The organism is Nocardia sp. NPDC050717 (assembly GCF_040654275.1).
Taxonomy (GTDB): domain Bacteria; phylum Actinomycetota; class Actinomycetes; order Mycobacteriales; family Mycobacteriaceae; genus Nocardia.
This window is the reverse complement of the sequence record NZ_JBFAHR010000015.1, coordinates 1-55,933: the sequence shown is the minus strand read 5'-3', so window position 1 is coordinate 55,933 and position 55,933 is coordinate 1. Positions and strand designations below refer to the sequence as shown.

The following is a 55,933-nucleotide window of genomic DNA, read 5'->3' as shown; positions in this document are numbered from 1 at the left end:
CCACACGGGTACTTGTCACCGGCGCCACCGGTTTCGTGGCCGGACACTGCATCGCCGACCTGCTCGAGCACGGGTACGCCGTCCGCGGCACCGTGCGTGACCTCGCCGCGCACACCAGGCGCGCGCACCTGACCGAATTCGCCCGCCGCACCGGCGGCGAGCTGGAGTTCGTCGCCGCCACCCTCGACGACGACGCGGGCTGGGCCGAGGCGGTGGCGGGCTGCGACGCCGTGCTGCACGTCGCCTCGCCGTTCCCGTCCACCCCGCCCGACGACGAGCGCGCCCTGATCGAACCCGCCGTCGAGGGCACTCTGCGCGTGCTGCGCGCTGCCGCGGCGGCCGGCGTCCGGCGGGTCGTGCTCACCTCCTCGGTCGCGGCGGTGGCCTACGGCCACGACCGGGACGAGGTGCGCACCGAGGCGGACTGGTCGGTGGTCGAGCGGGTCCCCGCCTATCAGAAGAGCAAGACCCTCGCCGAGCGCGCCGCCTGGGACTTCCTCGAATCGGTGCGCGGGACGAGCGAACTCGAACTGGCGGTGGTGAACCCGGGGATGGTGCTCGGCCCGCTGCTCGAGCCGACGACCAGCACCTCACACGAACCGGTGCGCCGCCTGCTCAACCGGGACGTCCCCGGCTCGGTGCGCACCGGCTGGACCCCGGTCGACGTGCGCGACCTGGCCGTGGCGCACCGGCTGGCGATGGAAGTGCCGGAGGCGGCGGGCAATCGGTACCTCTGCGCGGCCGAGCCGCTGTGGATGGGCGAGCTCGCCGCCCTGCTGGCGCGCGAGTACAACCCGCGCGGCTTCCGTGTGCCGACCAGGGTGCTGCCGAACTGGGTGGTGCGGCTGGTCGCGGTGTTCGACAAGGGCGTGCGCCTGACCGTCCCGGTGCTCGGCCGCACCGAACGCGTCAGCGCGGACAAGGCCCGCCGGGAACTGGGCTGGACGATGCGCCCGATCGAGGAGACGGTCCGCGACACCGCCGACAGCCTCATCGCCTTCGGCCTCGTCGGCGCCCCCGGCGCCCGTCCCGCGGCGCCCGCCGCGGCCGGAACCCGGTGAGCGGGCGGGGAAGACGATGCTGATCACCGCTCTCGTCCTCGCCCTGATCGGCGTCCTCCGGCGTGGCCTGGGCCGGCGCGACGGGGCCGCGCCCCGGGCACCGCGGGAACCACGCCTGCGCAAGGCCGTCACCGCGACGCGGCGGGGTGCGATCCGGCTCGTGCGCGAACCGGTGCCTGTGCTGTCCGCCGCCGTCGCGGTGTTCGGCCTCGCGGTCGTCGGCACGCATCTGTTGTGCGCGGGTTCGGTGTGAACGCTAGCGCCACTCCTGGCGTTGCAGGTCCAGGATCACCGGCCGCATGAGGGTGGAGACCTCGGGGTCGACCGCGCGGCGGTCGGGCGGGAACACCGTGGCCGCGGCCAGCGTGCGGTCGTCGAGGGAGCGCAGCGGGCCGGGGGCGCGCAGGGCTGCGGCCGGTGGTTCCGGCGCGAGCGCGGCCAGGATGTAGCCCCAGTCGCCGAAGCTGGGCACATCCACGTGATACGGCGTGGTGCGCAGTCCCGCCGCCCGCAGTGTCGCCTCGATCGTCCAGAACGAGCGGGGCGCGAAGAACGGCGACCCGGACTGCACCACCATTCGGGCGCCGGGCGCGAGGACATTGGCCGTCATCGCGTAGAACTCCTGCGAGTAGAGCTTGGCGACCGAGGTCTGGTCCGGGTCGGGCAGATCCACGATGATCGCGTCGAAAAGCCCTGGCGCGCCGCGCAACCAGGTGAAGGCGTCGGCGGTGACAACACGGACGCGGGGGTCGTCGAAGGCGCCCCGGTTGAGGGCGGTGAGCCGCTCGTCGGTGCGGGCGAGCTCGATCATGGCCGGGTCGAGCTCGACCAGGGTCACCTCGGCGACGTCGGGGTAGCGCAGGATCTCGCGCAGCGCGAGCCCGTCGCCGCCGCCGAGGACCAGCACCGAGCGGCGCGGCCCGGCCAGCACCGGATGCACCAGCGCCTCGTGGTAGCGGTACTCGTCGATCGAGGAGAACTGCAGGCCGCCGTTGAGATAGAGCCTGGTGTCGGTGGTGCCGAACGGCGAGAACGATTCGGTGAGCACGATCTGCTGATACGGGGTGCGCGTCTGCCACACGATCGGATGGGCGAACAACGCCTGCTGGGCGGTGGCCTCGAACCGGTCCGCGTAGACGTAGGTGCCGCTGAGCCCGGCCGCGACGAGCACGGTCGCCGCGATCAGCACCCGGCGGGCCACGCGCGTCATCTGCGCGCGAAAGAAGAAGAACGCCAACGCTAATCCGGCCACGGCGTTCACCACGCCGACCACGAGACTGCCACGGATCTGCCCGAACACCGGCAGCAGCAGGAACGGGAAGGCCAGACCGCCGAGCAGCGCCCCGACGTAGTCCGCCGCGAACAGATCGGCGACCGCGCCGCTGGCTGACTGCTTGCGGATCTGCTGGAGCAGCTCCATGAGCAGCGGGATCTCGGCGCCGACGAGCATGCCGATCACCGCCGCGGCGACGATGAGGGTGCCGGTGTAGACGTTGAGCCAGGCGTAGCTGGCGTAGAGCAGAGCCACCGACAACCCGCCGATGACGGCCAGCGCCAGCTCGACCGCGACGAACGCGGCGGCGGCCCAGCGGCGCAGCGGTTTCGCGGCCAGCGCGCCGATGCCCATCGCGCACACCATCACGCTCAGCGTGATCGAGGCCTGTGCCGCGGTGTCACCGATCAGGTAGCTGCCGAGGGTGACCAGCGACAGCTCGTACACCAGACCGCAGGCGGCACAGACGAACACCGTCGCCAGCAGCGCCACCCTGGCCAGGCGGTGCACCGGCATCAGGTCAGGCCCGCGGCCACCACCAGCGCCACCGCGACGTGCGCCGAGGCCGTGACCCACACCGCGGGATGCGGTTCCGGATCGGCGACGACGGCCCGGAAGTCCCCGGGGGTGAGCGCGTCGAGCAGCACGAACGCCAGCGCCATCGCGGCCAACCCGATCACGCCGTAGACCGCGCTCGCCAGCAGTGCCTGCGCGATCCTGCCGTCGGCGGTCCAGATGGCGGTGGCCACGATCAGACCGACGCCGAACAGGTTCGACGCCAGCAGGATCGCGGCGTTGCGGTTGCGTTCGATCCAGATCTGGGCGCGCAGGTCGCCGGGCGTGAGCAGGTCGACGATGCCGAAACCGACGGCCATCAACACGATTCCCACCGCGGAAAAGGCGAGCGCGGCCCCCGCGTCCGCCGCCAGGTCGGCGAGCATGAGTGTCCTCCTGTGCTGTGTGAGGCGAAGGGCCTCGATGAACTACTTACCGCCGGAGTCGCTGCCGCCGCCGCGGTAGTCGCCCGCCGCGGAGCCGCTGTTCCAGCCGTAGGCGCTGGTGTGCGAGTGATGGCGGCGGGTGCCGTTGGCCCAGCTGTCGACGAGCACGAGCGAGCCGCCTGCGTGCGGGGACACCGCGACCAGGTCCCTGTCGAACCGCAGATAGTGGTTCTCGCCGGTGTTGCGGCTGTCGCGGGGATCGGTGGCCTTGGCGATGGCGGCGGCGACGACGGCGGGCGCGGCGGCCGCGGTGAACGCGATGCCGTCGTTGGCCTGGTCGAGCTGCTTGGCGCGCTGGTACTTCTCGCTGACGAAGGTGCGCGGATCCTTGTCGCGGGTGACCGCGACGACGACGATCACGGCGATCAGCGTGAGGACCAGGGTGACGGCCCCGGCGATGAGCCATTTCTTCCGGTTCACCACGCCACCCCGAAACCGGTGCGCCGCCGGACAGTCGGCGTTGTACTGATGAGAATTCCCTCCCCGTGCAAAAACTGGCCGGACTGTATCACCCGGTGCAGCCGCACGAGAAACGGTGGCGTCAGCGCGGCCGGCGCCACACCAGGGTGTACCGCCACATCAGGCGACGGTGGATACGCGCTCCCGGCAGCAGTTCCGCGGCCACCGCGCGGATCTCGGCCAGCGTCTCCTGCGGATCGCGCACCGTGGCGCCGGGATCGCCGCGGCGGCCGCGGCGCCACCAGTCGAGGCCGCGGATCGCGGGGAGCAGAGCCAGGTAGTGGATGTCGGTGAGCGGGTGCATCTTCCACAGTCCGACCACCGCGAGGGTGCCGCCGGGGGCGACCAGGTGACGCAGGGCGGCGATGCCGTCGCGGATCGGGACGTGGTGCAGCGTGGCGACCGCGGTCACCATGTCGAAGGTGTCGTCGAGGTCGCGGAAGTCGGCCTTCTCGAGGTGCACGTTCGGCGCCGCCGGGGCGGTGGCCAGGACGTTCTCGTCGATGTCGACCCCGAGCACGGCATCACAGCGGGTGGCCAGCTTGCGGGCGAGCAGGCCGTCGCCGCAACCGATGTCGAGTGCGGTGCGGGCGTGCGCGGGGACCTGTTCGAGGATCCACGGGTGGTACTGCGTGTTGTGATTCCAGTAGGGATCGGTCGACATGCCACGTCAACGCGCGACCGGGCGCGTGGGTTCCGGCGCCGCGGCGGGTGTCAGCCGCTGGTGCGGGCGAATTCAGCCAGCCACGAAGGGAACTCGACGAGGTCGTCGAGGACGACGTCGGCGCCCGCGGCGCGCAGGCCGTCGGCGTCGTAGGGTCCGGTGGTCACCCCGACGGCGAACGCGTCGGCGGCCTTGGCGCCGCGCATGTCCCCGGCGTGGTCGCCGACGAACACGTGCGCGGACTCGGCGCGCAGCACGTCGGCCTTGCCGGTGGACCAGAGGTCGCCCGCGAGCCGGTCGACCTGCCAGCCGAAGTGGTCGACGTGCAGTCGCGCGTGCGGTTCGAACTTGCCGGTGACCACGAGCGCGCGGCCCCCGCCCGCGCGCACCGCGTCCAGCGCGGCGCTCGCGCCCGGCAGCGCGGGGATGCGGGTGATCACCGCGGGGTAGAGCTGGCGGTAGCGGGTGACCAGGTGCGGGATGAGGTCGTCGGGTGCGCCCGCGTCGCCGAGCAGGGTGGCCAGCGGTGGGCCGAGGTGCGCGGCGAAGTGGCTGCCGACGATCGGCAGATCGAATTCCCCGGCGAGGGTGTCGATCGCGAGGCTGACACCGGGCCGGGAGTCGATCAGGGTCATGTCCAGGTCGAAGCCGACGGTGATGGTCACCCCGCGAGCGTATCGGCCCCGGTGGCGGCGGCCTGATTCACGTGGAACCCCGGCTGCACTCGATGCCGAAATCGGTTGGGGGAGAGGGGGTGCGCGGTGCACGGCGTGCAGGACGGCACGCGTTCCCCGAGGTATCGGGGTTTCGGTCGGTCCCGTGTGCGGGCATGTCCGCGCGGCATTCTTCCGCTCGGGACGACGGAATCGGCGGTAACGCGCACGGGATGCGTGCTGGCATCGACTGCCATTTCGGGTGCGGACGGCGGCGTGACGCGCTCGCCGAAAGGGGTCCGGACACGACAATGGCAAGGAGGAAAACCACTCCTTGCCACTCTCAATGTATAGCGCACCCCCGCTCTTGCGGCAAGACCCCCTTGCTCGGGCACAATCGCCTGCCTAACGCTCTGACCTGCGCGGATGAATGGGGAACAGATGATCGACGTGCTGGTGGCCGGTGCCGGGCCGACCGGGGTGATGCTCGCCGCCGAGCTGCGGCTGTGGGGAGTGCGGGTGCTCGTCGTCGACCGGGACCCGGCGCCGACGCCGGTCGTGCGGGCCATGGGTCTGCACGCCCGCAGTCTCGAGGTGCTCGACCAGCGCGGCCTCGTCGACCGCTTCCTCGCGCTGGGCACCCCGCACCCGCTCGGCGGGTACTTCGCGGGGATCGTCGCCCGGCAGCCCGAGGGGCTCGACACCACCTATCCGTACGTACTCGGCCTCCCGCAGACCGTCACCGAACGGCTGCTGACCGAGCATGCCCTCGCTCTCGGCGCCGAGATCCGGCGGTCCACCGAGCTGGTCGGGATCGAACAGGACGCGCACGGAGTGACCGCGGGCCTGGCCGACGGCTCCACACTGCGGGCGCGCTACCTGGTCGGCTGCGACGGTGGGCGTTCCACCGTGCGCAAGCTGCTCGGCATCGGCTTTCCCGGGGAGCCGAGCCGCGTCGACACGCTGCTGGGCGAGATGCGGGTCACCGCCTCGCCGGAAACTCTCGCCGCGGTCAACAGCGAGGTCCGCAAGACCCAGCTGCGCTTCGGGGTGGCGCCGATCGGCGACGGCGTGCACCGGGTCGTCGTGCCTGCCGACGGGGTGGCCGAGGACCGGGCCGCCCCCACCTTCGACGAGGTGAAACGGCAGCTGATCGCCACGGCGGGCACCGACCTCGGCGTGCACGCACCGCGCTGGCTCTCGCGCTTCGGTGACGCCACGCGCCTGGCCGAACGCTATCGGAGCGGGCGGGCGCTGCTGGCGGGCGACGCCGCCCACATCCATCCACCGCTGGGTGGACAGGGCCTCAACCTGGGTATCCAGGACGCGGTCGGCCTCGGCTGGAAGCTGGCCGCCGAGGTGCACGGGTGGGCGCCCCCGGAGCTGCTGGACAGCTACGAGGCCGAACGCAGGCCCGTCGCCGCGGAGGTCCTGGACAACACCCGCGCGCAGATGGAACTCGTGTCGCTGGAACCGGGCCCGCGCGCCGTTCGCGGACTCCTGACCGAGCTGATGGCTTTCGAGGAGGTCAACCGGTACCTGATCGAGAAGATCATCGCGATCGGCGTCCGCTACGACCTCGGCGACGGGCACCCGCTGCTGGGCAGGCGGCTGCGCGATCGGCCGGTTCTCGGTGGTCGCCTGTACGAGCGGATGCGCACAAAGCGCGGTCTGCTGCTCGACCGCACGGGCGCGCTGTCGGTGGCGGGCTGGGCCGATCGCGTGGATCAGGTCGTCGACCCCGCGGTCGACCTCGATGTGCCCGCGGTGCTGCTGCGACCCGACGGGCACGTCGCGTGGGTGGGCGCCGACCAGGCGGAGCTGCGGGTCCATCTGCTCCGCTGGTTCGGCGCGCCGCGCTGACGTCTCAGCTGCTGGCCGCCGCGGTGAACGGGGTCACCACCGGCGCCGCGGCGGGCCGCGACGGATGCTGCCACACACCCCGCCGTTCGAGGATCGGCAGGACGCCCTCGCCGAACCAGTATGCCTCCTCAAGGTGCGGGTAGCCCGACAGGATGAAATGGTCGATGCCGAGCGCGGCGTACTCGAGCAGCCGCTCGGCCACCTCCGCGTGCGAACCCACCAGCGCCGTCCCGGCGCCGCCGCGCACCAGGCCGACCCCGGCCCACAGGTTGGGCGCGATCTCGAGCCCGTCGGTGCGGCCCTCGTGCAGCCGGGCCATGCGGCGCTGGCCTTCGGACTCGCTCTGGGCCAGGCTGGCCTGCACCCGCGCGATCTCGCCGGGCGCGATGCCCGCCAGCAACCGGTCGGCCTCGGCCCACGCCTCGGCGGCGGTGTCGCGGCTGATCACATGGATGCGCAGGCCGAAGTCCACGGTCCGGCCCTCGATCGCGGCCAGGCCGCGGATCCAGTCGAGCTTCTTCGCCACCGCGTCCAGCGGCTCGCCCCACGTCAGGTAGGTGTCGGCGTAGCGCGCGGCCACCGGGCCCGCCGGGCCGGAGGAGCCGCCGAAGAACACCGGCGGGATCGGGTCCGGCCGGGCGCTCAGCAGCGCGTCACGCACCCGCAGGTGCTCGCCGGTGAAGCTGAACGGCTCGGTGGAACGCCACAGTTCGCGCACGATGTGCAGGAACTCGCCCGTCCTGGCGTAGCGCTCGGCCTTGTCGAGGAAGTCGCCGTAGGCCTGCTGTTCGCGCGGCTCCCCACCGGTGACGACATTGAGCAGCAGCCGGCCCGCGGAATGGCGCTGGAAGGTCGCGGCCATCTGCGCGGCCAGGGTCGGGCTGGTCAGGCCGGGTCGCAGCGCCACCAGGAACTTCAGCGTCTCGCTGGTCTGCACCAGCATGGCCGTGGTCAGCCAGGCGTCCTCGCACCAGGCGCCGGTCGGGGTCAGCACACCCTCGAAACCGTTGTCCTCGGCCGCCGCGGTGAGCTGGTTCAGGTAACGCAGCGTGGCCGGGCGATCGCCGGACATGAAACTGCCGTGGCCGCCCGCGACCAGCCCCCGCGAATCGCCGTAGGTGGGCAGGAACCAGTGGAACGACAGTGTTTGCTCGGTCATGCCACTGATGCTGACCGGCGGGCCCGGCCCCGTCACGGATTCGGATCACCGTGCGCGCAACTCCGGCACGCCGCGCCAAACTAGACGTAACCATGCGAAACACGTAACCTCGGAGAAGGCTCGGGCGACGATGCCCGGGCGGCGACGACCCTCACGAAACGAGTTTCCTCAATGACGCGGCATGTCGACGTACTGATCATCGGCGCTGGCCTGTCCGGAATCGGCACGGCCTGTCACCTGACTCGCGAGCAGACCGGACGCAGCTACGCGATCCTCGAGCGCCGGGCGAACATCGGTGGCACCTGGGATCTGTTCAAGTACCCCGGCATCCGCTCCGACTCGGACATGCTCACCTTCGGCTTCGGGTTCCGCCCCTGGATCGGCACCAAGGTGCTCGCCGACGGCGCCAGCATCCGCCAGTACGTCGAGGACACCGCCAAGGAATACGGCGTCACCGACCACATCAACTTCGGCCGCAAGGTCGTCCACCTGAACTTCGACCGGTCCCGCGCGCAGTGGACCGTCGAGGCGCTGATCGAGGCCACCGGCGAGACCGAGACCTGGACCGCGAATTTCGTCGTCGGCGCCATGGGCTACTACAACTACGACAAGGGCTACCGACCCGAGTTCCCCGGCGAGGCCGATTTCACCGGGCAGATCGTGCACCCGCAGCACTGGCCCGAGGACCTGGACTACACGGGCAAGAAGGTCGTGGTCATCGGCTCCGGCGCCACCGCGATCACGCTGATCCCGTCCATGGCCGACAAGGCCGCGCACGTCACCATGCTGCAGCGTTCGCCCACCTGGATCCAGGCGCTGCCCTCGGACGACCCGGTCGCGGTCGGCTTCAAGAAGACCCGCGTGCCCGACGCGATCGCCTACAAGATCGGCCGTGCCCGCAATATCGCCCTGCAGCGCGCCAGCTTCCAGCTCTCGCGCACCAACCCCGAGCTGGCCAAGAAGCTGATGCTGGCGCAGGTGCGCCTGCAGCTGGGCAACAAGGTGGACCTGCGCCACTTCACCCCGTCCTACAACCCGTGGGATCAGCGGCTGTGCGTGGTGCCCAACGGCGACCTGTTCAAGGTGCTCAAGTCCGGCAAGGCCGACATCGTCACCGACCGGATCGCGAAGTTCACCGAGAAGGGCATCCTCACCGAGTCGGGCCAGGAGCTCGAGGCCGACATCATCGTCACCGCCACCGGTCTCAACGTCCAGATCCTGGGCGGGGCGACCATGAGCATCGACGACGAGCCGGTGAAGATGAACGAGACGGTCGCCTACAAGAGCGTGCTGTACTCCGACATCCCGAACTTCCTGATGATCATCGGCTACACCAACGCCTCCTGGACGTTGAAGGCCGACCTCGCCGCCGCCTACCTGTGCCGCGTCCTCAACATCATGCGCGACCGGGGGTACACCACCTTCGAGGTGCACGCCAACCCCGAGGACATCGCCGAGGAATCGCTGATGGGTGGCGCGCTCACCTCCGGCTACATCCAGCGCGGCAACGGCGAAATGCCTCGTCAGGGTGCGCGCGGTGCCTGGAAGCTGGTCAACAACTACTACCGCGACCGCACGCTGATGCACAAGGCGCCGATCGAGGACGGCATCCTGCGCTTCAGCAAGGTCGGCACCGCGGTCGCGCCGGCCGAGAAGGTCGCCAACGCCTGATCCTGGGCACCGCAGCACACGGACGGGGTCCGTCACACCGGTGGGTGTGACGGACCCCGTCCTTCGTCCGGTCCCGGCGCCCGAACCGGTTGCGCGCGGGCGCTTCTGGTACCCGGGCGAATTCTCAGCGCCTCCCGTACTATCGCGATCGAAGACACCGCCCGGGGAGACGAAGGAGGACGGTGTGGGATCTCGCCTACCGGCGACCATCCGAGACGCGGGGATGTGGGTGCGGCGTTTCGCCGCGACGACACCGGGTGTGATCGGCGTGGTTCTCGTGGTGACCACGGTGGCCTGCCTGGTCGCCGGATCGACCGCGGGCCAGCAACTGAGCGCGAAGATCACGCGCACGGAACAGGTCCTGGACCGCACCGAACCGCTGGCCTTCGCCGCGCAGAGTCTCTACGTGTCGCTCTCGGCCGCCGACGCGGGCGCGGCGACCGCCTTCCTGTCCGGCGGCATCGAATCACCGCAGGTCCGTGACACCTACGAGCAGGCACTCGCCGACGCCGCCGCCGCGCTGGCCGAGGCGACGGCCGGCGCCACCGACGCCAGGTCCAGGGCCATCGTCGCGCGCATCGCGGCGGATCTGCCGACCTACACCGGGCTGGTGGAGACCGCGCGCGCGAACAACCGGCAGGGCTTCCCGGTCGGCTCCGCCTATCTGCGCCAGGCCTCGGACCTGATGCAGACCTCGCTGCTGCCCCAGGCCGAGCAGCTCAACCAGGCCCGCTTCGCCGCCGTCCGCGAGGATCAGCGCCGCATCGGCGCGCTGCCGATGACCACGATCGTGCTCCTGCTGCTGGTCCTGCTCGCCTGCGCGATCGGCTCGGTGCTGTTGCTGCGCCGCACCAACCGGCTCGTCAACGCGGGCGTGGCGCTGGCCGCGGCCGCCGCGCTGCTGGCGATCGTCTGGTCGGCGGGGGCGACGCTCACCGCCGCCCAGCTGCTCGACACCGGGGACACGGGAGCCGGTGCGCGCGTGGAGAATCTGGCAGGCGCGCGCATCCTGGCCCAGCAGGCCCGCACCGACGAGACGCTGGCCCTGATCACCCGCGGCGACATCACCGCCCCCGAGGCGTCGTTCCAGACCCACACCGGCGACCTGGAGAAGCGCCTCGCCGCCGCGGGCGCCGCGGACTCCGAAGCCGCCAGGGCACTGACGAATTGGACCGCGGGCCACAACGCCCAGCGCACCGCCTACGAGAAGGCCGACTACGCCGGCGCCGTCACCCAGGCCATCGGCACCGGCCCCGACAGCTCGGCCACCAGCTTCGCCCGCCTCGACCAAGAACTGCGCGACGCACTCGCCCAGGCGCGGACCGATCTGCGCGACGGTGTCGACGCCGCGGGTGACACCTTCACGCTGAGCCCCTTCGGCACCCTGCTCCTGCTGCTGGCCGCCGCCGGTGCGGTGGTCACCGGCCTGTGGCCTCGAATCAAGGAATTCCTATGAGAACCAGGCGTCCCCTGATGGTGGCCGTGGCCGCGGCGCTCGTCCTGGTGGCCGGGTGTGGTGACGCGCCGGAGCCGTCGACCATCGCGGCCACCGCGGTCGCGCCGCCGCTGCCCGGCGCCGAGGCGATCACCACCGCGCCTGCCGCCGAGGGCACCGGCACCTGCGACACCGAGGCGACCCTGGCGCCGCTCGCGCAGCCGCGCCCCGGCTCGATGCCCGCCGGCTCGTCGATGGCGGCCATCGTCGCCAACGGCCGCCTGCGGGTCGGTGTCGACCAGAACACCTACATGTTCGGCTTCCGCAACCCGTCCACCGGACGGCTGGAAGGCTTCGACATCGACCTGGCCCGCGAGATCGCGCGCGACCTGTTCGGCGACCCGAACAAGATCGAACTGCGCTCGGTCTCCGCCGCCGACCGGATCCCGCTGTTGCAGGAGAAGAAGGTCGACATGATCGTGCGAACCTTCTCCGCCACCTGCGAACGCCGCCGCGACGTCGACTTCTCCGGCGTCTATTACCGTGCGGCGCAACGCATCGCGGTGCCGAAGGGCTCGGGGATCACCGGCGCGGCGGGGCTGGCGGGCAAGCGCGTGTGTGTCACGAAGGGCACCACGGCCGCCGCGCCGCTGTTCGAGCTGCCGACGGTGCCCACCGTGTTCGGGGTGACCAACTGGACCGATTGCCTGGTCGCCCTGCAGCAGGGCACGGTCGACGCGATCAGCGGCGACGAACCGATCCTGGCCGGTCTGGTGGCCCAGGACCGCAACCTCGAGCTGGTCGGCGAGCAGATCGGGGCGGGCGCGTACGCGGTCGGCGTGCCCAAGGGCAGCGACGATCTCGTCCGGTTCGTCAACGGCGTGCTCGAGCGCATGCGCTCGGACGGTTCCTGGCAGCGGATCTACGAGCAGCATCTGTCGACCCTCGGCCCGCCGGTCATGCCGGTGCCCCGGTACGTCGGATGACCTCGCCGATGCTCGGCCTCGCCGAGCTCGATCGCGAACTCGCCACCCGCAAGGCGGAACTGGCCACGGTGACGACGACCCTGCTCGAGCTGGACCGGCACCCGGGCCTCGCTCTGGTACGCCGGTATCCGCCGACGGGGGAGACCGCGCGTCGGTGGACGCCGGTGCAGACCGCCCTCGGGGAACTGTGGGAGGACCTGGGCCGGGTGCGCGCCATCGTGTCCGAGGCCGAGACGGTGCGCGGGGGCAAGGGCCGCGTCGACGACCGTGCCCGTGCGCGGCTGACCGAACTGCTGCGCGGACGCCCGCACGAGATCGCCAGGATCCCGATCCCGCTGTCCCAGCGCGGACTCACCGGGCCGGGCGAGACCATCGTGACGGTCGGCATCGCCGACTCGCTGGACCGGATGCGGGCCGCGTTCGCCTTCGTCGCGCCGTTCGCCGACGAGGTCGCGGCGGTGGACCGGCAGGTGCTCGGCGCGCTGGCGCCCCTGCAACAGCGGATCGAGCAGGCCCGCGGCGCGCTCGACGCCGCCGCCGAGCCGGTGGCGACCCTGCTGCGCCGCGCCGGCACCGATCCGCTGGGGTTCGCCGAGGGCGAGATCCAGTCCGCGCTCGCCGCGGTCACGACCCTGATCGAGACCGAAACCACCCGGCACGCCGACCATCTCGCGATCGCGGCCGACCTGCCCGGCGCGGTCGACGCGCTGCGCCGCAGGCTGCGCGCGGTGGCCGAACTCCAGCGCGACGCCGACGACACCGCCGCGCGCGCCGCGGCCAGGATCCTCGCGGGCGTCCTGCCCGAGGGCGGCGAACCGGCGCAGCGGCTGCGCGCCGAACTCGACACCCTCGGCGCCGAACCGACCAGACCCACGGTCGAACACCTGCTCGCGCTGCGCGCCCGCGCCGACACGGCGGCCGAGACCGCCACGCGGCGGGCGGAATTGGCGCGCGGACTGCTCGACCGGCGCGCCGAGCTGCGCGGCAGGCTCACCTCCTATCGGGCCAAGGCCTCGCGCCTCGGTGTGAGCGAGGACCGCGACGTCCTGGCCGCCGACCGGATCGCCGCGGGCCTGCTCAGCCGCACACCATGCGATCTGGCCGCGGTCACCCGGGCGGTCGCCGACTATCGTTCGATCATCGGGGAGAAAGCGGGGCGGACAGCATGATCTGTAGTGAACCGGGGTGCGGCGGCGCCGTCGAGGACGGCTACTGCGCCGTCTGCGGCACCGCGCCGGTGGCGGCCCCGCCCGCGCCGACCGTCGCGCCCGCGGGCGGGCGCTCGGCGCGGACCACCGCGCAACCGCGCAACGGCGCCCCACCGCCGCCGCCACCGGTGCCGGGGATGTGCGCCGAACCGGGCTGCGGCGGCACGATCGTCGACGGCTACTGCGAGACCTGCGGCACCGCGCCCACCGCGACCACCACCTACAGCCCGTCCGCGCCGACCGTCAGTGCCAGCGGGCGCACCTCGAGCCGCTCCGTGCGCACCCACCGGTCGGGGTCGACCCGTTCGGCGGGCCGCGGGCGCCTCGGCGCCGGTCTCGTCGAGGTGCCGCCGGTGCCGCGCGTCGACCCGGCCACCGCGGTCCTCGCCGATCCACAGGTCCCCGAGGGCGACCGCTACTGCGGCAAGTGCGACAAGCCCGTCGGACGCAGCCACGACGGCGTGCCCGGCCGCACCGCGGGTTTCTGCCCGCATTGCGGCACCCGCTATTCGTTCGTGCCGCGCCTGCGGGCCGGCGAGCTCGTCGGCGGCCAGTACGAGGTGGCCGGCGCGCTGGCGCACGGCGGCCTCGGCTGGATCTATCTGGCCACCGATCAGCGGGTCAACCGGCGCTGGGTGGTGCTCAAGGGCCTCATCGACACCGGCGACAGCGACGCGCAGGCGGCGGCGCTGGCCGAGCGCCGCTTCCTCGCCGAGGTCGACCACCCCAACATCGTCAAGATCCACAACTTCACCGAGCACGCCGACGCCGACGGGGAGCCGGTCGGCTACATCGTGATGGCCTATGTCGGTGGCACCTCGCTCAAGCAGATCCTGCGCAAGCACCGTGCCGAGACGAAGTCCTACCTTCCGCCCGCCCAGGCCATCGCCTATGTGCTGGAGATGCTGCCCGCGCTGGGCTATCTGCACGCGCGCGGCTGGGCGTACTGCGATTTCAAACCCGACAACGTGATGCAGACCGAGGAACGGCTCGAGCTCATCGACCTCGGCGCGGTCATCGCGATGGACGACCGCACCAGCCCGATCTACGGGACCCTGGGGTACCAGGCGCCCGAGATCGCCGAGACCGGCCCCACCGTGGCCACCGAGGTCTACACCGCGGGCCGCACCCTGGCGGTGCTGATGATGCGGCTGGCGACCGCCGACGGCAAGCTGGGCCCGCTGCCGACGCCCGAGGCCGAACCCCTGCTCGCCCAGCATGATTCGCTGTACCGGTTCCTGCTGCGTGCCACCGACGCCGACCCGCTGGCCCGGTTCGGCTCGATGTCGGAGATGGCCGACCAGCTCACCGGTGTGCTACGGGAGGTGCTCGCCACCGAGGACGGCCTGCCGCGCCCCGGCATGTCGAGTTCGTTCGGCCCGGCCCGCGCCGTCTTCGGGATCGACAGCGCCACCCCGGAACCGGCCGCCCTGATCGCCGGACTGCCCGCGCCGCTGGTCGACCCCGGCGACAGCGGCGCCGCGCTGCTGGCCACCACCGACGCGGCGACGCCCGCCGAACTGGAGGCGGCGCTCACCGCCGGTCTGCGCGCGGTGGTCACCGGAGCGGGGGAATCGATGGAGATCCCGCTGCGGCTGGTCCGCGCCGAACTCGAAGCGGGCGCCCCCGACGCGGCGCTGGCCCGCCTGGACACCCTCGCCGAGGACCTGGCCTACGACTGGCGCCGGGTCTGGTACCGGGCCCAGGCCGCGCTGCTCACCGGCGACCACGACAGCGCCGCCGCCGATTTCGAGGCCGTGTACAACGCACTGCCCGGCGAGCCCGTGCCCAAGCTCGCCCTGGCGGCCGCGCTGGAACTCGGCGCGGGCGACGACGCCGCGCGCAGGCGCGCGCTCGCGCTCTACGAACTGGTGTGGCGCACCGACCACACCTATCTCGCGGCCGCCTTCGGCGCGGCCAGGCTGCGGCGCGCCGCAGGCGACCGGCCCGGCGCGGTCGCGGTGCTCGACCAGGTGGAGCGCACCTCCTCGATGTACACCGAGGCCAGGGTCTCGGCGGTGGAAACGCTGCTGGCGCGTCGCGATCCGGCCGACCTCGACGAGACGCTGCTGCGGGAGGCGGGTGCGCGGGTCGAACGGCTCACCCTGGACTCGCGCACGCGTACCGCCCAGGTGCGCATGCACGTGCTCGAGGCGGCGCTGAGCTGGATCCGGTCGGGACAGCGCCCGGGTACGCCAGGCAAGCTGTTGGATGTGGAATTCACCGAGCAGGGAGTGCGGACGGGGTTGGAACGATGCTTGCGGACGTTGGCGCGCGAAGCCGAGGACATGTGGACCCGCTTCGTGCTGGTGGATCAGGCGAACGCGGTGCGCCCGAGGACCACTCTGTGACCGCGCCGGGGTGTCCCGACTGCGGGCGCTCGGGCCGGGCCGGGCACCGCTACTGCGAGGGGTGCGGGCGTGAGCTCGGCGTGCGCAAGGTCGCGCTGCCGATCCACGATCCCGCGGCGGCACCGCAGTGCTCGACCTGCGGCGAGCGCCGCTACGAGGGCGGCTTCTGCGCGCAGTGCGGCAGCCCCAAGCCCGTGCCGGACCGGTTCGAGGACGATCTCGGCTCGGTCTATGTCCTCACCGACCGCGGCATCAGCCACTCCCGCAACGAGGACGCCGTCGCGGCGGCGGTGCGCGAGGGCGACGGCACCCGCGTGATCGTCGTCAGCGACGGCGTGTCCACCTCCCAGGATCCCCAGGCGGCCTCCGGCACCGCGGCCAGGGCGGGCGTCGACGCGGCGCTGGCCGCCCTCGCCGACGGGCTGACCGCGCAGGACGCGGCGATGGCCGCGATGGCGACGGCCACCGCGGCGGTGCGCGGGATGTCGCGCTCGCCCGAGTACGCGCCCTCGTGCACCTACGTCTCGGCGATCGTGCGCCAGACGGCCGAAGGCACCGAGATCACCGTCGCCAATGTCGGTGACAGCCGCGCCTTCTGGCTGGCCGCGGGCGACCCGACGGCCTCGCGCAGGCTCAGCGTCGACGACTCGTGGGCCCAGGCCCTCGTCGACGCGGGCGCCCTGGACGAGGAGGCCGCCATGCGCGACCCGCGCGCGCACACCCTGCTGCGCTGGCTCGGCGCCGACGGCGGGGAGGCACCGTGGTCGGCGAACTGCCTGCAGCGCATGGTCGTCACCGAGCCAGGCACCCTGCTGCTGTGCAGCGACGGGCTGTGGAACTACCTGCCCGAGGCCGTCGCGCTCGCCGGATTCACCGTCGAGACCTCACCGCAGGCCGCCGCCCGCGCGCTGGCCGACTTCGCCTTGAACAGCGGCGGCAGCGACAACATCACGGTCGCGCTGGCCCCGGTGCCCGCGCCCGTCGCCGTACCGCACGATCCAGGAGTGTCATGAGTTCCGCTGAGACCGCAGGTATCTCGATCGCCGTCGACCAGAACGAGTTCCTCGCCGAGGGCGCGAGCGTGGTCGACGCGGTGCTGACGGTGGCCACCGGACCGGAGCTGGCCGTCGTCGCCACGCCGCCGCCCCGGCTCGAGATCCTGATCATCGACTGCTCGGGGTCGATGGGGAACAAGCGCAAGTTCGAGAACGCGCGCAACGCCACCCGCACCGCGCTCGACGAGGTCCCCGACGGCACCGCCTTCGCGATCATCGAGGGCACCGAACAGGCGCGGATGATCTTCCCGACCAACGCCATGTCGGCACCGGCGAACCACGCCAGCCGCACCGCCGCCCGGCGCGCGCTGGACCGGCTGCGCCCCGACGGCGGCACCGCGATGGGCACCTGGCTCGCGTTGGCCAGGCAGGTCGCCGTCGCCCATCCGGGCACCCAGGCCCACGCGATCCTGCTCACCGACGGCAAGAACGAACACGAGACGCCCGAGCAGTTCGCCACCGAACTCGACCGCGCCGAAGGGCTTTTCGTCTGCGACTGCCGCGGCGTCGGCGACGACTGGATGCCCGCCGATCTGCACAAGATCTCGGCCAAGCTGTCCGGCGACGCCGACATCGTGGCCGATCCCCAGGATCTGGCGGCCGATTTCGCCGCCATGATGCGGTCCTCGGCGGCGAGGGTGATCCCCGAGCTGACGTTGAAGGTGTGGACGCCCGCGGGCGCGAAGGTGCGGATGGTCAAGCAGGTCGCGCCGGTGCTCGAGGATCTCACCGGGCGCCGGGCCGACACCGGCCCGCAGGTCGGGGAGTACCCGCTGTCGTCCTGGGCCGCCGAGGAGCGCGAGTACCACCTGCAGATCGAGCTCGAACCGGCCGCGCCCGGCCGGGAGAAGCTGGCCGCGCGGCTGAGCGTGCTGGCCGGTGACGAGGTGCTCGGTCAGGGGCTGGTGCGCGCGGTGTGGACCACCGACACCTCGCTCTCGACCCGCATCAGTACCCGCGTCGCCCACTACACCGGGCAGGTGGAGCTCGCGCAGGCCGTCCAGGAGGGTCTGGCGGCGCGCCGCAACGGCGATCTGGACACGGCGACCGCGAAGCTGCGGCGCGCGGTCGAGCTGGCGGCCGCGTCGGGCCACGAGTCCACCGCCAAGCTGTTGCGCGGCGTGGTGGAGGTCGAACGCGACGGCACCGTGAAGCTGCGCGGTGAGGTCTCCGCCGCCGACGAGCTGGCCCTCGACATCCGCTCCACCAAGACGGCGCGGGTACGGAAGGAGCACTGAGATGCCGCTGTGCGCGGACGGACACCAGTCCCGGTCGATCGACTACTGCGACGTGTGCGGGTCGGCGCTGGGCGAGCCGCCCGCGCCGGACCGCGGCGACCTGCGGCTGTGCCCGTCCTGCGCCACACCGACCAGCGGCCGGTTCTGCGAGGTCTGCGGCCATGATTCGGCGCTGCCCGCCGGGCCACCGCGCACCGAGAACCCGATCGACCGGGACCTCGACGCGGCGCGGTCGCCCGGATCGGCCGAGCCGAGGGTCTGGTCGGCGCGCGTCTTCGCCGACCGCGACTTCTACACCAGGGTCCAGGCGGACAAGGGACCCGACGCCGACCGCGTCGAGTTCCCCGAGTTCTATCCCGAACGCCGGATCCTGTTGCGTGGCAACCAGTTCCTCATCGGCAAACGCTCCGCCTCCCAGGGCATCGCGCCCGAGATCGACCTCGGCATCGCCCCGGCCGACATCGGGGTGTCGCGCGCCCACGCGCTGATCCGGGTCGAGTCCACCGGCGAGCTCAGCCTCACCGACCTCGGCTCGACCAACGGGACCAGCCTGGACGGCGCCGAGGCGACCATCGCGCCGCAGGTGCCGGTGCCGTTGCGCGACGGGAGCCGGATCCATGTCGGTGGCTGGACCACCATCGAGATCGCCGCCGAACCGTAGACGTACCTGTTCATCGAACCGTAGGGTCGCCACCATGACGAAGTTCGACGGGAAGACCTGCCTGATCACCGGCGCGGCCAGCGGCCTCGGCCGAGCCACCGCCTTCGCCGCCGCCGCCAAGGGCGCGGCCCTCGTGCTCACCGACATCACCGCCGACGCGCTCGACGCGACCGCGACGGAACTGCGCGCCGCCGGGGCGACGGTGCACCTGGCGCACGCCGCCGACGTCAGCGATCATTCCGCCGTGGTGGGCCTGGCCGCGCACACCTTCGAAGCCGTGGGCCATGTCGACATCGTCATGAACGTCGCGGGCATCGCCACCTGGGGCACCGTCGACAAGCTCTCGCACCAGCAGTGGCGGCGCACCGTCGACATCAACCTGATGGGACCGATCCACGTCATCGAGGAGTTCCTGCCGCCGATGATCGCGGCCGGGCGCGGCGGCCACCTGGTGAACGTGTCCTCGGCGGCGGGCCTGTTCGGCCTACCCTGGCACGCGCCCTACAGCGCCACCAAGTTCGGGCTGCGCGGCGTCTCGGAGGTCCTGCGCTTCGACCTCCGCCGCCACAAGATCGGCGTCAGCCTGGTCTGCCCCGGCGCGATGGCGACCCCGATGGTCGACAGTGTCGACATCGCCGGCGTCGACCGCGACAACGCCGCCCTGCAGAAGGCCATGGGCCTGTTCCTGCGCCACGCCGTCACCCCGGAGCAGGCCGCCACCGCCGTCGTCAAGGGTGTCGAGCGCAACCGCTACTGGGTCTACACCTCCCGCGACATCCAGCTCGCGCACTGGGGCCAGCGCTATGTCCCGTACGGCTACACCCTGGCCATGCGCGGCCTCAACTCCGTGATGACGAACTACGCCACCAAGAACGAACTGGTCCGCTGACCGCCCGGGCTCCCGGACGAACATCCGAGGGCCCGAACGGATTTCGCTCAGCTCGCGACCGTGGCGTCGCCGGCGGGCACGTAGCCGCCGCCCTGTTGACGCACGATCACACCGAGCCGGTTGGCGGCGTTGATCTGGGCGATCAGCGCGACGAGCGCGGCGAGCTGATCGCCGTCGTAGTGCTCGCGTACCTCCGCCCAGGTCGCCGCCGAGACGCCGGGGTGGGCGTCGGCGATACGGGTGCCCTCCTCGGCCAGCGCCAGCGCGGCCCGCTCGGCATCGGTGAACACCGACGCCTCCCGCCACGCCGCGACCAGATTGATCCGCACGGCCGGTTCCCCGGCGTGGGCGAGATCCTTGCTGTGGACATCGGTGCACCAACCGCAGCCGTTGATCTGGCTGACCCGCAGCATCACCAGATCCTGCGTGGCCTTGGGCAGTCCGGACTGCAGCACGACCAGGCTGGCGTTGCCGAAGCGCTTGGCGAACTTCGCGCCGATCTCGTTGTCCACCAGGGTGAATCGGGGTTCCATGGGCTTCTTCTGAACTCGGTCGGCGTTCGGACGACCATGAAGATGCCGGTGCCGCGCCCGGCGTGACGACCGCGCGGAGTGACACACGACACAGGGCCCGGTGGTCACAGACCCTCGTCGGCCGGCATCGGATGGGCGACATGAACGCGAACGAGGAGCGAACCTTGGCCCACACCCCGGATCCCGCGACGGCGGCGTTCCTCGCCCACCGCAATCTGCTCTTCACCGTCGCCTACGAGATGCTCGGTTCGGCGGCCGACGCCGAAGACGTGCTGCAGGAGACCTGGTTGCGCTGGAGCGGCGTCGACCTCGCCGTCGTGCGGGATCAACGCGCCTATCTGGTGCGCGTCACCACCCGCGAGGCACTCATCCGCCTGCGTACGCTCAGCCGCCGCAAGGAGTCCTATGTCGGGCCGTGGCTACCGGAACCCCTGCTCACGACCCCCGACGTGGCCGCCGATGTCGAACTCGCCGAGAGCGTTTCGCTGGCGATGCTGCTGGTGCTCGAGACCCTCGCACCGACCGAGCGCGCGGTGTTCGTCCTGCGTGAGGTGTTCGACCTGCCCTACGGCGAGATCGCCGACGCGGTCGGCAAGACATCGGCCGCCGTGCGCCAGATCGCGCACCGGGCCCGCGCCCATGTAGCCGCGCGCCGACCGCGCGGCTCCGTCTCGTCCGCCGAGTCCCGTGCCGCGATCGCGGCGTTCCACCGAGCCGTCGAGACGGGAGATCCGCGCGGACTGCTCGACCTGCTGGCCCCGGATGTCGTCTTCCTCGGCGACGGCGGCGGCCGCGCGCGGGCCGCGCTCGCACCCGTGGTCGGGGTCGACGCGGTGGCCGACCTGCTCCGGGGCAGTCTGCCCAGGATCGGCGCCACGATGACGGTGACATCGGCGCAGGTCAACGGTCATCCCGCGGTGGTTCTGTACCGCGGGGACGGCATCGACACGGTGTTCGCGCTCCGTGTCGACCACGGCCTGATCACCGGGGTCTACGCCGTGCGCAACCCGGAGAAACTGGCCCGGGCCGTGCACGAGACCGTGCTGCGCCGCTAGCCGGCCAGGTCGGTGGGGTCGGTGTTGGCGCCGCACAGGATGACGCAGACGCGTTCGCCCTCGGCGGGGCGGTAGGCGGCGCCCGCGCCGGTGTCGAGCAGTGCGGCCAGGGCGGTCGCGGCGCCGTATTCGACCGCGATCCGATGCTCGTCCCAGAGTTGCCTGCGCGCGCGGCGGATGGCGTCGTCGTCGACGAGCACCGAACGCACGCTCTCGTGCCGCGCGACGTCGAAGGCCATCTGCGAAACATTGGGCGCGCCCAGCGAATCCGCGGCGATCGATTCGACGCTGACCTCGACCGGGCGTCCCGCCTCGAGCGCGGCGTGCAGCGAGCGGCAGTGCACCGGCTCCACCGCGACCGTCCGGACGCCGACGTGCTGGGCGGCGAGCGCCGTCCCGGTGAACAGCCCGCCGCCACCGACGGCGACGAGCACGGTGTCCAGATCGGGAATCCTGGCGTGGATCTCGCGCATCAGCGTGCCAGCGCCCGCCGCGATGAGCGGATGGTCGTAGGCGTGCGCCGAGAGCGCGCCACTGGTGGCGGCGAACTCCCGGCACGCGGCCAGCGCCTGCTTGTACTCCGGACTGATCAGTCGCACGTCGGCGCCGTAGTCACGCAATCGACGGATTTTCACCGGGGGCGCGGTGTCGGGCAGAAAGACCGTCGCGGGCACGCCCGCGGCACGTGCCGCCCAGGCGCACGCGAGCCCCGCGTTGCCCCCTGAGGCGATCGTCACACCGGCTTCGGGCAGGGTTCCCTCGGCGGCGTGCGCGCGCACGAAATTCTGCGCGCCTCTGGCCTTGAAGGAGCCGGTGAACTGCAGGTACTCGAGTGCGAACCAGCGGGGATCTGCCCCGGTCGACGCGGGTGCGACGGTGATCGGCCGGACCAGTCCGTCGATCCGCGCCGCGGCCGCTTCGATGTCGGCGTAGGTGGGTGTCACGCCTCGACTATGCCACCGCGAAACCGTCCGGGAACCGGCCGAATTGTTACGGCGGGTTTACGCCGACCGGAACCTGGGTACATAACAGATCGGTAACAAGCTCGAAGGCGGGATGTCGTGTCGGTCTGGGGACGCGAAATCCCCAGGTGGTCCGGCGCACGCCCCGGCGTGTCAGCAAAGGATGTGCACATGAGCGAGCGAAACGAGCGACTGGACCACACGGTCGCGATCACGGTGCGGCGTGCGCCGGGCGAGAGTGAGGCCCTGGCATGAGCGCGAACCTGATGATCGTCGACGATGACGTCCAGATGCGTGGCGATCTGCGCCGCGCGATGGAAGACGAGGGATACGCCGTCGCCGAGGCCGGCGTCCCGGAAGACGCGCTGGATCGCCTGCGCAGCGACGGTCCGCCCGATCTGATGATCGTGGACCTGATGCGCGGCGAGACCGACGGTTTCGACTGCATCCGGGAGATCCGCCGCGATCACGACGTGCCGATCATCGTGATCAGCACGCGCTACGACACCCACGATGTGGTCGCCGCGCTCGAAGCGGGCGCCGACGACTTCGTCAGCAAACCGTTCGAGATCAAGGAGATCACCGCGCGGATGCGCGCGCTGCGCCGTCGCGCGCGGATCGCCGCCGAGCGTGACAGCACGCCGGAGGCGGTGCTCGACGCCGATCCGGTCGCGCCGCTGATCCTGGCGGCCGACGCGGGCGCGGTGCGCCGCGGCGCCGAGGAGATCCATCTCACGGTCACCGAATTCCGGCTTCTCTGCGAGCTCGCGGAGACGCCGGGCCGGGTGCTCAGTCGCGCCGTGCTGCTCGAAAGAGTCTGGGATCAGGGCTTTTTCGGCGACGAGCGGATCGTGGACGTCCACGTCCGCCGCCTGCGCACCAAGATCGAGCGCGATCCCTCGGATCCGCGCATCGTCGTCACCGTGCGCGGACTGGGCTATCGGCTCGATCCGCAATCGCAGTAAAAGACTCGTCATACAACTGCAAAGAGCTCGACATGAAGACCGCAAAGTCTGTTGGCAACTGTAGAGATATGCCTTCGTCCACCATGTCCACCGAATCTGCCACCGCCCCAGCGGTTCTCGGTACGGAACCGATTCTGCGTCCACCTCGTCTCGGCGACGGCGCGCAGTTGTGGCGGATCGCCCGCGACTCGCAGGTGCTCGATGTCAACTCCAGCTACGCCTACCTGCTGTGGTGCCGGGATTTCGCCGCGACCTCGATCGTCGCCGAAGCCGACGGTCGCGCGGTGGGGTTCGTCATCGGCTACATCCGGCCCGACGCACCCGACACGGTGTTCGTCTGGCAGGTCGCCGTCGACAAGGAGTTCCGCGGTCGCGGCCTCGCCGCCGCGATCCTGCACGCCCTGCTCGACGCGGTGGTACCGGCGGGCATCACCACCTTGGAAACCACGATCTCACCCGGCAACACCGCCTCCCAGGCGTTGTTCGCCGCGGTGGCCCGGGAGCGCGGTGCGGACTTGCGCACCGACTCCCTGTTCGAAACGCACGATTTCCCCGATTCGCACGAGGCAGAGCAGCTGTATGTCATCGCACCTGTTCAGCGCCAGGAGGAACGACGATGATCACGACCACCGACACCAGCATCTTCGAGGCCATGGAATCGAATGTGCGCGGATACTGCCGTGACTGGCCGAGCGTCTTCGCCTCCGCGCAGGGTGCCTGGATCCGCGACGAGCAGGGCCGCGAATACCTCGACTTCTTCGCCGGCGCGGGTGCGCTGAACTACGGCCACAACAACCCGGTGCTGAAGCGGGCGCTGATCGACTACATCGCCGCCGACGGCATCACCCACGGCCTCGACATGTCGACCGTGGCCAAGCGCGAGCTGCTCGAGACCATCCGCGACACCCTGCTCTCGCCGCGCGGTCTCGACTACAAGGTGCAGTTCCCCGGCCCGACCGGCGCCAACGCCGTCGAAGCCGCGCTGAAGCTGGCCCGCAAGGTGACCGGCCGCAAGACGGTGCTGAGCTTCACCAACGCCTTCCACGGCATGACCCTCGGCGCGCTGTCGGTCACCGGCAACGCCGCCAAGCGGGCCGGTGCGGGTGTGCCGCTCGAGCACGCCACGCCCATGCCCTACGACGGCTACTTCGACAACACCATCGAGGACTTCGGCTGGATGCAGCGCGTCCTCGACGACAGCTCCTCCGGTTTCGACCGCCCGGCCGCGGTGATCGTGGAGACCGTCCAGGGTGAGGGCGGTGTCAACCTGGCCCGTGCGGAATGGCTGCGGCACCTGGCCGGACTGTGCGCCGCGCGCGACATCCTGCTGATCGTCGACGACGTCCAGATGGGGTGCGGCCGCACCGGCCCGTTCTTCTCCTTCGAGATCGCGGGCATCACCCCCGACATCGTGACCCTGTCCAAGTCGATCGGCGGCTACGGCCTGCCGATGGCGCTGGTGCTGCTCAAGCCCGAGCACGACCAGTGGGCCCCCGGTGAGCACAACGGCACCTTCCGCGGCAACAACCCGGCCTTCGTCACCGCGACCGCCGCGCTGCGCGAGTACTGGTCCGACGACAAGCTCGCCCAGCGCACCGCCGCCAACGGTGAGTACGTGGGCCGCACGCTGCAGGCCGTCGCCGACCGCCACGCCGGGGTCTCGACCCGCGGCCGCGGCATGGTGCACGGCATCGTCTTCGACGACCCGTCGCAGGCGGGCAAGGTCTGCCGCACCGCGTTCGAACAGGGCCTGCTGGTGGAGACCTCGGGCTCGATGGACGAGGTGGTGAAGCTGCTGCCGCCGCTGACCCTGGGCAGTGACGAGCTCGACCGTGGCCTGTCGGTGCTGTCGGCCTCGATCGACGCCGTGTGTGGCGGTGCCGCATGATCGTGCGCACCACCGCCGAGATCACCGGCACCGAACGTGACGTGGCAGGCCCCGGCTGGCGCAGCAAGCGCATCGTGCTGGGCGGGGACAAGGTCGGATTCTCGTTCCACGAGACTACGATCGAAGAGGGCACGGTCCACGAATTCCATTACCAGAACCATGTCGAAGCGGTGTGGCTGGTCGAGGGCGAAGGCACCCTGCACGACCTCGACAACGACACCGTCTACCAGCTCGGCCCCGGCACGATGTACCTGCTGAACGGACACGAACGTCATCGGGTCACCGCGCGCACGACGCTTCGGATGCTGTGCGTGTTCAATCCGCCGGTCACCGGCCGCGAAGTACACGATGAGAACGGGGTGTATCCGCTCGTCGTCGAGGAGGAGGATGCCAGTGTCTGATCGGCTCGACCGCTACCCGACCCGGCTCACCGAGCCCGCGCCGCATCTCGAGCGCACCGACCCCACGGTGTGGGGTGAGGTGACCTCGCCCGAGCTGGCCGGTTTCGACGCCAACGGGTACGCGATCATCCCGGACCTGCTCTCGCAGGAGGAGGTGGCTGGCTTCGGGGCGGAGATCGGCCACCTCGCCGCCGACCCGGTGCTCTACGGCGACGAGCGCGTCGTCGTGGAACCGGTCGCGGGGCAGGTGCGGTCGGTGTTCCAGGTGCACAAGCTCAGCAAGCCGATCGCGGAGCTGGTGGCCGAATCGCGGATCGTCGGCCTGGCCGAGCAGATCCTCGGCTCGGAGGTGTACCTGCACCAGACCCGGGTGAACTACATGCCCGGTTTCGGTGGCAGCGGTTTCACCTGGCATTCGGATTTCGAGACCTGGCACGCCGAGGACGGCATGCCGGCGCCGCGGGCGGTGAGTCTGTCGATCGCGCTGACCGACAACTTCCCGTTCAACGGCAGTCTGATGCTGATGCCTGGTTCGCACCGGACGTTCGTGCCGTGTCTGGGGGAGACCCCGGAGGGGCATTACCGGGAGTCGTTGCAGGAGCAGCGGATCGGGGTTCCGGCCAACGACGACATCACCTTCCTCGCGGCTCGCTTCGGCATCACGCAGTTCACCGGGAAGGCCGGGTCGGCGTTGCTGTTCGATTCGAACCTGATGCACGGGTCGTCGAACAACATCACCCCGTTCCCGCGCTCGAACATCTTCCTGGTGTTCAACAGCGTGGAGAACGCGCTCGAGGAGCCGTTCGCGGCCCCGGTGCGCAGGCCGACGCACATCGCGGCGCGTGAGGTGACGCCGGTGCGCGAGGTGGCCCCGCTGGCCGATCAGGCGCGCTGAGTCAGTTCGGACAGGGAGGTCGCGGCCCGCGGATCGTCGGGGGCCGCGGCCTTCCACCATTTCTCGGCCCCGGCGCGGTCACCCGCGTCGAGCAGCAGGGCGCCGAGATCGTGGGCCGCGCCACGGTGCCCGGCCTCGGCGGCCTGGGTGAGCAGGGCGCGGGCCGAGTCGTGCTCGCCGCGTTCGCGCATGGCGGTGCCCAGCTCGTAGAGGGCACGTCCGATGCCCTGTCCGGAATCCGGCGACGGCGCCGGCTCCGCGGCGTCCGTCGACTCGGTCGGGAGCAGCGCGGTCGGAGCAGTCGGCCGCGGCGTAGACGCAGCGGCCCAGCCGGGCGGAGTGGTCGTCTGCGGCACGGCCGGAGCGGCCGGCTCAGGCGGAACGATCGACTGCGGCATTGCCGGAGCGGCCGAGTCAGGCCGAGTCACCGGCATCGGGTGCGGCATGGCCGGAGTGGCCGGCTCAGGCGGAGTCACCGGCATCGGCTGCGCGGGGACGACCGGTCCCGTCGGGGGCGGCAGCACTGTGAGCGGCATCGTCACCAGCGCGGGCGCGGTCGCCGCCATCGAGACCTCGGCCGAGGGGATGGTCGTCAGTTCCACGACCAGTTCGTTGAAATCCGGGGTCCCGGGCCCGGTGCTGCACCACAGCGTGGACGACCCGCCCGGCAGCAGGTCCACCACCATCCCGTAGTTCCCGGTCCATGACTGCTGGGCGCCCGATTCGGCCACCCAGACCGGCGTCAGGGTGAACAGCGCCTGGGGCGCGTTCGCGGTCACCGAGATGTCCACGCCCTCGGTGAGCGCGTCGGACCAGATGTCGACGCCGACGAGGGCGCGTCCGTCCAGATTCACGTGCCCGTCCTGCACGGTGAGCCCGAGCCCGAGTCCGGCGACGTCGGCGGGCGGCATCACCGAGACCGCGCGCAGCCGGACCGCGGTGGTGCCGACGGCCAACGCTTCGGTGTACATCGGATAGACCGCGGCGCCGCACCATTCGATCGGATCGGCGCCGGTGTAGCGCTGATCGAGCGGCACGGGCTCGTCCGGAGGACGCGCGCCGGGATCATTCATCGGTGCAGCCCACCCTTTCCGCGATTCGACCCCCCTACGCGACGCTGACGCCGCCACGGTTGCGCGCTACACCGTACTCGTGTCTACGCGAAACCGCGAGAGTTTCCGCGCGGATCCGGATGATTCGCAACGGGTTTCACCGGGCTCAGACGGCGACCGATTCGCCGATCTCCTCCTCGACCGCGGCGGGCGCGACCGGTGCCGGCGCGTGCCGAGCCTCGTACCGGCCCGCGACCACCACCAGCACCGCGCCGACGGCCAGCCAGGCGATCAGCCCGAGCAGGCGGGTGCCGAATCCGGCGGCGGAGTCGAAGTAGAGCAGACTGCGCAGCCCCTCGACGAAGTCGGCGCCGTTCCAGAACGCGTGCAGGGCACCGAAGAAGCCGTTCTGCAGCTGCGGGCCGTACACCCCGCCGGACGTGGTGAAGTTCAGCATGACGAACAGCGTGATGAGCGCCAGCGTGGTCCAGCGCTTCAGGAAGGTGTGCAGGCCGATGCCGATCAGGATGATGCCCGCGCTGTAGAGCCACGCGATACCGAACACGGCGGCGTGGTCCTGATCGATCACGTCGAACACCGGGCCTGCGACGACCACACCGATCAGGCTCACCACGAAGGCCGTGCCGACGCCGATCGCCGCGCGCACCCGCATCCGCAGTGTGGCGCCCGCGGCGCCGATGACCGCGACGCTGCCGTACGCGCCGACGCTCAACGCCACCAGAAGGAAGAACAGTCCCTGTCCGGTGGGATCCCCGCCCGCCTTGGCCGTCACGTCGGTGACGACCAGCGGTACGCCCTGCTGATCGGTCACCTGGCGGAAGACCACCTCGGCGGCCATCGCGCTGGTGTCGGAGCCCGCCGTGGCCACCAGGAGTTCGGGGCGCTGGGCGCCGGGCACGAACGCGCCGGTGAGCTCGCGGTCGCCGAGTGCTGCCACCGCCGCGTCGCGGCTGGGCAGGGTGACGATGTCGACGGCCGGACCCGCCTTGTCCTTGATGGTCTGCGCCAGCACCATCGCCTGCGGTGACTCGCCGACCACCGCGAGCTCGAGATGGTTCGGCGTCGGCTGATGGAACGCGCCGAGGTAGGCGAAGGCCATACCGAGACACATCAGCAACGGCGTGAGCAGGTGACCGGCGACATGCCGGAACTGGGAGCGAGTCATCGGGGCGGAATCTCCAAACAGTTGGTAAATACAACTATGATTGTTGTAGCATACAACTGTGAACGCGCGAGACACAAGAGCCGAGGCCGTCGACACCATCCAGCGGGAACTCACCGCCTTCGCCCGGCGCGCCCGTGGTCGCGCCGCGGAACTGCATCCGGAACTGAGCCTGGTCGCCTACAGCATCCTCGATCTGGTCCTCGAGCGGGACGGCTGCCAGGCCACCGATCTGGCCGAGCAGTTCCTGCTCGACAAGTCGACGGTCAGCAGGCAGGTCGGCGCCCTGGAGAAGCTCGGCTACCTCGAACGCGAGGTCGACCCGGGCAACCGGCGCAACCATCTGCTGCGGGCGACCGCGGCGGGACGGGCCGTCGCGCGAGCGGCCGAGCGCAGCCGCCGGGAAGCGTTCACCGCCCGCTTCGCCGACTGGACCGACGCCGACGTCGAGGCGATGGCCGGCTATCTCGTGCGCTACAACCGCGGCGGCTGACCGCGCCGCGCACACCCGCCACCACGCCCGATCCGGCATCCGGCGGGCTATCGCCTCGGTCACCGCCCGCGACGGGCGGTGACGCGGCGGACGGGTCGAGTCGGTATAGTCGCCGCGGATGAGTAGTGACACCACCCACCCCCCGCAGCAGCATTCCGCACGCCCGATCCATCGAGCATGGTGGCTGGTGCCGGTGTTGCTCACCGTGGTGTCGATCGTGTGTGTCCGGATCCCGGTCTGGCCGTTCGAGCAGTACTCCGGCGGTTTCATCGACCTGCAGGTGTATCGCCTCGGCATCGATGCCATGCGCGACGGCGCCGACATGTACGGGCAACTGCCCAAGACCTCGGCCGGGATCGGCCTGCCCTTCATCTACCCGCCGTTCGCGGCCGTGGCGCTGGCGCCGTTCGCGCTGCTCTCGTGGGGGGCGGCAAAGATCCTCTACGTCGTCGTCTCGATCGCGGCCCTCGGCTGGACGCTGTATCTGGTCGCGCGGCGCTACCACCGCGACAACCGGCAGGCCGCCGCGTTGGTCGCCGCGTGCGCGCTGCCGCTGGCCATGCTGCTGGAACCGGTGCGCTCGACCATCGACTTCGGTCAGGTCAACCTGCTGCTGATGGTGCTCGTCGCCACCGACTGCCTGCTGCTCAAGACCCGCTACCCGCGCGGCGTGCTCATCGGCCTGGCCGCCGCGATCAAATTGACCCCGGCCGCGTTCGTGCTCTTCTTCCTCGTCCGCAAGGACTACAAGGCCGCGGCCACCGCGGCGGCCACCGGCGCGGTCGCCACCATTGCCTCCTTCGCGCTGCTGCCCACCGAGTCCACCCGCTACTGGTTCGGCGGCCTCGGCAATGTCTCGGGCCTGAGCGGCTCGGCGTTCCACACCAACCAGTCCATCCAGGCCGTGCTGGCCCGCCTGCACGTCACCGGGCTGCCGTTCGACGCCCTCTGGCTCTTCTTCGGGGCGCTGCTGCTGGCCCTGGTCGTCGCCGCCATGCGCAAGGCCGCCGACGCGCCCGCGATCGCGCTGGCCCTCAATGCCGTGTTCACCCTGCTGCTGTCGCCGATCTCGTGGTCGCACCACTGGATCTGGATCGCGCCCGCCCTGCTGGCCATCGTCTGCCACGCCCGCACGCTGCCCGCGGCGAGCGCGCGCGGCTGGTACGCCACCGCCGTGGTGGTTGCCGCGGTCTTCGTGATCGCGCCGCACAGCTTCCTGCCCGACGGGGAGCACCGGGAGACGTCGTGGTCGTGGTGGCAGCACATCTTCGGCGACACCTATGTCTGGCTCGCCGTCGCCCTGGTGGCCCTGTTCCTGCTCACCGGCCGGCACCTGCCGGCCAAAGTCGCGGCCGAGCCCGTCCCCGCCGGGGAGCCCGCCCGCGCTGTCTGATCGCGCGCGAGGCGTTTGTCAAGGAATTGTTTATGGATACCTACGACGATTTTCCGCACGGTGCATAGATTGGTCAAAAGCCGTGCGGACCATGGTGATTCACCATGGTCGCCGTGATTGCATCGTGATGTCCCGAAGTCGGGACGTGTCATATTGTGCAACCGAGGAAGATCGTATGAATTCCAGAACTGCCCGTCCGCTCGCCGTCGTCGCCCTCGCGCTGTCCGCGTGCGCATTGAGCGCCGGAACCGCCACCGCCGCGGCTCCGAGCCCCGTCTCGGGCTCGGTGGAGGTGTGCGTCCCGCTCCCGCTCGGACCGATCGAGGTCAGCCTGTGCCTGTAGGCGGCTAGCCGGAATGCCCGGGGCGGTGGTGGCACCCCTTGTCGGCGCGGCATTGCGCGGTGCCGCCGCCGATTCACCACTGCTCCGGGCGGTTCGCCGCGAGAATCGCATGGTCAGCCGGTTGCGACCTGGTCGGGGGATTCCGGCCGGGTGGTGCCGGCCGCGACGTGGCAGGCACCGTGCCGGGTGAACGGTTCCGCGAGCTGCGCCAGGTAGCCGGCCGGGTAGTCGGGTTTCGCGGCCATCCCGAGGTCGGCGCTGGTGAACCGGCGCGCGGGGTCGTAGCTGTAGGTGCGGAGCAGGTGGTCCCAGACGAGGGTGAACAGACCGAAGTTGACATCGCCGACACCGGCCCATTTGAGGTGGTGGAAGCGGTGGCCTTCGTTGAGTGCCAGGACGCGCGTGAACGGTCCGACGCGATAGTCGGCGTTGGAGTGCTGTAACAGCAGCTGCACCGCCACCGCCAGCGACAGCGCGGCGGCGACGGGCACCGGGATTCCGGCCAGCAGCAGCGGGGTGACCCCGGCGGTCGTCTCGATCATTTGATGCAGCGGGTGTTTCATCAGCCCGTTGAGCCCGTAGAAGCGGGTGACGCTGTGGTGCACGGCGTGGAACCGCCACAGCACCCCGATCTTGTGGCTGGCGTAGTGGGCCAGGGTGATGCCGAGATCGGCGGCGAGAACAGCGGCCAGGACCTGCACGGCGAACGGCGCGTCGTGCGGCCAGATCCCGGCACCGGGGACGAGCGCGGCGAGTGCGGGGACGGCGGCGACGCTCGCGAGGATGAGAGTTTCGTTGACGAAGCCGTGGGCGGTGTCGCGGCCGAGGTCACCCTGGGAGCTGTTCCAGGAATCCTGATACGGCAGTAGTCGTTCGGCGATGAACGATGCCGCGACCGCGACCGCGAGCAGGGCGATCAACCAGGCCTTGTGCGCGCCGGTGGCGGCCAGGGCGATGCCGGCGCCGTTGACACCGAGCAGCATGAACGGGACGTAGCCGTAGCGGATGAGGGCTCGGACGAGCGTGGACGTCATGGGACTCAGCGTCGCGTCCGGACCGGGCGCGGGCTTGAAGAAATCAGCCGACTTCACCGCGCCCCGCAGGTGCGGGTCGCCAGCCGGTGGCGATCAGCGCCTCGGTCGGGGTGATGCCGATCAGGTCGCGGCAGGTGCGGGTCAGATGAGCGCTGTCGGCGAACCCGGCGGCGTGGGCGGCCCCGGTCAAGGAGCCGCCGGCACGCACCACGGCGAAAGCCTGATGCAACCGGGTCCAGCGCCGCCATGCCGCATACGGCAACCCCACGTGTTCGGTGAACACGTGCGACAGGCGGCTGCCCGAGATCCCCACCCGGCCGGCGAGTTCGCCGAGCGCGGGTGGGCCGCCCGGCCAGGCGGTCGCGGCGCGCAGCGCCTCGGGGACGACCGGATGCGTGCGCTTTCGCCGAGCCGGAGCGTGTGGCGACGGCGGGCGCGGACGGGCGGCGGCGACCCAGCTCATGGCGTGATCGCCGGGTAGCCCGGCCAACCGCGCGAGGGCGGCTTGCGCGGTCACGGAATCGGGATCGAGGAACGCGACGAACCCGCTGGTGCCGGGTTCGGCACTGACCTGATGGCCCACACCCGGCGGGATGATCGCTGCGTGCGCGAGCGTGGTGCGACCGGCCGCGTCGGTGAGGGTGAGCGCGCCGCGGGCGACGAACAGTACCTGCACCGCGGCGTGCGCGTGCGCGGCCGTGTCGCCGATGCCCCCGGTGAATGCCATCAGCCCCGGGCTGAACACCACACCGCCACGCCACCGCGCCACCTCCACCCCCGCAGGGCTCTCCTCAGTATTCGACACAGAGACATTCTCGCCACGGGGACCGGCAGGCCGGTCGGGAGGGCTGGGCCGAATTCGGAGAAACCGGTGTCGGGCAACGGAATCCTGTCCATGAATTCGTCCGACAGCGATTCGGCCTCGGCGGTGACGCGCGGTCCGATGCCGCCTCCTTGTCACAATCCATAGACCTTTCCGAATTCCGTTGCCGCCTATCACAAATGAACCCGGGACACCGATTACTACCGGCGGGTAGATTGGGGGCTTGCTCAGTGATCTGGGTGGGAAGGATTCTCCATGGCTGTATCGACCTCCATCACCCCCTTTCTGACCGCCGCGGGCCGTCCGGTCTCGACCCCGCTGCGCGACGTCCGCGCGATCTCCCGCCAGATGGTGGGACATTTCATCGAAAACGTCGTGCCCTGCGGAACGCTGCCCGGCGAGGCGCTCGACGGTGACGTCACCACGGTGACGCGGGTGTGTCTCGAACTGACCAGGAGCATGCTCGACGGCCGTGACCAGCCCGGCCGCATGGAGCGCATCCAGGCCGCGGCCGCCGACTGGGCGCGCGAGGGCATTCCGATCGACACGATCCACAACGCCGTACACGAGGGGTTCAAGCTCGGCTTCGACCTCGTCATCACCAATGTCACCGGCCACGATCAGGACATGGTCGTCAAGGTGGCCCGCCGGCTCACCGAGGTGCAGAGCATGATCACCTCGGCGGTCTCGGCGGCCTATGTGCGCGAGCTGCGCTCGGTGGTCAGCGAGCACCACACCGCCGTCCACACCCTGACCTCGGCCCTGCTCGGCGGCCAGAGCACCTCGACGATGGCGCGCGAGTGCGGCATCGAGATCGCCGACTGCTATCACGTCCTCGCGCTCGCGCTGCCCGCGCATCCCGACGAAGTCGATCCCGACCTGGACGGCAACGTGGTCGCCCGGCGCAAGCTGCGCCGGGTGCAGGCCGAACTCGCGAACCGGTGTGTGGGCAAGGTGCTCTCGCTGCTCAGCGTCGAAGGCGGCACGCTGCTGCTGCCCGTCGCGGAGTTCGACGAACCGGCCCTCGACGCGCTGATCGCCGGTCTGTCCGACGCCGCCCGGGTTCCGGTGCGCGCGGTGGTGATGTCGGCGGTGCCTGCCGAGATTCCCCGTGCGGCCGAGCAGGTGCACGAGCTGGTCGAGATCGTGCACCGGCTCGGGGGTCCGAGCAAGGTGTACCGGCCGCACGAATTGGCGTTCGAGTATCAGCTCACCCGGCCGGGTCCCGCGCGCGAGCACCTCAGTTCGGTCGTCGATGCCCTGGAAGCGCATCCGGAGCTGCTGCAGACACTCGAGGTCTACATGGCGACCAATTTGCAGCGCTCGCGCACCGCGCGCGAACTGTTCGTGCACACCAACACCGTCGACTATCGATTGAAGAGAATCAGCCAGCTGACCGGTTTCGATCTGAATTCCGTCACCGGCATCTGTCATCTCCGGGCGGCGCTGCTGATTCGTTCGCATCGCGGCGGCGGCAACGCCGATGTCCCTCGCCTCGAGCGTCAGGCCGGTTCCCGCGCGGGATGAGGCGCGAGAGCCCCCACCGATGAGCCCCGATCCGTCGATCGGGGCTCATCGGCGTTCAATACCATTACGTATGCTGTGAAGTCAACCCTTGACGTAGCCCCTGTGGGTCAGCTTACATCTAAGCCCTAAGCTATTTAGCGCTTAGGTAAATGGCACCTACCCGTCAGAGGAACCTCATGACCATGGTTTCGCCCCGCACGGCCGCGACGGCCGAGATGATCAGCGCTCGGCTCGAGCGCTTGCCGATGAGCCGCTGGCACGTCAAAGCCCGGGTGATCGTCGGCGCCGTCACCTTCTTCGACGGCTTCGATCAGCTGATGATCGCGTACTCGCTGCCGGAACTGGCGCCCAAGTGGGGTCTGTCCTCGGCGGCGATCGCCTGGGTGATCGCGATCGGCGGCATCGGCATGCTGGCCGGTGCGCTCGGCGGCGGCTGGCTGGCCGATCGGGTGGGCCGGCTCAACGTGATCATGGGGTCGCTCGCGCTGTACGCGCTGATGAGCCTGGGCATGGCGTTCACCGACAGTCTGGTGCTGTTCCTGGTCTTCCGGTTCGTGCAGGGCATCGGGCTCGGCGCGGAGGTGCCGGTGGCGGCCAGCTACATCGGCGAGATCACCAAGGCGCATCGCCGCGGCCGGTTCGTCCTGATGTACGAGGTGATCTTCCCGATCGGCCTGGTCGCCTCCGCGGTGGTCTCCGCGTGGGTGGTGCCGAACTTCGGCTACAAGGTGCTGTTCGCGCTCGGCGCGCTGCCCGTCCTGCTGCTGCCGCTGCTGCGCAATCTGCCCGAGTCGCCGCGCTGGCTCGCCTCGCGCGGCCGGTTGGCCGAGGCCGAGGCCGCGATGGAGGCGATCGAGGAGGAGATCGCCACCAGGTACGGCAAGACCCTGCCGCCCGCGACGCCGTTGCCCGCCGTCGAGGTCGAGGTCAAGCGGGCCCGGTTCGTCGAGCTGTTCCACGGTGTCTACCTGCGGCGCACCCTGATGCTCGCGGCCATCTGGCTCACCGCCTACTTCGTCAACTACGGCATCGCCTCCTGGCTGCCCACGCTGTATCACAAGGCTTTCGACCTCGACGTCGACACCGCGCTGCGCTACAGCATCGTCACCTCGGTGGCCGGCCTCGTCGGCTGCGTCGTCGTGGCGTTGCTCATCGACGGTGTCGGGCGCCGCGTCTGCATCTCGGTGTCGATGGTCCTGTGCAGCACGATGCTGTTCATGCTGGCCGCGGTGGGTACGGGCTCGGCGACCCAGGTGCTGTTCTGGTCCGCCGGATCGGCCCTGTTCGTCTTCGCGGTGAACATGGCGCTCTACGTCTACGCCGCCGAGTTGTACCCCACCCGGATGCGCGCCCTCGGCTGTGCGTTCGGCGGTGCGGCCGGGCGGCTCGGCATCATCGTCGGGCCCCTGGTGGTCGGGTTCGTGGTGGGCACGGGCAGTTCGCTGACGGTGTTGTTCGTGATGTTCGGCCTGGTCGCGCTCGTCGGCGCGGCGGTGGTCGCGCTGTTCGCGGTCGAGACCAAGGAGCGCACCCTCGAAGAGATCTCCCGATGACCGCGGTGCACACGGCGGCCGGTTTCGAGCCGGTCGCGGACGAGATCCTGATCGGCGGCTGCTGGAAGCGGGGGACCGGGCCCGAGGGCGCGGTCGTCGACCCCGCGACCGGCCAGACCCTGCAGATCGTCACCCAGGCCACCGTCGAGGACGTCGACACCGCCGTCGACCTCGGGGCCGCGGCGGCCGCGGCGCCGGGCTGGCGGGATCTGCTCCCGCACGAACGGGCCCGCTTCCTGCACCGCATCGCCGACGGCATCGACCGCGCGGCCGCCCGGCTGGCCCTGCTGCAGACCTACAACACCGGCAAGACGCTCACCGAAACGCGCGCGCTGGTCGCCAGCGCGGCGGGCACGTTCCGCTACTTCGCCGCCGTGCTCGAGACCGCCGACGAGGACCTGACCACCCGGCGCGGGAGCGCGCTGACCCTGAGCGTGCACGAGCCGATCGGCGTCGTCGGCGCCATCACGCCGTGGAACTCACCGGTGGCCAGCGACGCGCAGAAGATCGCGCCCGCGCTCGCCGCGGGCAACGCGGTGGTGCTCAAGCCCGCCGAGTGGACCCCGCTGGTCTCGCTGGCGCTGGGCCGGATCATCGACGAGGCGGGACTGCCGAGCGGACTGCTCTCGGTGCTGCCGGGGCGCGGTTCGGTGATCGGTGACGCCATCGTCACGCACCCCGGAGTCGGCAAGGTGAGCTTCACCGGCGGCACCAGGACCGGCCGGATGATCGCGCATACCGCCGCCGAGAAACTCATGCCGGTCTCGCTCGAGCTCGGCGGCAAGTCGCCGACCATCGTGCTCGCCGACGCCGACCTCGAGCAGGCGGTCAACGGCATCCTGTACGGCATCTTCTCCTCCACCGGACAGAGCTGTGTCGCGGGCTCGCGGCTGTTCGTCGACCGGCGCCGCTACGACGAGGTCGTCGACCGGGTGGTCGCCAAGGCCGCCCGGCTGCGCATGGGGCCCGGCCTCGATCCCGACACTCGCGTGGCGCCGATGGTGCACCGCGCGCACCGTGACGCGGTCGCCCGCCATGTCGAGCGGGCCCGTGCCGAAGGGGGCCGGATCCGCTGTGGCGGAACGATTCCCGACGAGCCGCGGCTGCGCGACGGCGCCTACTACCCGCCGACGGTGATCGAGGGGCTGCCCAACGATTCCCGCACCTGCCAGGAGGAGATCTTCGGCCCGGTCCTGGTGGCGCTGCCCTTCGACGACGAAGCCGACCTGCTCGCGCAGGCGAACGACTCGGTCTACGGGCTGGCCGCGGGTATCTGGACCGCGGACTATCGCGCGGCCTGGCGGCTGGCGCGCCGCCTGCAGGCCGGCACCGTCTGGATCAACACCTACAAGCAGTTCAGTATCTCCACGCCCTTCGGTGGCGTGAAGGAGAGCGGGCTCGGCGTGGAGAAGGGGCGGGCGGGCATCGCCGCCTATTCCCGGCAGAAGAGCGTCTACTTCGGGCTCGACGAGCAGCCGAATCCCTGGGCGGGCTGACCGCACCGCACCGGAAAGAAATTCCCGCGACCCCTTCCCGCCCATATAGTTGAGCGCTAAAATATTGAGATATCAGCTACTGGAGGCCATGTCATGAACGAACCGATCGCGCGTCTGCGGTCCCTGCGCTCGGTCGAGCTGCGGACCACGGCCTGCGCCGCGTCCACGGACTTCTACTCGGAGGTCTGGGGCCTGCGTGTGGTGGAGCAGGGGACCGACGCGGCCTGGCTGCGCGGCACCGGTGAGCAGCACCACGCGCTGCAACTCACCGCGGCCGACCGAAACGGACTGGGCCGCATCACCTTCGCCGTCGGTACGCCCGCCGAGGTGGACGCCGCGGCCCGTCGCCTCGAGCTGCGCGGCCTCGCGATCCTCGCCGGCCCCGGCCCGACCGATACCGTCGGCGGCGGCTACGGGGTGTCGTTCGTCGATCTGGAGGGCCGGGTCGTCGAGCTGCTCGCCGACGCGCTCGCGGTACCGAAACTGGGCCGCGACGACGCGGTTCCGGTCGGCGTCACCCACGTCGTGCTCAACACCGTCGACATCGACGCCGCCGTCGAGTTCTACCGCGACGTGCTCGGCATGCGGGTCTCGGACTGGTCCGAACACCAGATGGCCTTCCTGCGCTGCAACGCCGATCACCACAGCATCGCGTTCAATCAGGCCAGGTGGACCTCGGTGAACCACGTCGCCTACGAGATGCCCACCGTCGACCACTTCATGCGCGGCATCGGGCGGCTGCGGCATCACGGCGTGCTGCCGCTGTGGGGGCCGGGCAAGCACGGACCGGGCGACAACACCTTCTCCTACTTCGCCGACCCCGCCGGGCTGGTGTGTGAGTACACCTCCGGCATCGCCCAGGTCGACGAGGACCGGTGGCTGTGCAAGGTGTGGCGCCGGGTGCCGGAGCTCTCCGATCTGTGGGGCACCGCGGGCCCGCCGTCCAAGCAGGTGCGCGAGCACATGGCCGGCATCGCCGATCCCAGTGCGTTCGAACGCTTTCCGGCGCTGGTGTCCGGGGCGGTGGGCCGGTGAACGCCCGGGTGGCGGTCCTCGGCTACGGCAGCATCGGCCGGGTCGTCGCGGCCCGCCTGCTCGACGGCGCGCTCCCGGGCGCACGGCTGGTCGCGATCGTCGACCAGCAGCCGCAGGCCGACGCGCCGGTGCCGCAGACCGACCTCGACGACGCCATCGCCGCCAGCGACGTGATCGTCGAGTGCGCGGGCCAGGCGGTGGTGGCCGAGCACGCCGAGCGCATCCTCGCCGCGGGCCGCGATCTGCTGATCTCCTCGGCGGGCGCGCTCGTCGATCCCGAGCTCGCGCGGCGTCTGCGCGACGGCGGTCCCGGCCGGGTGCTGTGCACCTCGGGCGCGATCGGTGGACTCGACCTGCTCGCCGCCGCCGCGGACGCGGCCCCCTTCGAGACGGTCACCGTGCGGACGACGAAAAAGCCCGCCGCCCTGGTCCAGCCGTGGATGGACGCCGAACGGGCCACCGCGATCGAGACGGCGTCGGCACCGATGACCGTGTTCGAAGGCGACGCCGCCGAAGCGGCCCGGCTCTTCCCCCGTTCGCTCAATGTCGCGGCCGCCGTGTCGTTCGCGGTGCGGGACTGGGACATCGTGCGGGTGCAACTGATCGCGGCGCCCGACGCGGACCTGACCCGGCACGAGATCACCGCCGCAGGGCCGATGGGCCGGTACCGATTCCAGATCGAGAACCTGCCCAGCGCCGACAACCCCCGCACCAGCGCGGTCGTGCCGTACGCGGTCCTGCGCTCGCTGGCCACCCTGCTCCATCGACCCGCGCTGATCGGATAACGCCATGGCCGACCTGCATGTCACCGACCTCGGCACCGGCCCCGCCGTGCTGATGCTGCACGGAATAGGCGGCAGCGCCGACACTTTCGCCCCGCAGTTCGAGGAACTGGGTGCACGGCTGCGGCTGCTGGCCTGGGACGCCCCCGGCTACGCCCGCTCGGCCGATCCGGCCGACCCGCTCACGCTCGACGACTACGCCGACACCGCCGCGGCGGTGATCCGGGAGCGCTGCGGTGCCACCGGCGCGCACCTGCTCGGGATGTCCTGGGGCGGGGTGATCGCCACCCGGCTCGCGCTGCGCCACCCCGAGCTCGTCCGCAGCCTGGTACTCGGCAGCTCCACCGTCGGCTCCGCCGCGAGCGCCGACGGCGCGGCCGCGATGCGCGCACGCGCCGACGAGCTCGCCGCGCTGGGTCCGGCCGGTTTCGCGGCGCGCCGCGCACCGAAGCTGTTGTCCGACACGGCGACACCCGGCGAGGTCGAGGCGGCGGTGGCGGCCATGGCCGCGGCCATCCGGTTGCCGGGCTACCGCGGCGCGGCCGAGTCGATGGCCGCCACCGACCACACCGCCGACCTCGCCGGGATCGACATCCCGACGCTGATCCTGTGCGGCGACGCCGACACGGTCACCGGACTGCCCGCGGGGCAGGTCCTGGCCGGCGGCATTCCCGGCGCCGTCCTCGTCACCGTGCACGGGGCCGGGCACCTGGCCAATCAGGAGCGGCCCGCCGCCTTCAACGCCTGGTTCGAATCCTTCGTCCACATCACCGAGCGCCTGCACAACCACTAGCAAGGAGAACACCATGACCAGCACGACCGCCCCCGGCACCCTCGACTACGACTCCGCCGACCTGGCCGAATACACCGACTCGCTGATCCTCACCCGCGCCAGCCGCCACGAGGACTTCGACACCCTGTCCTTCCAGGAGAAGGCGGGCCCGCAGTTCCGCCGCGCCCAGATCCGCTACGTCGGCTCCGGCGCCACCGGCAACCACGAGGGCGACCACCGCACGATCCCCTCGCGCGGCTTCACCTTCTCCAACATGCTGCTCCCGCCCGGCGGCGAGGGCCCCGAGCACACCCACCACGACGTCGAAGAGGCCTTCTTCGTCCTGGAGGGACAGGTCGAGGTCGGCATCCACCGGGACGGCAAGGTTGAGAAGCGCACCCTCGGCTACCGCGACATGATCGTCGTCCCGGCGGGTGTCCCGCGCAGCCTGAAGAACACCGGCGACGTCGACGCCCTGTTCTGCGTGATCATCGGCGCGCAGAAGCCGCAGATCCCGACCTACCCGGAGACCTCGGTCATGCACGGGATCACGAGGGACTGACGTGCCGACCGATGCCGACGGCCTGGCGGGCCGCACCGTCGTCGTCACCGGCGCCGGCCGCGGACTCGGCCTGGCCATCGCGCGCAGGCTCGGCGCCGAGGGCGTGCGCCTGTGGCTCGCCGACATCCGCGCCGACTGGGGCGATGCCGCCGCGGCCGAGCTCGCGGCGGCCGGGTTCGATGCTCGTTTCGTCGAGGTCGACCTGCGCTCGGCCGAGTCCGTCCAGGCGATGGCCGACACCGTCACCGCCGACGGACCGATCTACGGACTGGTGAACAACGCCGCCCTCGCCGACGGCGTCGGCGGCAAGGCCGTCCACGAACTGGCCGTGGACGACTGGGATCGCGTGCTGAACGTGAACCTGCGCGGCACCTTCCTGGTGTGCCGGGCGCTGGTGCCCTCGCTCATCGACCACGGCGACGGCCGGATCGTCACCATCGGCTCCGACGCCGCCCTCTACGGCTCGCCCCGGCTCGCGCACTACATCGCCTCCAAGGGCGGGGTGGCCGCGCTGACCAGGACCATGTCGCGCGATCTCGGCCCGTACGGCATCACCGTGAACACCGTCTCGCCCGGACTCACCGAATCGGAGTCCGCGGCCATGGTTCCCGAGCACCGGCACGAGCTGTACCGGCTCAACCGGGCGCTGCCGCGTCCACAGCGGCCCGCGGACCTGGTCGGCGCTGTCGCGTTCCTGATGGGGCCCGAGGCCGCCTACATCACCGGCCAGCAGCTGGTGGTCAACGGCGGCTTCGTCCTCCACTGACCAGCCACGTCCACCGAAAACCCCGACACCGCAGAGGAATCCACCGATGGACCTGCAGATGAAAGACCGCACCTACCTGGTCACCGGCGGCAGCTCCGGGATCGGGCTCGCCACGGTGGAACTGCTGCTCGGCGAGGGCGCCAATGTCGTCACCTGTGCCCGCGATCAGGGGCGTCTCGACGCGGTTCTGGCCCCGCTCGGGGCGACCGAGCGGGTCATGGCTGCGGCGTGCGACGTCCGCGAGACCGCCGCCGTGCAGCGCCTCGTCGCGGCGGCGGCCGACCGGTTCGGCGGCCTCGACGGCCTGGTCAACAACGCGGGCGGGTCCCGGATGAAACCGCGCGACCAGGTCACCCTCGACGACTGGCGCGACGAGCTCGACCTGAAGTTCGCCGGTGTCCTCAACACCGTCGACGCGGCCCTGCCCCACCTGTGCGTGTCACCGGTGGCCGCGGTCGTGAACATCAACGCGGTGCTGGCCCGCCAGCCCGAGCCCCGACTGGTCACCACCAGTGCGGCCAGGGCGGGTCTGCTCAACCTGAGCAAATCGCTGTCGCTGGAACTGGCCGGTCGCGGCGTGCGGGTGAACTCCGTGGCCCTCGGTCTCGTCGACACCGGGCAGTGGCGCCGCCGCTACGAGGAGTCCGGGTCCGCGGCGAGTTTCGCCGCGTGGGAGGCCGAGATCGCCGCGGATCGCGGGGTCGGCCTCGGCCGGTTCGGCCGGGCCGACGAGGTCGCCGCCATCATCGCGACGCTGCTCTCGCCCCGCGCGTCCTATGTCACCGGCACCACCGTCGAGGTGGACGGGGGAGTGGCGCGCTATGTCTGAGAACGAAGGGAACCCCATCATGAGCTCCGAGATCACCGGCAACGGCGGTGACCTGCTCGTCCAGGTGCTGCGCGAGGCCGGCGTCGACACCGTGTTCGGCATCGTCAGCGTGCACAACCAGCCGCTGGTACAGGCCGTCAGCAAGCAGCTGCGCTTCGTGCCGGTGCGGCACGAGGCCACCGCGGTCAGCGCCGCCGACGGGTATGCCAGGGCCACCGGTGGTCTGGGCTGCGCGCTCACCAGCACCGGCACCGGCGCGGGCAACGCGGCGGGCTCGCTGATCGAATCGCTCAGCGCGGGCACCTCGGTGCTGCACGTGACCGGCAATGTGGAGAGCCGGTACCTGGGCTCCGGCCGCGGCTTCATCCACGAGACCAAGGATCAGCTCGGCATGCTCACGGCCGTCTCCGCCTACGCGGCGACGATTCCGGACGCAGGCAGCGCGGCCAAGGTGCTGCGCGACGGCATCGCCAGGGCGCTCGAGACGCCGAGCGGGCCGGTGAGTATCGAATGGCCGATCGACCTGCAGTACGCCGCGCAGACCGTCACCCCGCAGCGCGTGGCCGTCGCCGCCCCGGACCCTGCCGATCCGGCCCGGGTCGCTGCGGCGGTCGAGCTGCTGCGCGGCGCGCGGCGCCCGGTGATCTGGGCGGGCGGCGGTGTGGCACAGGCGGGTTCGCGGCTCACCGAGCTGGTCGAACGGTGGGGCGCGGCACTGCTCACCAGCAACTCCGGCCGCGGCGCCGTCGCCGAGGACCACCCGCAGTGCGTCGGCAACTACGGCAACTCGCCGCTGGGCCGGGCCCTGCTCGCCGACGCCGACGTGCTGCTCTCGCTGGGCACCCACTTCCGGTCCAACGAGACCGGCGACTATTCGATGCCGGTGCCCGCCACGCACGTCCAGGTCGACCTCGACGAGCGGGCCATCGGCCGCGTGTATCCCGCGCAGGCGGGCGTCGTCGCCGATGTCGGTGAGTTCCTGGACGCCCTGCTGTCCGCCGGCGTGGCCCCCGCCGATGCCGAGTGGACCGACCGTGCTCGCTCGACCCGCGAGCAGGTCCGCGCGAACCAGCGGGCCGGCCTCGGCGATCACGCGACGCTGTGCGACGCGGTCCGCGCCGTCCTGCCCCTGGACTCGGTGATCGCCAGGGACGTGACGATCGCGTCGAGTTCGTGGGGCAACCGGCTGCTGCCCATCCACGACCCGAAGTCCAATGTCTTCCCCCGTGGCGGGGGAATCGGGCAGGGCCTCGGCATGGCCATCGGCGCGGCACTGGCCGACGAGACCAGGCCGACGCTCGGCCTGGTCGGCGACGGTGGTCTGGCGGTGCACTTCGGCGAACTGCTCACCATGGCCCAGGAGAAGCCGTGGCTGGTGCTGCTGGTCTGCAACGACGGCGGCTACGGCGTGCTGCGCAACATGCAGAAGGGCGGCGGTCAGGAGACCTATGGCGTCGACCTCGTCACCCCTGACTTCGCCCTGCTCGCCCAGTCGATCGGGGTGCCGTATCAGCGGATCTCCGGTGCGGCGCAGGCGCATTCGGTGCTCGAGGCCGCCGTGGCGCTGCGGGGGCCGGTGATCGTCGAGGTCGACCTCGCCGCGTACGGCGAGATGCCGGCGCCGTTCACCCCGCCGGTGACCGTGCCGGGGACCGGCGCGCACTAGGTCCGCCTTCGGCGGCGAGGACTCCGGGTGTTCCCGGGCCTCGCCGCCATTCGCGTTTCCGCGACAGATCGGGGGAAAAAGTTGCGCCGGACTGTGGCGCCCATTACACCTTAGCGCTAAACTATTGAGCACTGAACAATCTGCCCAGGGAGGTAGCGGCGATGAAACTCGAAACGGGAACCGTCGAGCTGTTGGTCCGCCAGATGCGGTGGGAGTCGCGCGACGTCGTGTCGGTTCGGCTCGAGCACGGCGACGGCGCCGCCGTCGCGCCCTGGACGCCGGGAGCGCACCTGGACCTGCACCTCGGCAACGGCCTGGTCCGGCAGTACTCGCTGTGCGGCGATCCCGCCGACAAGACGGGCTACCGCATCGCCGTGCTGCGCGACCCCGCCGGCCGTGGCGGTTCCCGGCACGTGCACGAGGTGCTGCGGCCAGGCCAGCAGATCCCGGTCGGCAAGCCGCGCAACAACTTCGAACTGCTCGAGTCGCCGAAGTTCCTGTTCGTCGCCGGCGGCATCGGGATCACCCCGATCCTGGCGATGATCGGCGAGGCCGAGCGTCGCGGCGCCGACTGGGAACTGCACTACGGCGGCCGCACCCGCGAGAGCATGGCCTTCCTCGACGAACTGCACCGCTTCGGTGACCGCGTCCACATCGTCAGCGAGGATCGCGAAGGCGTCCTCGACCTGCCCGCGCTGCTCGCGACACCGCGCGCCGACACCCTGGTCTACACCTGCGGTCCCGAGGGCCTGCTCGCCGCGGTCGAACAGCTCGGTGCCGACTGGCCCGAGGGTGCCGTCCAGCTCGAGCGCTTCACCCCGAAAGCCCGTGCGGCGGAGGCGGACGGCGACGCCGATCGCCCGGTCCGGGTGGTGTGTAGCCGCTCCGGGGTCAGCGTCACCGCCGCGCCGGACACCTCCATCCTCGACGCGCTCGAAGGCGCCGGAATGGACCTGCCCAACTCGTGCCGGGAGGGCATGTGCGGCAGCTGCGAGACCCGGGTGCTGCGTGGCGTGCCCGACCACCGCGACTCGGTGCTGTCGAGCGCCGAACAGAGCTCCGGCAAGACCGTCATGATCTGCGTCTCGCGGGCCCGCACCGACGAGCTCGTACTCGACCTGTAGGAGGAACCTGATGAGTCTCTATCTCGTGGAACACCAGTCCCGTTCGGCGGAACCCACCCCGTACGAGCGCAAGCTCGCCGGCGCGATCGAGGAGGTGTTCGGCGAGGGTGGTCACGGGCTCGAGGAGCTCGTCGACGGTCTCAACCGCCGCGGCATCCACGGTCCCGACGGCCGGGCGTGGACCACCGAATCCTTCACCACCGAGATCGCCAGGATGGGAGCACACTGATGGCGAACGTACGCACCCGCGGCTCACTCACCAGCGACCAGATCTTCGCGACCGGCATGCGCGACCAGTGGCACGCGGTGTGCCCGTCGCACTTCGTCGAACGCGGCGGTATGCGCCGGGTCACCCGCCTCGGCGAGGACTGGCTGCTGTACCGGCAGTCCGACGGCACCGTCCGGATGCTGGCCGACCGGTGCCCGCACCGCGGCGCCCCGCTCTCGCAGGGCCAGCACCTCGGCGACCGGATCGCCTGCAAATACCACGGCGTCCAGGTCGACGGCACCGGCACCGTGGTGTCGGTGCCCGGCATGCCGGGCTGCAACCTCGAGGGCAAGGCGCTGGTCACCAGCCTGCCCGTGCGCGAGGTCGGCGGTGCGATCCTTGCCTGGTTCGGCACCGATCCGCACGCCGAACCCGCACCGCTGCGCCTGCCCGATCCGCTGGTCGACGACGGGGTTTCGGCCTTCCTCTGCTACGCCGAGTGGCACGCGCCATGGCGCTTCACCCTGGAGAACCTGCTCGATCCGATGCACGGCGCGTTCCTGCATCGCGAGTCGCACTCGATGTCGGGCGGGGAGACCTCGGCCCGGTTCCGGATCCGCGAGACCGAGCGCGGCTTCTTCTTCGAGAAGACCGACCAGCGTGGCGTCAATTTCGACTGGGTCGAGTTCTGCCGCACCGGCGCCGACTGGGTCGACCTGGAGATCCCGTATCCGGCGACGGCCGGTCCCGGCGGGCCGTTCGGCATCGTCGGCATGGGCACCCCGATCGACGCGCACACCACGGCGGTGTTCTTCTGGCGGTACCGCCGCGTCACGGGCTGGGAACGCGATGTGTGGCGCTTCCTTTACCGCACCACCCTCGAACAGCGGCACTGGGTGGTGCTGGAACAGGACCGGGTGATGCTCGAGGGCATGGCCGATGACGCCGACCAGGCCGAGAACCTGTACCAGCACGATCTGGGCGTTGTCCGGCTGCGCAGGCTCTACCGGGCACAAGCCGAGGAGCAGGCGGCGGCGATGGCGCCTGCGGCACCGGCGCTGGTGTAGCGGACGGGCGCGACCGGCTAGGCGGAATGCTGTGCCGAGGGAGCGGATTCGCTCGTCTCGATCGAGTGCTCGAGCACGCGCAGCAGTCCGGCCAGCTGGTCGCGCTGGTCCTGGCTGAGCCCGGCCAGCATCCTGGCCTCGTTCGCGAAGTGCTCGAGCGCCGCGTTCTCGATCACTCGCAGCCCCTCGTCGGTGAGCTGGGCGTAGACCACGCGGCGATCCTCGGTGTCACGCACCCGGGTGACCAGCCCCGCCTTCTCCAGGCGGTCGACGCGCAGCGTGATGCCGCCGGTGGTCACCAGCGACATCTCCGCGAGCTGACCGGAGGTCATCCGGAACGGCGGGCCCGAACGGCGCAGTGCCGCAAGGACATCGAAGGACGCCATGTTGATGTCGTGCGCGTCGAAGACCGCGGCGAGCGAGGCCTGGTAGCGCAGGTAGCTGCGGTGCAGCCGGCCGAAGACCTGGAGCGGGGACACGTCGAGGCCGGGCCACTGACCCGCCCACTGGCGCACGATGTCGTCGACGGCGTCTTGCGCGGGAACTGCCTCGCGTGCCACACGAACTCCTCTTCATCCGGGCCTACCTGACAACCTGAGCGCCAAGATGACTGCCAGACTACGCGTCCGCGCTCCGCCGGCCGGTGTCCGCGACGCGGGCCACGGCGTCGAGTTCGGCCGTCGCGCCGTAGGGCAGGCTGCTCACCTCGAGGAAGGTCCGCGCCGGTCGCGGCTCGGCGAAGAGCCGCTCGAACTGGCGATTGGCCTCCTCGCGCAACGACAGATCGGTGACGTAATAGGTCAGCTTGACCACATCGTCGAGCTCGCCGCCGACCGTCGCCAGCCGCTCGCACATCCGATCCACCGCGGCATCGAGCGCCGCCATCCGCCCCGGCACCGCGACACCGTCGGCGTCGATGGACAACGCCCCGGAGACGAACGCCAAACCGCCTGCGACGACGGCGGGGCTGTAGGGATGCTGAGCCGAGACCTCGGTCATGGCGTGCTCACTTTCGGTTGGTCGACGCGGGATGTCCGCGCCGCCCATTTTACCTTAGTGCTCAACAAAATGCATCGATGATCAGCGCGCCGACGCGGGGGCCACCTCCGGCCGGCGGGCCGTGATCACCGCCGCGTCCCTGGCGTAGGGCCGGTACAGCGCGGCCGAGGCCACTGCGTTGGCGAGGGTGAGCACCACCGTGACGGCCAGCAACGCGCCCTGCAACCCGATCGCATCGCCGAGCCTGCCGACGATCAGCGCGTACCCCGCGTAGGCCAGCGCTTCGACGGTCGAGACCGACACCGCGAAGGCCAGCCCGCGCAGCGGTGGCGGCACCACCGCCATGATCAGCGGGCGGTTCACCACCGGGACCTGGCCCTGCAGGAAGCCGAGCAGGCCGAACAGCGCCGCGTACATGCCCACGCTGTGCCAGCCGATCTGGGTGGCGAGGAAAGCGACAGCGGCGAAACCGAATTGGCTGAGCTGCAGCATCGCGACCCGGCCTGCGCGCGGATACCGCCGGTGGACCAGGTCGTTGACCCGCCCGCCCGCGAACGTGCCGGTCATGTAGCCGATCGCGAACGGCAGCGCGATCACCGAGGCGGTGGCGGTGCTGAGACCGCGCTCCTCGACGAGGAAGACCGCGCCGAAGCTCATGATCACGTTCTGCCCGGAGAACAACCGCTGCACGAGGATGTAGCGAAAGGTGCGCACGCCGAGCAGGGCCCGGAGCGACTCGGTCAGCCCCCGTGCCTTGTCCTCGAGCTGTCCGAGGGTCGGCACGTCGACCTCGTGCCGTTCGCCCGCGACGGGGTCGTCGAGAAAAGCCATGATCAACACGCCGATCACGACGCAGACGGCGCCGGAGAGATAGAAGCCGTAGCGCCAGCCCTCCTCGACGCCGGACAGCTGCCCGACCAGCGGGGCCGAGACGCCGCTGATCAATGCCACCCCGCCGTAGAGCATGCCGGTGGCGCGCCCGCGGTGGCTGTCCTGGTAGAGATCGCCCAGGATCGACAGCGCGATCGGGCCCGCCCCGGCGAATCCGGCGGCGGCTATGGCGTAGAGCAGGACGAACTGGCCGAAGCTGCCCGCCGCGCCCGCCGCCATCGACCACACGCCCCAGAAGCCCGCGCACACCGCCAGCACGGTCTTGCGCGGGAACCGGTTGGCCAGCAGGACCCAGGGAATCCCGGCGACCACGCCGACCGCCTTGCCGACGGCGACGATGGTGCCCAGCGCCGAGGCCGAGAGCCCGAGCGACTCACGCATGAGGGGAAAGAGCACGCTCGTCACGTTGGCCTCGGCGTTGTCCATCGCCGAGGAGGCGGTGAGCAGCGCCAGGTTCTTGCCGCGGCGGCGCCGCGCGCCCGGCGCGGCGAAATCCAGAGTGGTCATGGCGGTGCCCTTCAGGCGGGAGTGTCGGTGGCGAGGGCGGCCGCGATCTGCGCGTAGGCCGCGACCAGCGGGGTGGGCGGCACCGACGGCGAGAGCACCTGCGCGCCGAAATGCACCACGACGAGCTCACGCCCGGGCGAGACGAACAGGTGCTGGCCGTGGATACCACTGGCCAGGTACGAGCCGTACGGATCGTCGAGGATCCACCAGAAGTCGTGATAGCCCAGGCGCGGCGGGGCATCGGAGGTGTCGCGGGGCAGCCGCACCCGCCGGGTCGGTCCCGCGGGCACCTCGGTGATCGACCGGACGACGGACTCCGGGAACACCTGCCGGTCGCCGAGCGCGCCGCCGCAGCGCAGGATCTCCCCGACCCGCGCGACATCCCGCGCGGTGGCGGCGAAACCGCCGCAGGCCATTTCGTTCCCGGCGGGGTCGAGCACGTAGTAGCCGTCCTCGGCGGCGCCGATCCGGGACCAGACCAGATCGCTGAGCAACTCGGCGGTCGACAGGCCGGTGATGCGGCGCAGCACCTCGGCCACGACCTCCACATTCGCGTTCTCGTACCGGAATTCGGTGCCGAACGGCCCGGTGGCCTCGGCGGTGGCCAGGTGCTCGAGGATGGTCCGCGCGCCGGTGTAGCCAGCCGGGCGCAGTCCGGGCGCGACCACGGCCCAGAAACGATGCGCTTCGAGGATTCGGTCGTAGGGCCTGCCGCCGAAGGCCACTTGCGTGGTCATGTGCAGAAGTTCCTGCAGCCGTGCCGAACCCAGACCGGTGCCCGCCAGTTCCGGGATGTACTTCGCCGCCTCGTCCTCGCGCCGGAGCAGCCCCTGCTCGTCGAGCAGTGCCGCGAGCAATCCGATGTAGGACTTCGCGAGCGAGGCGTTGAGATGCGGTATGTGGGCGCGGTACCCGTGCAGATATTGCTCGTGGACGACCCGCCCGCGATGCACGACCACGAGCGCGTCCGTCTCCGCTTCACGCAGTGCCTGCGCCAGCGGCACGGTGCGCCCGAAAGTCCAGGACACCGGCAGATCGGTGAGGTCGGCCGGGGCGGCCGGCAGGGTCGACGGTGCGCCGGTGCCGCGCCACACGGCACGGGTCGGGGCCATGTCGCGGACGGTGGTGGCGTGGCGGCGGACATGCGCCGGATCGAGGAAGCCCTTGGTCCACACCATGTCCGCGGGGCTGAGGGATTGCGTCATCGGAATCTCCTGTCGGAAGTCTCGGCTCAGCCGAGCAGGGGGAGCGCGGCACCCGCCGTCATGGCGGTGCCCGCGCAGATCGCCACGGCCGCTGCCGTGGGAAGGGGTGCCGCGGCGGTGGGGTCGGCCCGGTAGCGGCGGTGCCGTTCGCGCGCCGCCGCCAGGACCGCGGCCAGGGTGGCGGTCGCGCAGACGAGGGCGAGCGGCGCGGCCGGGGAATCGCTCGCGAACACCGAGCGGACCAGCAGGACCGTCAGCACGGTCGCCGCCAGCGCGGTGCGGCGCCACGCGAGCACCGTGCGTTCGGGTTGCAGCCCCGCCGGCGCGGTCATCCGGCGACCAGCGCGACCGAGAGCATGGCCGCCACGCACACCCCGGTCAGGGTCACCGGGACCAGTGGCGGCCGGGGCAGCGGCGCGTCGCGGCGCATCGCGGTCTGGACGCGGCGCCACTGCCGGAACGCCCCGACCGCGATCACGCAGGCCAGCACCGCGCACAGGGCTCCGACCGCCGTGCGCACGCGCGGATCGGTTCCCGCTGCGGTGAAATGGGCCACGGCGACCCCGCCCGCCAGCAGGCCGAGGGCGGTGCGGATCCAGGCAAGGAACGTGCGCTCGTTGGCCAGGGTGAACCGGTAGTCCGGCTCCCGGCCGGTCTCGTCTTCGGCCGCGGCGCTCACGACAGCAGCAGCTCGCGCGCGATGCCGTTGCGCTGGATCTCCGAGGAGCCGGTGAGGATGCGGAACATGCGCAGCCGCTGGAACAGCCCCTCCACCTCACCGCCGCGCACCACGCCCGCTTTGCCGTGGATCTGCACCGCGTGGTCGGCGATGGTGAACGCCTTCTCCGCGACGAACAGCTTGCACAGGAACGCCTCGGTGCGCGGGCGGTGTCCGGCGTCGAGGGCGGCCAGCGCGTCGTAGGTCATCGAGCGGGCGGCGTAGTAATCGGCGGCCATGTCGGCGAGGCGGTGCTGGATCGACTGCAGCATGCCCAGCGGCGCCCCGTTCACCTGCCGGGTCTTCGCGTACCCCACCGACAGTTCCAGCGCGCGCCGGGCGGCGCCGAGCGCGGTGGGGCAGTGCAGCAGCCGGTTGACCGTCACGCGGCCCAACCCGATCCGCAGCCCCTGGCCGACCTCGCCGAGTAGCTGTTCGGGCCCGACGTAGCAGTCGTCGAGGACGATGTCGGCCTCGATGTGCTCGCCCGACATGGGCGTATCTCCTTCGGCCACCGTGCATCCCGGGGCATCCAGGTCGACAAGGAAGGTCGAGAAGGTCTCGGTCGGTGTGCCGTCGGCCTCGGTCATGCGCGCCACGAGGATCGAGAAGTCGGCGAACGGACCCGCGCTGGAGAACACCTTGTGACCGGTGAGCCGCCAGCCGTCGCCGTCGGGGGTGGCGGTGGTGCGGATACCGCGCACGTCCGAGCCGGCGTCGTGCTCGGTGAGCGAGAAGCAGCAGGCGCGTTCGCCGCGCAGGACGGGCAGCAGGTACTTCTCCAGCTGGTACGGGGTGGCGTACTGGAAGATCGACCCGACGCGCAGTGGCCCGCCCATGTCGCCGAGCACCGAGGTGGCGAACAGGCGCGGCGAGGCGCCCACCTCCTCCTTGAGCGCGGCGAGTTCGGTGAAGGTCAGGCCCTGGCCGCCGTGCTCGGCAGGCAGATGGATGCCGTAGAAGCCCAGTTCGCGGCTGCGCTGCCAGACCGGCTGCAGGACCTCGCGCCCGTAGCGTGACTCGCGGGTGAGCCCGAGCCCGGCCTCGTACTCGGCGAGTTCACCGTCGAGGTAGTCGCGAAGGGCGCCGACGAGGTCCTGGAGGCGGGGATTGTCGTCGTAGGTGGGGGAGAGGGTGAATGTCATCGAATTGTCCTGTGTCAGTTGACCTGCCGGTCCGCGTCGGCCCAGTAGCCGGCGCGGACGAGGCGGCGATCGATCTTGCCGTTGCGGTTGACCGGCAGCGCGGTGACGAAATCCACCGACCGCGGCTTCTTCATGCGCGCCAGCCGGGCGGCGCAGTGGTCGATGAGTTCCTGTTCGCTCGGCGCCCGCTCCGGTCGCGCCACCACCACGGCCTTGACCGCCTCGCCCCACTGCTCGTCGGGGACGCCGACGACACACGCCTCGGCGACGCCGGGGTGCTCGTAGAGCGCGGCTTCCACCTCGCTGCAGTAGATGTTGAAGCCGCCCGAGATGATCATGTCCTTCATGCGGTCGACGATGAACAGGTAACCGTCGGCGCGGAAATAGCCCACGTCGCCGGTGTGCACCCAGCCGTCGCGGAAGGTCTGCGCCGACAGTTCGGGCTCGTTCCAGTACTCCCGCACGCAATCCGGGCCGCGCGCCACGATCTCGCCGATCTGTCCCGCGGGCAGCGGGACCCCGGCGTCGTCGACCACGCGGACCTCGGTGTCGAACACCGGCCTGCCGCACGACATCAGCAGTTCGGGATCGGACTCGATCCCGCGCGTGATGTCCTCGGCGGTGAGAATCGTGATGCCACTGGTGGTTTCGCCGAGCCCGTATCCCTGCATGACGATCGGGCCGAACACCTCGACCGCCTCGCGCAGCCGCTGCGGTGACACCGGCGCGCCGCCGACACCGAGGGTCCGCATGGCCGAGAGGTCGACCTCGGTGATCAGCGGATGACCCATGAGCATGTTGAGCATGGTCGGTACCACGAATGTGCTGGTGATGCGCTCGGATTCGAGGGTGCGCAGGAAGGTCGCGGTGTCGAAGGCGGGCAGGACGACCACCGCCGCGCCGCGTGCGAGCAGTGACAGCAGCACCATGCCGGAGGCGTGGGTGATGGGACCGGGCGCCAGATAACGGTCCTCCGGCGTCGGCGCGCCCGAGGGGCTCATGAGCCGCTTGCGCATATTGGCCAGGCGATTGCCGTGGGTCTGCACCGCCGCCTTGAGCGTGCCGGTGGAACCGGAGGTGTAGTTGAGCACCGCGGGGGCGTCGGCGTCGACGTCGATGCCGATCGGCTCCTCGGTGCCGGTGTCGAGCAGGTCGCGATAGTCCTGGCTCTCGTAGTCGAGCACCGCGCAGCCGGTGCCCGCGGCCGCGACCGCGGCGCGTGCCGCCTCGACGTGCGCGGTGTCGACGAACAGCACGCGCACGTCGGCATCGCGCACGACGTGCGCCAGCTCGTCGCCGGCGAGCCGCGCGTTGATCGGTACCCGGATGAATCCGCCCTTGGACAGCGCCATCTCGGTGATCACCAGTTCGCCGCGGTTCGCCGCGAAGGTGCCGACCGCCTGTCCCGGCTCGATACCGCGGCGCAGCAGCGCCGAGGCCAGCCGATCGGCCTCGGACTCGAGTTGCCGGTAGGTCCAGCGCGCCGGTCCGCAGACCAGCGCTTCCCGCTCGGGCCAATAGGTGGCGCTGCGGGTCAGATAGTGGCCCAGATTCATGAAGGCTCCGAAATCGACACGGCGAATGTTATTAGGCATCGTGTCTAATTACGGCCTGTATGTCAACGTCCCCTATGCTCGACGGAGAAGGATTCCGGAGAGAAAGGGCGCCAGTGCCACCCGAAGACCGCCGTGTGCGCCGCAGTCGCCGCGCCCTGCGTGACGCGCTGATCTCGCTGATCCTCGAGCGCGGGTACGCCAACGTGACCGTCGAGGACATCACCGAGCGCGCCGATCTGGGGCGCGCGACCTTCTACAAGCACTACACGGACAAGGACGACCTGCTCGACCGCATCGTCACCGACCTGACCGAGGAACTCGCAGAACGCCTGGGTGCCCTGCTGTCCACCTCGTCGGTGGGCTTCACCGGCAAGCCGGTCCTGGAGATGTTCCGGCACGCCGACGAGGAGCGCGACGCCTATCGCGTCATCCTGCGCGGCGAGGGTGACGGCCGGGCCCTGCGTCGTTTCATCGACGACCGAACCGCAGCCGCCGCAACGATTTTCGCCGCGCGGGCCGAGGCCAAGGGCGTCACCCCGCGCATCGACCTCGAGGTGCTCGCCCGCGCCTGGGTGGGCGAACAGGTGGCCGTGCTGCAGTGGTGGCTGGAATCGGATCCGCGGCCCATGACGCTGGACGAGGTCACCGGCATGCTGCGTGACCTGTCGCTGCGTGGCCGCTACTGGGCCTCGGGCTTCGAGGGCGACCTCGACTGAGGCGGTGAGTGGGTACGCGGTCCGGTCTCCGCCGCGTCCTATGCTGACGAACGTGGCAACCAGCGAAGGAACCCGAGCACCCGGCCGTCCGGCCGCGGCCAGCCGTGACGACGTGCTCGACGCGGCCATCGCGGCGTTCCTGGCGGGCAAGCGGGTCGACGCGAATGCCATTGCGGCCCAGCTCGGTCTGGCGCGGACGAGCATCTACCGGTGGTTCGGCTCCCGCGACGGGCTGCTCGGCGCGGCGCTGGCGCGTCAGCTCGAGCGCATGGTGGCCTATGCCGAGCGGCGCAGCACCGCCACCGGCGGGGAGCGGATCGTCGAGATCCTCGATCGGGCGATCCACTGGCTGGTCGACGACGGTTCGCTGCGCACCTACTTCGATCAGGAATCCACGGGCGCGTTGCGCCTGGTCACCCGCAGTGACGGGGTGGTGCATCCGGCCGCCGTCTCGATCGTCGAGGGCTTGCTCGAGCGCGCGCAGGCGCAGGGCTACGAGCCGCCGATCGACCGCGCGACGCTCGCGTACGCGCTGGTCCGGCTGTGGGAAGCGTTCCTGTACAACGACGCCGTGGCCGGCTTCCAGGGTGACGTGGAGCGCCTGAGCCGCGTCCAGGCCGCCCTGCTGCGCGCCTAGGTCATGTCTCCCGATCGGGCGGCTCGGCCGGTCCCGGGTGGGTTGACCACGAAGGCCCATCTGGCCACCGGTGGCAATGGTCGCGGGTTGGCGGGCGTCAGCATCGGCCCGCGGCCGTGTCGCCCGCGGCCGCAAAGGAATCGTCAATCCCAGCGGCCGGATCTTGCCCGGTTCCGAGCGGATCGGTTGGATGGCTGACATGACCACGAACTCGGCGTCCATGCGTGTGCGCTGCGCCGTGCCAGTCGGTCATCACGTGCCGTCGGCGCTCGAGCTCGTCGGCTTCGGTAGTGAGGACGAACCGCCGAGTCCGAAGGTGTGAGATCCGCCGCGCCTTCACCGCGGCACACCGGCTGATGCCGCTCACTCCGACGTGTGCGCGATCTGTGCTACGCCGGTCGACGGACAGCCGCATCCGGCCTCTCGGTCGTCAACGGCCACCGCATTCACAGCGGTCGCTGCTTCCCCTGAGCGTGTACCCATTTCATGTGTCCATGCGGTCGCGCCCGCCTCTTTCCCGATGGGAGAACAATGTCCGAATTCGTGTCCGGCGACCGTCTCGTGTTGGTCACCGGCGTCGATGAACGCCTCGGCTACGCCACCGCCCTGCGGTTCGCCGCCGACGGTGCGTCACTGATCGTGCACACCAAGGACCAGCACGGGTCAGCGCGAACACTCGATCGTTTGGTCGCCGACGGCGTCGACCCACGCACCGTTCGCGTGGTCACTGCCGACTTCCGGCGGCTCGTCGAGGTCGATGCGCTCGCCGCCCAGCTCCACGCCGCGCTCCCTGCCCTCCACGTCCTGGTCAATGCGGCAGCCATCGCGGGCGCACCGGGCCGGACGCACACCGAAGACGGGTTCGAGCTGGCCCTTCAGGTCAACTACCTTGCGCCGCATCGTCTCACGATGGCGTTGGCCGGCGCGCTCGCCGCTGCCCGTGGCCGCGTGGTGAACGTGACCTCGAAGATGCACATCGGCGGCAATATCGACTACTCGGACCTGGACCGCCGGCGGGGCCTCTACACCCCGACCGCGGTCTACGCGCAGTCCAAGCTCGCGTTGACCATGTTCACCCGCACACTCGCCGAAACCGGCCCCGGTGGCCTCACCGCGGTCAGCGTGCATCCGGCCGAGTTCGAGATCGATATGCCGCAGCTGCGCTCGCATGCCGATGAGCCTTTCGATCAGCCCGCTGCGGTGATCGCCGCACTGTGCGCACCCGGGTCCGCGGTCGTCGACGGCGGCTACTACATCGGTACCGAACTCTCCGATCCCGCTGGGCTGGTGCGTAATTCGCGGGCTCGTGCGCGGCTGGCCTCCTGGTCCAACGAACTGATGGTGGCGGCCTGATGTCCAAACGTGCCTCGAAGAAGCGCGCCCGCCGCAAGAAGAAGGCGAACCACGGCAAGCGCCCGGGAGCCTGATCCGGACGGTCCGTCCTGGACGCCGAGGAAGGGGCTGAGATCGCCGGTCGCGCGACCTCACCGGGGGGGGGGGGGCCCGCGGGGGGGGGAGCAGGGGA

General features: G+C 70.9%; 58 protein-coding genes (1 of these 58 cut by a window edge). 38 read left to right on the top strand and 20 right to left on the bottom strand.

Translation table 11 applies throughout. The features are described from left to right. Both AB0H56_RS25885 and AB0H56_RS25880 read left to right on the top strand, forming a co-directional pair. On the top strand, positions 1–1,061 hold the 3' portion of the coding sequence (locus AB0H56_RS25885; RefSeq protein WP_357167921.1) for an NAD-dependent epimerase/dehydratase family protein. The gene continues 4 nt to the left of window position 1, outside the view; only the last 1,061 of its 1,065 coding nucleotides appear in the window; its start codon lies off the left edge, out of view; the stop codon is at positions 1,059–1,061. 16 nt (positions 1,062–1,077) lie between these two features. Continuing rightward, positions 1,078–1,314 (top strand): hypothetical protein, encoded by a 237-nt coding sequence (locus tag AB0H56_RS25880; RefSeq protein WP_357167919.1) that lies wholly within the window; start codon positions 1,078–1,080, stop codon positions 1,312–1,314. Positions 1,315–1,317: 3 nt separating this feature from the next. Here AB0H56_RS25880 and AB0H56_RS25875 read toward each other — a convergent pair whose 3' ends face one another. The 5 genes from AB0H56_RS25875 to AB0H56_RS25855 all read right to left on the bottom strand — a co-directional run bounded on the left by AB0H56_RS25875 (position 1,318) and on the right by AB0H56_RS25855 (position 5,123). Then, complete coding sequence (locus AB0H56_RS25875) at positions 1,318–2,850, bottom strand: polyamine aminopropyltransferase (RefSeq protein WP_357167917.1); 1,533 nt, start codon at positions 2,848–2,850, stop codon at positions 1,318–1,320. Next, complete coding sequence (locus tag AB0H56_RS25870; protein ID WP_357167915.1) at positions 2,850–3,275, bottom strand: DUF350 domain-containing protein; 426 nt, start codon at positions 3,273–3,275, stop codon at positions 2,850–2,852. Before AB0H56_RS25870 ends, AB0H56_RS25875 begins: the two co-directional genes overlap by 1 nt. A 42-nt stretch (positions 3,276–3,317) precedes the next feature. Next, entirely contained in the window at positions 3,318–3,755 is a 438-nt protein-coding gene (locus tag AB0H56_RS25865) for a DUF4247 domain-containing protein (protein WP_357167913.1), read from the bottom strand. Positions 3,756–3,876: 121 nt separating this feature from the next. Next, on the bottom strand, positions 3,877–4,458 hold the full coding sequence (locus tag AB0H56_RS25860) for a class I SAM-dependent methyltransferase (protein ID WP_357167911.1): 582 nt from the start codon (positions 4,456–4,458) through the stop codon (positions 3,877–3,879). Positions 4,459–4,508: 50 nt separating this feature from the next. Beyond that, positions 4,509–5,123: an HAD hydrolase-like protein gene (locus tag AB0H56_RS25855; protein ID WP_357167909.1), complete on the bottom strand. Its 615-nt coding sequence runs from the start codon at positions 5,121–5,123 to the stop codon at positions 4,509–4,511. Positions 5,124–5,552: 429 nt separating this feature from the next. Between AB0H56_RS25855 and rox the strand changes: the two genes are divergently transcribed. Next, a complete protein-coding gene (rox, locus tag AB0H56_RS25850; RefSeq protein WP_357168047.1) occupies positions 5,553–6,974 on the top strand; it encodes a rifampin monooxygenase in 1,422 nt (473 codons plus the stop codon). Between the two features lie 4 nt (positions 6,975–6,978). Here the strand turns inward: rox and AB0H56_RS25845 are convergent, their stop codons facing one another. Further along, positions 6,979–8,133, bottom strand: coding sequence for an LLM class flavin-dependent oxidoreductase (locus AB0H56_RS25845; protein WP_357167907.1), 1,155 nt, complete (start codon positions 8,131–8,133; stop codon positions 6,979–6,981). Positions 8,134–8,304: 171 nt separating this feature from the next. Between AB0H56_RS25845 and AB0H56_RS25840 the strand changes: the two genes are divergently transcribed. The 9 genes from AB0H56_RS25840 (at position 8,305) to AB0H56_RS25800 (ending at position 19,627) form a co-directional block, all read left to right on the top strand. After that, positions 8,305–9,804: an NAD(P)/FAD-dependent oxidoreductase gene (locus AB0H56_RS25840; protein WP_357167905.1), complete on the top strand. Its 1,500-nt coding sequence runs from the start codon at positions 8,305–8,307 to the stop codon at positions 9,802–9,804. A gap of 184 nt (positions 9,805–9,988) precedes the next feature. After that, positions 9,989–11,260 (top strand): hypothetical protein, encoded by a 1,272-nt coding sequence (locus AB0H56_RS25835; protein ID WP_357167903.1) that lies wholly within the window; start codon positions 9,989–9,991, stop codon positions 11,258–11,260. Further along, positions 11,257–12,225, top strand: coding sequence for a glutamate ABC transporter substrate-binding protein (locus AB0H56_RS25830; RefSeq protein ID WP_357167901.1), 969 nt, complete (start codon positions 11,257–11,259; stop codon positions 12,223–12,225). The genes AB0H56_RS25835 and AB0H56_RS25830 overlap by 4 nt, the downstream gene beginning before the upstream one ends. Continuing rightward, a complete protein-coding gene (locus AB0H56_RS25825) occupies positions 12,222–13,394 on the top strand; it encodes a hypothetical protein (protein ID WP_357167899.1) in 1,173 nt (390 codons plus the stop codon). Before AB0H56_RS25830 ends, AB0H56_RS25825 begins: the two co-directional genes overlap by 4 nt. Next, positions 13,391–15,784 carry a tetratricopeptide repeat protein gene (locus AB0H56_RS25820; protein ID WP_357167897.1) on the top strand — a complete coding sequence of 798 codons (2,394 nt, stop codon included), beginning with the start codon at positions 13,391–13,393 and terminating at the stop codon, positions 15,782–15,784. Before AB0H56_RS25825 ends, AB0H56_RS25820 begins: the two co-directional genes overlap by 4 nt. Further along, positions 15,781–16,797, top strand: a complete 1,017-nt coding sequence (locus AB0H56_RS25815; protein WP_357167895.1) for a protein phosphatase 2C domain-containing protein — start codon at positions 15,781–15,783, stop codon at positions 16,795–16,797. Before AB0H56_RS25820 ends, AB0H56_RS25815 begins: the two co-directional genes overlap by 4 nt. Next, a complete protein-coding gene (locus tag AB0H56_RS25810; RefSeq protein WP_357167893.1) occupies positions 16,794–18,077 on the top strand; it encodes a VWA domain-containing protein in 1,284 nt (427 codons plus the stop codon). The genes AB0H56_RS25815 and AB0H56_RS25810 overlap by 4 nt, the downstream gene beginning before the upstream one ends. 1 nt (position 18,078) lies before the next feature. Beyond that, on the top strand, positions 18,079–18,738 hold the full coding sequence (locus AB0H56_RS25805; protein WP_357167892.1) for an FHA domain-containing protein: 660 nt from the start codon (positions 18,079–18,081) through the stop codon (positions 18,736–18,738). Between the two features lie 34 nt (positions 18,739–18,772). Then, on the top strand, positions 18,773–19,627 hold the full coding sequence (locus tag AB0H56_RS25800; RefSeq protein WP_357167890.1) for an SDR family oxidoreductase: 855 nt from the start codon (positions 18,773–18,775) through the stop codon (positions 19,625–19,627). Positions 19,628–19,674: 47 nt separating this feature from the next. Here AB0H56_RS25800 and AB0H56_RS25795 read toward each other — a convergent pair whose 3' ends face one another. After that, a complete protein-coding gene (locus tag AB0H56_RS25795) occupies positions 19,675–20,160 on the bottom strand; it encodes a carboxymuconolactone decarboxylase family protein (RefSeq protein ID WP_357167888.1) in 486 nt (161 codons plus the stop codon). 140 nt (positions 20,161–20,300) lie between these two features. Here AB0H56_RS25795 and AB0H56_RS25790 point away from each other — a divergent pair, with 140 nt between their 5' ends. Then, positions 20,301–21,215 carry an RNA polymerase sigma-70 factor gene (locus AB0H56_RS25790; RefSeq protein ID WP_357167887.1) on the top strand — a complete coding sequence of 305 codons (915 nt, stop codon included), beginning with the start codon at positions 20,301–20,303 and terminating at the stop codon, positions 21,213–21,215. Here the strand turns inward: AB0H56_RS25790 and AB0H56_RS25785 are convergent. After that, on the bottom strand, positions 21,212–22,159 hold the full coding sequence (locus tag AB0H56_RS25785) for a threonine/serine dehydratase (RefSeq protein WP_357167886.1): 948 nt from the start codon (positions 22,157–22,159) through the stop codon (positions 21,212–21,214). The two genes, AB0H56_RS25790 and AB0H56_RS25785, sit on opposite strands and share 4 nt — an antisense overlap. Positions 22,160–22,428: 269 nt before the next feature. On the opposite strand from AB0H56_RS25785, the gene AB0H56_RS25780 reads away from it, so the two are divergent. The 5 genes from AB0H56_RS25780 (at position 22,429) to thpD (ending at position 26,326) form a co-directional block, all read left to right on the top strand. Continuing rightward, a complete protein-coding gene (locus AB0H56_RS25780) occupies positions 22,429–23,142 on the top strand; it encodes a response regulator transcription factor (protein ID WP_110040648.1) in 714 nt (237 codons plus the stop codon). A gap of 83 nt (positions 23,143–23,225) precedes the next feature. Further along, complete coding sequence (ectA, locus tag AB0H56_RS25775) at positions 23,226–23,762, top strand: diaminobutyrate acetyltransferase (RefSeq protein WP_357168045.1); 537 nt, start codon at positions 23,226–23,228, stop codon at positions 23,760–23,762. Next, positions 23,762–25,030 (top strand): diaminobutyrate--2-oxoglutarate transaminase, encoded by a 1,269-nt coding sequence (gene ectB / locus AB0H56_RS25770; protein ID WP_357168043.1) that lies wholly within the window; start codon positions 23,762–23,764, stop codon positions 25,028–25,030. The genes ectA and ectB overlap by 1 nt, the downstream gene beginning before the upstream one ends. Further along, positions 25,027–25,431 (top strand): ectoine synthase, encoded by a 405-nt coding sequence (locus AB0H56_RS25765; RefSeq protein ID WP_357167884.1) that lies wholly within the window; start codon positions 25,027–25,029, stop codon positions 25,429–25,431. Before ectB ends, AB0H56_RS25765 begins: the two co-directional genes overlap by 4 nt. Continuing rightward, the gene (thpD, locus tag AB0H56_RS25760; protein ID WP_357167882.1) at positions 25,418–26,326 is read left to right on the top strand and encodes an ectoine hydroxylase; all 909 of its coding nucleotides are present in this window, start codon (positions 25,418–25,420) and stop codon (positions 26,324–26,326) included. The genes AB0H56_RS25765 and thpD overlap by 14 nt, the downstream gene beginning before the upstream one ends. Here the strand turns inward: thpD and AB0H56_RS25755 are convergent. After that, complete coding sequence (locus tag AB0H56_RS25755) at positions 26,314–27,399, bottom strand: hypothetical protein (RefSeq protein ID WP_357167880.1); 1,086 nt, start codon at positions 27,397–27,399, stop codon at positions 26,314–26,316. The genes thpD and AB0H56_RS25755 overlap by 13 nt on opposite strands. Before the next feature lie 145 nt (positions 27,400–27,544). Further along, positions 27,545–28,564 carry a hypothetical protein gene (locus tag AB0H56_RS25750; protein WP_357167878.1) on the bottom strand — a complete coding sequence of 340 codons (1,020 nt, stop codon included), beginning with the start codon at positions 28,562–28,564 and terminating at the stop codon, positions 27,545–27,547. Between the two features lie 58 nt (positions 28,565–28,622). Between AB0H56_RS25750 and AB0H56_RS25745 the strand changes: the two genes are divergently transcribed. The 3 genes from AB0H56_RS25745 (at position 28,623) to AB0H56_RS25735 (ending at position 30,790) form a co-directional block, all read left to right on the top strand. After that, positions 28,623–29,054, top strand: a complete 432-nt coding sequence (locus tag AB0H56_RS25745) for a MarR family transcriptional regulator (RefSeq protein WP_357167877.1) — start codon at positions 28,623–28,625, stop codon at positions 29,052–29,054. Positions 29,055–29,172: 118 nt separating this feature from the next. Next, complete coding sequence (locus AB0H56_RS25740; RefSeq protein ID WP_357167875.1) at positions 29,173–30,447, top strand: glycosyltransferase family 87 protein; 1,275 nt, start codon at positions 29,173–29,175, stop codon at positions 30,445–30,447. A gap of 175 nt (positions 30,448–30,622) precedes the next feature. Continuing rightward, the gene (locus AB0H56_RS25735) at positions 30,623–30,790 is read left to right on the top strand and encodes a hypothetical protein (RefSeq protein ID WP_357167873.1); all 168 of its coding nucleotides are present in this window, start codon (positions 30,623–30,625) and stop codon (positions 30,788–30,790) included. A 113-nt stretch (positions 30,791–30,903) separates the two neighbouring features. Here AB0H56_RS25735 and AB0H56_RS25730 read toward each other — a convergent pair whose 3' ends face one another. Together AB0H56_RS25730 and AB0H56_RS25725 are read right to left on the bottom strand one after the other, a co-directional pair. Continuing rightward, positions 30,904–31,824: a sterol desaturase family protein gene (locus AB0H56_RS25730; RefSeq protein WP_357167871.1), complete on the bottom strand. Its 921-nt coding sequence runs from the start codon at positions 31,822–31,824 to the stop codon at positions 30,904–30,906. Between the two features lie 43 nt (positions 31,825–31,867). Next, complete coding sequence (locus AB0H56_RS25725; RefSeq protein WP_357167869.1) at positions 31,868–32,629, bottom strand: AraC family transcriptional regulator; 762 nt, start codon at positions 32,627–32,629, stop codon at positions 31,868–31,870. Between the two features lie 273 nt (positions 32,630–32,902). Here AB0H56_RS25725 and AB0H56_RS25720 point away from each other — a divergent pair, with 273 nt between their 5' ends. From AB0H56_RS25720 to AB0H56_RS25660, 13 genes are all read left to right on the top strand, one after another. Further along, a complete protein-coding gene (locus tag AB0H56_RS25720; RefSeq protein ID WP_357167867.1) occupies positions 32,903–34,174 on the top strand; it encodes a helix-turn-helix domain-containing protein in 1,272 nt (423 codons plus the stop codon). A gap of 176 nt (positions 34,175–34,350) precedes the next feature. Beyond that, positions 34,351–35,727, top strand: coding sequence for an MFS transporter (locus AB0H56_RS25715; protein ID WP_357167865.1), 1,377 nt, complete (start codon positions 34,351–34,353; stop codon positions 35,725–35,727). Beyond that, complete coding sequence (locus tag AB0H56_RS25710) at positions 35,724–37,223, top strand: aldehyde dehydrogenase (protein WP_357167863.1); 1,500 nt, start codon at positions 35,724–35,726, stop codon at positions 37,221–37,223. The genes AB0H56_RS25715 and AB0H56_RS25710 overlap by 4 nt, the downstream gene beginning before the upstream one ends. Positions 37,224–37,316: 93 nt before the next feature. Next, on the top strand, positions 37,317–38,258 hold the full coding sequence (locus AB0H56_RS25705) for a VOC family protein (protein ID WP_357167861.1): 942 nt from the start codon (positions 37,317–37,319) through the stop codon (positions 38,256–38,258). Beyond that, positions 38,255–39,043, top strand: coding sequence for an aspartate dehydrogenase domain-containing protein (locus AB0H56_RS25700; RefSeq protein WP_357167859.1), 789 nt, complete (start codon positions 38,255–38,257; stop codon positions 39,041–39,043). The genes AB0H56_RS25705 and AB0H56_RS25700 overlap by 4 nt, the downstream gene beginning before the upstream one ends. A 4-nt stretch (positions 39,044–39,047) precedes the next feature. After that, entirely contained in the window at positions 39,048–39,833 is a 786-nt protein-coding gene (locus tag AB0H56_RS25695) for an alpha/beta hydrolase (protein WP_357167857.1), read from the top strand. Between the two features lie 13 nt (positions 39,834–39,846). Further along, on the top strand, positions 39,847–40,374 hold the full coding sequence (locus AB0H56_RS25690; RefSeq protein ID WP_357167855.1) for a cupin domain-containing protein: 528 nt from the start codon (positions 39,847–39,849) through the stop codon (positions 40,372–40,374). Between the two features lies 1 nt (position 40,375). Further along, a complete protein-coding gene (locus tag AB0H56_RS25685) occupies positions 40,376–41,140 on the top strand; it encodes a 3-oxoacyl-ACP reductase family protein (RefSeq protein ID WP_357167853.1) in 765 nt (254 codons plus the stop codon). Between the two features lie 46 nt (positions 41,141–41,186). Next, the gene (locus AB0H56_RS25680) at positions 41,187–41,969 is read left to right on the top strand and encodes an SDR family oxidoreductase (RefSeq protein ID WP_357167851.1); all 783 of its coding nucleotides are present in this window, start codon (positions 41,187–41,189) and stop codon (positions 41,967–41,969) included. Between the two features lie 19 nt (positions 41,970–41,988). Further along, positions 41,989–43,635, top strand: a complete 1,647-nt coding sequence (locus AB0H56_RS25675; protein WP_357167849.1) for a thiamine pyrophosphate-binding protein — start codon at positions 41,989–41,991, stop codon at positions 43,633–43,635. Positions 43,636–43,796: 161 nt separating this feature from the next. Further along, positions 43,797–44,759 (top strand): PDR/VanB family oxidoreductase, encoded by a 963-nt coding sequence (locus AB0H56_RS25670; RefSeq protein ID WP_357167847.1) that lies wholly within the window; start codon positions 43,797–43,799, stop codon positions 44,757–44,759. Between the two features lie 10 nt (positions 44,760–44,769). Next, on the top strand, positions 44,770–44,988 hold the full coding sequence (locus AB0H56_RS25665) for a recombinase-like helix-turn-helix domain-containing protein (RefSeq protein WP_357167845.1): 219 nt from the start codon (positions 44,770–44,772) through the stop codon (positions 44,986–44,988). After that, a complete protein-coding gene (locus AB0H56_RS25660; RefSeq protein WP_357167843.1) occupies positions 44,988–46,034 on the top strand; it encodes an aromatic ring-hydroxylating dioxygenase subunit alpha in 1,047 nt (348 codons plus the stop codon). Before AB0H56_RS25665 ends, AB0H56_RS25660 begins: the two co-directional genes overlap by 1 nt. A gap of 17 nt (positions 46,035–46,051) precedes the next feature. Here the strand turns inward: AB0H56_RS25660 and AB0H56_RS25655 are convergent, their stop codons facing one another. From AB0H56_RS25655 to AB0H56_RS25620, 8 genes are all read right to left on the bottom strand, one after another. Next, positions 46,052–46,594, bottom strand: coding sequence for a MarR family transcriptional regulator (locus AB0H56_RS25655; RefSeq protein WP_357167841.1), 543 nt, complete (start codon positions 46,592–46,594; stop codon positions 46,052–46,054). A 58-nt stretch (positions 46,595–46,652) separates the two neighbouring features. Next, positions 46,653–47,033, bottom strand: coding sequence for a RidA family protein (locus AB0H56_RS25650; protein WP_357167839.1), 381 nt, complete (start codon positions 47,031–47,033; stop codon positions 46,653–46,655). An 81-nt stretch (positions 47,034–47,114) separates the two neighbouring features. Beyond that, a complete protein-coding gene (locus AB0H56_RS25645) occupies positions 47,115–48,431 on the bottom strand; it encodes an MFS transporter (RefSeq protein ID WP_357167837.1) in 1,317 nt (438 codons plus the stop codon). 11 nt (positions 48,432–48,442) lie between these two features. Then, a complete protein-coding gene (locus AB0H56_RS25640) occupies positions 48,443–49,636 on the bottom strand; it encodes a serine hydrolase domain-containing protein (protein WP_357167835.1) in 1,194 nt (397 codons plus the stop codon). Between the two features lie 26 nt (positions 49,637–49,662). Next, entirely contained in the window at positions 49,663–49,968 is a 306-nt protein-coding gene (locus AB0H56_RS25635; protein ID WP_357167833.1) for a DUF202 domain-containing protein, read from the bottom strand. After that, on the bottom strand, positions 49,965–50,315 hold the full coding sequence (locus AB0H56_RS25630) for a DUF202 domain-containing protein (RefSeq protein ID WP_357167831.1): 351 nt from the start codon (positions 50,313–50,315) through the stop codon (positions 49,965–49,967). The genes AB0H56_RS25635 and AB0H56_RS25630 overlap by 4 nt, the downstream gene beginning before the upstream one ends. After that, positions 50,312–51,499: an acyl-CoA dehydrogenase family protein gene (locus AB0H56_RS25625; protein WP_357167829.1), complete on the bottom strand. Its 1,188-nt coding sequence runs from the start codon at positions 51,497–51,499 to the stop codon at positions 50,312–50,314. Before AB0H56_RS25625 ends, AB0H56_RS25630 begins: the two co-directional genes overlap by 4 nt. Positions 51,500–51,513: 14 nt before the next feature. Next, the gene (locus AB0H56_RS25620; protein WP_357167827.1) at positions 51,514–53,055 is read right to left on the bottom strand and encodes a long-chain fatty acid--CoA ligase; all 1,542 of its coding nucleotides are present in this window, start codon (positions 53,053–53,055) and stop codon (positions 51,514–51,516) included. A 113-nt stretch (positions 53,056–53,168) separates the two neighbouring features. Between AB0H56_RS25620 and AB0H56_RS25615 the strand changes: the two genes are divergently transcribed. From AB0H56_RS25615 to AB0H56_RS25600, 4 genes are all read left to right on the top strand, one after another. Next, positions 53,169–53,771: a TetR/AcrR family transcriptional regulator gene (locus AB0H56_RS25615; RefSeq protein WP_357167825.1), complete on the top strand. Its 603-nt coding sequence runs from the start codon at positions 53,169–53,171 to the stop codon at positions 53,769–53,771. Between the two features lie 52 nt (positions 53,772–53,823). After that, positions 53,824–54,408, top strand: a complete 585-nt coding sequence (locus AB0H56_RS25610; RefSeq protein ID WP_357167824.1) for a QsdR family transcriptional regulator — start codon at positions 53,824–53,826, stop codon at positions 54,406–54,408. A gap of 199 nt (positions 54,409–54,607) precedes the next feature. Further along, positions 54,608–54,730: a hypothetical protein gene (locus tag AB0H56_RS25605; protein ID WP_357167822.1), complete on the top strand. Its 123-nt coding sequence runs from the start codon at positions 54,608–54,610 to the stop codon at positions 54,728–54,730. A gap of 209 nt (positions 54,731–54,939) precedes the next feature. Beyond that, positions 54,940–55,761, top strand: a complete 822-nt coding sequence (locus AB0H56_RS25600; protein ID WP_357167820.1) for an SDR family NAD(P)-dependent oxidoreductase — start codon at positions 54,940–54,942, stop codon at positions 55,759–55,761. Positions 55,762–55,933 lie beyond the last annotated feature (172 nt).

Coding starts and splice junctions, on each gene's coding strand:
- AB0H56_RS25880 (WP_357167919.1), top strand. CDS start 1,078: ATGCTGATCACCGCTCTCGTCCTCGCCCTGATCGGCGTCCTCCGGCGT.
- AB0H56_RS25875 (WP_357167917.1), bottom strand. CDS start 2,850: ATGCCGGTGCACCGCCTGGCCAGGGTGGCGCTGCTGGCGACGGTGTTC.
- AB0H56_RS25870 (WP_357167915.1), bottom strand. CDS start 3,275: ATGCTCGCCGACCTGGCGGCGGACGCGGGGGCCGCGCTCGCCTTTTCC.
- AB0H56_RS25860 (WP_357167911.1), bottom strand. CDS start 4,458: ATGTCGACCGATCCCTACTGGAATCACAACACGCAGTACCACCCGTGG.
- rox (WP_357168047.1), top strand. CDS start 5,553: ATGATCGACGTGCTGGTGGCCGGTGCCGGGCCGACCGGGGTGATGCTC.
- AB0H56_RS25845 (WP_357167907.1), bottom strand. CDS start 8,133: ATGACCGAGCAAACACTGTCGTTCCACTGGTTCCTGCCCACCTACGGC.
- AB0H56_RS25840 (WP_357167905.1), top strand. CDS start 8,305: ATGACGCGGCATGTCGACGTACTGATCATCGGCGCTGGCCTGTCCGGA.
- AB0H56_RS25830 (WP_357167901.1), top strand. CDS start 11,257: ATGAGAACCAGGCGTCCCCTGATGGTGGCCGTGGCCGCGGCGCTCGTC.
- AB0H56_RS25825 (WP_357167899.1), top strand. CDS start 12,222: ATGACCTCGCCGATGCTCGGCCTCGCCGAGCTCGATCGCGAACTCGCC.
- AB0H56_RS25820 (WP_357167897.1), top strand. CDS start 13,391: ATGATCTGTAGTGAACCGGGGTGCGGCGGCGCCGTCGAGGACGGCTAC.
- AB0H56_RS25810 (WP_357167893.1), top strand. CDS start 16,794: ATGAGTTCCGCTGAGACCGCAGGTATCTCGATCGCCGTCGACCAGAAC.
- AB0H56_RS25805 (WP_357167892.1), top strand. CDS start 18,079: ATGCCGCTGTGCGCGGACGGACACCAGTCCCGGTCGATCGACTACTGC.
- AB0H56_RS25800 (WP_357167890.1), top strand. CDS start 18,773: ATGACGAAGTTCGACGGGAAGACCTGCCTGATCACCGGCGCGGCCAGC.
- AB0H56_RS25795 (WP_357167888.1), bottom strand. CDS start 20,160: ATGGAACCCCGATTCACCCTGGTGGACAACGAGATCGGCGCGAAGTTC.
- AB0H56_RS25790 (WP_357167887.1), top strand. CDS start 20,301: ATGAACGCGAACGAGGAGCGAACCTTGGCCCACACCCCGGATCCCGCG.
- AB0H56_RS25780 (WP_110040648.1), top strand. CDS start 22,429: ATGAGCGCGAACCTGATGATCGTCGACGATGACGTCCAGATGCGTGGC.
- ectA (WP_357168045.1), top strand. CDS start 23,226: ATGTCCACCGAATCTGCCACCGCCCCAGCGGTTCTCGGTACGGAACCG.
- AB0H56_RS25765 (WP_357167884.1), top strand. CDS start 25,027: ATGATCGTGCGCACCACCGCCGAGATCACCGGCACCGAACGTGACGTG.
- thpD (WP_357167882.1), top strand. CDS start 25,418: ATGCCAGTGTCTGATCGGCTCGACCGCTACCCGACCCGGCTCACCGAG.
- AB0H56_RS25755 (WP_357167880.1), bottom strand. CDS start 27,399: ATGAATGATCCCGGCGCGCGTCCTCCGGACGAGCCCGTGCCGCTCGAT.
- AB0H56_RS25750 (WP_357167878.1), bottom strand. CDS start 28,564: ATGACTCGCTCCCAGTTCCGGCATGTCGCCGGTCACCTGCTCACGCCG.
- AB0H56_RS25740 (WP_357167875.1), top strand. CDS start 29,173: ATGAGTAGTGACACCACCCACCCCCCGCAGCAGCATTCCGCACGCCCG.
- AB0H56_RS25735 (WP_357167873.1), top strand. CDS start 30,623: ATGAATTCCAGAACTGCCCGTCCGCTCGCCGTCGTCGCCCTCGCGCTG.
- AB0H56_RS25730 (WP_357167871.1), bottom strand. CDS start 31,824: ATGACGTCCACGCTCGTCCGAGCCCTCATCCGCTACGGCTACGTCCCG.
- AB0H56_RS25720 (WP_357167867.1), top strand. CDS start 32,903: ATGGCTGTATCGACCTCCATCACCCCCTTTCTGACCGCCGCGGGCCGT.
- AB0H56_RS25715 (WP_357167865.1), top strand. CDS start 34,351: ATGACCATGGTTTCGCCCCGCACGGCCGCGACGGCCGAGATGATCAGC.
- AB0H56_RS25710 (WP_357167863.1), top strand. CDS start 35,724: ATGACCGCGGTGCACACGGCGGCCGGTTTCGAGCCGGTCGCGGACGAG.
- AB0H56_RS25705 (WP_357167861.1), top strand. CDS start 37,317: ATGAACGAACCGATCGCGCGTCTGCGGTCCCTGCGCTCGGTCGAGCTG.
- AB0H56_RS25695 (WP_357167857.1), top strand. CDS start 39,048: ATGGCCGACCTGCATGTCACCGACCTCGGCACCGGCCCCGCCGTGCTG.
- AB0H56_RS25690 (WP_357167855.1), top strand. CDS start 39,847: ATGACCAGCACGACCGCCCCCGGCACCCTCGACTACGACTCCGCCGAC.
- AB0H56_RS25680 (WP_357167851.1), top strand. CDS start 41,187: ATGGACCTGCAGATGAAAGACCGCACCTACCTGGTCACCGGCGGCAGC.
- AB0H56_RS25675 (WP_357167849.1), top strand. CDS start 41,989: ATGAGCTCCGAGATCACCGGCAACGGCGGTGACCTGCTCGTCCAGGTG.
- AB0H56_RS25670 (WP_357167847.1), top strand. CDS start 43,797: ATGAAACTCGAAACGGGAACCGTCGAGCTGTTGGTCCGCCAGATGCGG.
- AB0H56_RS25665 (WP_357167845.1), top strand. CDS start 44,770: ATGAGTCTCTATCTCGTGGAACACCAGTCCCGTTCGGCGGAACCCACC.
- AB0H56_RS25660 (WP_357167843.1), top strand. CDS start 44,988: ATGGCGAACGTACGCACCCGCGGCTCACTCACCAGCGACCAGATCTTC.
- AB0H56_RS25650 (WP_357167839.1), bottom strand. CDS start 47,033: ATGACCGAGGTCTCGGCTCAGCATCCCTACAGCCCCGCCGTCGTCGCA.
- AB0H56_RS25645 (WP_357167837.1), bottom strand. CDS start 48,431: ATGACCACTCTGGATTTCGCCGCGCCGGGCGCGCGGCGCCGCCGCGGC.
- AB0H56_RS25640 (WP_357167835.1), bottom strand. CDS start 49,636: ATGACGCAATCCCTCAGCCCCGCGGACATGGTGTGGACCAAGGGCTTC.
- AB0H56_RS25635 (WP_357167833.1), bottom strand. CDS start 49,968: ATGACCGCGCCGGCGGGGCTGCAACCCGAACGCACGGTGCTCGCGTGG.
- AB0H56_RS25625 (WP_357167829.1), bottom strand. CDS start 51,499: ATGACATTCACCCTCTCCCCCACCTACGACGACAATCCCCGCCTCCAG.
- AB0H56_RS25620 (WP_357167827.1), bottom strand. CDS start 53,055: ATGAATCTGGGCCACTATCTGACCCGCAGCGCCACCTATTGGCCCGAG.
- AB0H56_RS25605 (WP_357167822.1), top strand. CDS start 54,608: ATGACCACGAACTCGGCGTCCATGCGTGTGCGCTGCGCCGTGCCAGTC.
- AB0H56_RS25600 (WP_357167820.1), top strand. CDS start 54,940: ATGTCCGAATTCGTGTCCGGCGACCGTCTCGTGTTGGTCACCGGCGTC.